This window comes from Paenibacillus sp. FW507-14B1B (assembly GCF_058781425.1).
This window is the reverse complement of sequence record NZ_JBYSWS010000003.1, coordinates 329,540-387,210: the sequence shown is the minus strand read 5'-3', so window position 1 is coordinate 387,210 and position 57,671 is coordinate 329,540. Positions and strand designations below refer to the sequence as shown.

General features: G+C 48.1%; 42 protein-coding genes (1 of these 42 cut by a window edge). 21 read left to right on the top strand and 21 right to left on the bottom strand.

Features of this window, described 5'->3' with window-relative positions:
- Positions 1-788: the 5' end (the start) of a methyl-accepting chemotaxis protein gene (locus AC3WJJ_RS17455; RefSeq protein WP_492542639.1), read on the bottom strand. It extends 991 nt beyond the left edge of the window; the window shows 788 of its 1,779 coding nt (coding positions 1-788); it begins with the start codon at positions 786-788; the stop codon falls past the left edge of the window.
- 454 nt (positions 789-1,242) lie between these two features.
- On the opposite strand from AC3WJJ_RS17455, the gene AC3WJJ_RS17450 reads away from it, so the two are divergent.
- The 4 genes from AC3WJJ_RS17450 (at position 1,243) to AC3WJJ_RS17435 (ending at position 5,721) form a co-directional block, all read left to right on the top strand.
- On the top strand, positions 1,243-1,572 hold the full coding sequence (locus AC3WJJ_RS17450) for a PadR family transcriptional regulator (protein WP_422659420.1): 330 nt from the start codon (positions 1,243-1,245) through the stop codon (positions 1,570-1,572).
- A 158-nt stretch (positions 1,573-1,730) separates the two neighbouring features.
- On the top strand, positions 1,731-2,858 hold the full coding sequence (locus AC3WJJ_RS17445; protein WP_492542637.1) for an FtsW/RodA/SpoVE family cell cycle protein: 1,128 nt from the start codon (positions 1,731-1,733) through the stop codon (positions 2,856-2,858).
- A 188-nt stretch (positions 2,859-3,046) separates the two neighbouring features.
- On the top strand, positions 3,047-4,582 hold the full coding sequence (locus AC3WJJ_RS17440) for an MDR family MFS transporter (protein ID WP_492542635.1): 1,536 nt from the start codon (positions 3,047-3,049) through the stop codon (positions 4,580-4,582).
- Between the two features lie 137 nt (positions 4,583-4,719).
- Complete coding sequence (locus AC3WJJ_RS17435; RefSeq protein ID WP_492542633.1) at positions 4,720-5,721, top strand: helix-turn-helix transcriptional regulator; 1,002 nt, start codon at positions 4,720-4,722, stop codon at positions 5,719-5,721.
- An 86-nt stretch (positions 5,722-5,807) separates the two neighbouring features.
- Here the strand turns inward: AC3WJJ_RS17435 and udk are convergent, their stop codons facing one another.
- Entirely contained in the window at positions 5,808-6,437 is a 630-nt protein-coding gene (gene udk, locus AC3WJJ_RS17430) for a uridine kinase (RefSeq protein WP_422661343.1), read from the bottom strand.
- Positions 6,438-6,602: 165 nt separating this feature from the next.
- Here udk and AC3WJJ_RS17425 point away from each other — a divergent pair, with 165 nt between their 5' ends.
- Positions 6,603-7,703 carry a threonine aldolase family protein gene (locus tag AC3WJJ_RS17425; protein WP_492542632.1) on the top strand — a complete coding sequence of 367 codons (1,101 nt, stop codon included), beginning with the start codon at positions 6,603-6,605 and terminating at the stop codon, positions 7,701-7,703.
- An 85-nt stretch (positions 7,704-7,788) separates the two neighbouring features.
- Here AC3WJJ_RS17425 and pruA read toward each other — a convergent pair whose 3' ends face one another.
- Positions 7,789-9,336 carry an L-glutamate gamma-semialdehyde dehydrogenase gene (gene pruA, locus AC3WJJ_RS17420; protein ID WP_492542630.1) on the bottom strand — a complete coding sequence of 516 codons (1,548 nt, stop codon included), beginning with the start codon at positions 9,334-9,336 and terminating at the stop codon, positions 7,789-7,791.
- A gap of 142 nt (positions 9,337-9,478) precedes the next feature.
- On the opposite strand from pruA, the gene AC3WJJ_RS17415 reads away from it, so the two are divergent.
- A complete protein-coding gene (locus AC3WJJ_RS17415; protein ID WP_492542629.1) occupies positions 9,479-10,399 on the top strand; it encodes a proline dehydrogenase family protein in 921 nt (306 codons plus the stop codon).
- A 199-nt stretch (positions 10,400-10,598) separates the two neighbouring features.
- Here the strand turns inward: AC3WJJ_RS17415 and AC3WJJ_RS17410 are convergent, their stop codons facing one another.
- The 4 genes from AC3WJJ_RS17410 to fabF all read right to left on the bottom strand — a co-directional run bounded on the left by AC3WJJ_RS17410 (position 10,599) and on the right by fabF (position 14,511).
- A complete protein-coding gene (locus AC3WJJ_RS17410) occupies positions 10,599-11,705 on the bottom strand; it encodes a stalk domain-containing protein (protein WP_492542627.1) in 1,107 nt (368 codons plus the stop codon).
- A 17-nt stretch (positions 11,706-11,722) separates the two neighbouring features.
- Positions 11,723-12,595: an anti-sigma-V factor RsiV gene (rsiV, locus tag AC3WJJ_RS17405; protein ID WP_492542626.1), complete on the bottom strand. Its 873-nt coding sequence runs from the start codon at positions 12,593-12,595 to the stop codon at positions 11,723-11,725.
- Positions 12,588-13,106, bottom strand: coding sequence for an RNA polymerase sigma factor SigV (sigV, locus tag AC3WJJ_RS17400; protein WP_492543087.1), 519 nt, complete (start codon positions 13,104-13,106; stop codon positions 12,588-12,590). The genes rsiV and sigV overlap by 8 nt, the downstream gene beginning before the upstream one ends.
- Positions 13,107-13,272: 166 nt before the next feature.
- A complete protein-coding gene (fabF, locus tag AC3WJJ_RS17395) occupies positions 13,273-14,511 on the bottom strand; it encodes a beta-ketoacyl-ACP synthase II (protein ID WP_492542624.1) in 1,239 nt (412 codons plus the stop codon).
- Positions 14,512-14,644: 133 nt separating this feature from the next.
- On the opposite strand from fabF, the gene AC3WJJ_RS17390 reads away from it, so the two are divergent.
- Positions 14,645-15,487 carry a helix-turn-helix transcriptional regulator gene (locus AC3WJJ_RS17390; protein WP_492542622.1) on the top strand — a complete coding sequence of 281 codons (843 nt, stop codon included), beginning with the start codon at positions 14,645-14,647 and terminating at the stop codon, positions 15,485-15,487.
- A gap of 124 nt (positions 15,488-15,611) precedes the next feature.
- On the opposite strand, the gene AC3WJJ_RS17385 is transcribed toward AC3WJJ_RS17390, so the two are convergent.
- The 3 genes from AC3WJJ_RS17385 to AC3WJJ_RS17375 all read right to left on the bottom strand — a co-directional run bounded on the left by AC3WJJ_RS17385 (position 15,612) and on the right by AC3WJJ_RS17375 (position 20,842).
- Positions 15,612-16,052 (bottom strand): DUF6097 family protein, encoded by a 441-nt coding sequence (locus AC3WJJ_RS17385; protein WP_492542620.1) that lies wholly within the window; start codon positions 16,050-16,052, stop codon positions 15,612-15,614.
- 192 nt (positions 16,053-16,244) lie between these two features.
- Positions 16,245-19,193, bottom strand: a complete 2,949-nt coding sequence (locus tag AC3WJJ_RS17380; RefSeq protein WP_492542618.1) for a DEAD/DEAH box helicase — start codon at positions 19,191-19,193, stop codon at positions 16,245-16,247.
- Positions 19,190-20,842 (bottom strand): SWIM zinc finger family protein, encoded by a 1,653-nt coding sequence (locus AC3WJJ_RS17375; RefSeq protein WP_492542616.1) that lies wholly within the window; start codon positions 20,840-20,842, stop codon positions 19,190-19,192. The genes AC3WJJ_RS17380 and AC3WJJ_RS17375 overlap by 4 nt, the downstream gene beginning before the upstream one ends.
- Before the next feature lie 151 nt (positions 20,843-20,993).
- Between AC3WJJ_RS17375 and AC3WJJ_RS17370 the strand changes: the two genes are divergently transcribed.
- Entirely contained in the window at positions 20,994-21,614 is a 621-nt protein-coding gene (locus AC3WJJ_RS17370; RefSeq protein WP_492542614.1) for a hypothetical protein, read from the top strand.
- A 51-nt stretch (positions 21,615-21,665) separates the two neighbouring features.
- On the opposite strand, the gene AC3WJJ_RS17365 is transcribed toward AC3WJJ_RS17370, so the two are convergent.
- Both AC3WJJ_RS17365 and AC3WJJ_RS17360 read right to left on the bottom strand, forming a co-directional pair.
- Positions 21,666-21,836: a hypothetical protein gene (locus AC3WJJ_RS17365; RefSeq protein WP_422661584.1), complete on the bottom strand. Its 171-nt coding sequence runs from the start codon at positions 21,834-21,836 to the stop codon at positions 21,666-21,668.
- A 125-nt stretch (positions 21,837-21,961) separates the two neighbouring features.
- Complete coding sequence (locus AC3WJJ_RS17360; protein ID WP_492542612.1) at positions 21,962-22,792, bottom strand: AraC family transcriptional regulator; 831 nt, start codon at positions 22,790-22,792, stop codon at positions 21,962-21,964.
- A 137-nt stretch (positions 22,793-22,929) separates the two neighbouring features.
- Here AC3WJJ_RS17360 and AC3WJJ_RS17355 point away from each other — a divergent pair, with 137 nt between their 5' ends.
- Together AC3WJJ_RS17355 and AC3WJJ_RS17350 are read left to right on the top strand one after the other, a co-directional pair.
- Positions 22,930-23,703 carry a sugar phosphate isomerase/epimerase family protein gene (locus AC3WJJ_RS17355; protein WP_492542610.1) on the top strand — a complete coding sequence of 258 codons (774 nt, stop codon included), beginning with the start codon at positions 22,930-22,932 and terminating at the stop codon, positions 23,701-23,703.
- Positions 23,704-23,730: 27 nt separating this feature from the next.
- Positions 23,731-24,750: a Gfo/Idh/MocA family protein gene (locus AC3WJJ_RS17350; RefSeq protein WP_492542608.1), complete on the top strand. Its 1,020-nt coding sequence runs from the start codon at positions 23,731-23,733 to the stop codon at positions 24,748-24,750.
- Between the two features lie 141 nt (positions 24,751-24,891).
- On the opposite strand, the gene AC3WJJ_RS17345 is transcribed toward AC3WJJ_RS17350, so the two are convergent.
- On the bottom strand, positions 24,892-25,848 hold the full coding sequence (locus AC3WJJ_RS17345) for a phosphotransferase enzyme family protein (RefSeq protein ID WP_492542606.1): 957 nt from the start codon (positions 25,846-25,848) through the stop codon (positions 24,892-24,894).
- A 327-nt stretch (positions 25,849-26,175) separates the two neighbouring features.
- Between AC3WJJ_RS17345 and AC3WJJ_RS17340 the strand changes: the two genes are divergently transcribed.
- The 5 genes from AC3WJJ_RS17340 (at position 26,176) to AC3WJJ_RS17320 (ending at position 32,783) form a co-directional block, all read left to right on the top strand.
- Positions 26,176-27,936, top strand: coding sequence for a sensor histidine kinase (locus tag AC3WJJ_RS17340; protein ID WP_492542604.1), 1,761 nt, complete (start codon positions 26,176-26,178; stop codon positions 27,934-27,936).
- Between the two features lie 49 nt (positions 27,937-27,985).
- Positions 27,986-29,551 carry a response regulator transcription factor gene (locus AC3WJJ_RS17335; RefSeq protein ID WP_492542602.1) on the top strand — a complete coding sequence of 522 codons (1,566 nt, stop codon included), beginning with the start codon at positions 27,986-27,988 and terminating at the stop codon, positions 29,549-29,551.
- Between the two features lie 87 nt (positions 29,552-29,638).
- On the top strand, positions 29,639-30,964 hold the full coding sequence (locus tag AC3WJJ_RS17330; RefSeq protein WP_492542600.1) for an extracellular solute-binding protein: 1,326 nt from the start codon (positions 29,639-29,641) through the stop codon (positions 30,962-30,964).
- A gap of 41 nt (positions 30,965-31,005) precedes the next feature.
- Positions 31,006-31,881, top strand: coding sequence for a carbohydrate ABC transporter permease (locus AC3WJJ_RS17325; RefSeq protein ID WP_492542598.1), 876 nt, complete (start codon positions 31,006-31,008; stop codon positions 31,879-31,881).
- Between the two features lie 104 nt (positions 31,882-31,985).
- Positions 31,986-32,783, top strand: coding sequence for a carbohydrate ABC transporter permease (locus tag AC3WJJ_RS17320; protein ID WP_492543085.1), 798 nt, complete (start codon positions 31,986-31,988; stop codon positions 32,781-32,783).
- A 348-nt stretch (positions 32,784-33,131) separates the two neighbouring features.
- Here the strand turns inward: AC3WJJ_RS17320 and AC3WJJ_RS17315 are convergent, their stop codons facing one another.
- The 4 genes from AC3WJJ_RS17315 to AC3WJJ_RS17300 form a co-directional block, all read right to left on the bottom strand.
- Positions 33,132-35,624 (bottom strand): glycoside hydrolase family 38 N-terminal domain-containing protein, encoded by a 2,493-nt coding sequence (locus tag AC3WJJ_RS17315; RefSeq protein ID WP_492542596.1) that lies wholly within the window; start codon positions 35,622-35,624, stop codon positions 33,132-33,134.
- A gap of 56 nt (positions 35,625-35,680) precedes the next feature.
- On the bottom strand, positions 35,681-36,655 hold the full coding sequence (locus AC3WJJ_RS17310; RefSeq protein ID WP_492542594.1) for an ROK family protein: 975 nt from the start codon (positions 36,653-36,655) through the stop codon (positions 35,681-35,683).
- A complete protein-coding gene (locus AC3WJJ_RS17305; RefSeq protein WP_492542592.1) occupies positions 36,642-38,507 on the bottom strand; it encodes a class I mannose-6-phosphate isomerase in 1,866 nt (621 codons plus the stop codon). Before AC3WJJ_RS17305 ends, AC3WJJ_RS17310 begins: the two co-directional genes overlap by 14 nt.
- 113 nt (positions 38,508-38,620) lie before the next feature.
- Positions 38,621-39,547, bottom strand: coding sequence for a helix-turn-helix domain-containing protein (locus AC3WJJ_RS17300; RefSeq protein WP_492542590.1), 927 nt, complete (start codon positions 39,545-39,547; stop codon positions 38,621-38,623).
- 220 nt (positions 39,548-39,767) lie between these two features.
- On the opposite strand from AC3WJJ_RS17300, the gene AC3WJJ_RS17295 reads away from it, so the two are divergent.
- The 5 genes from AC3WJJ_RS17295 (at position 39,768) to AC3WJJ_RS17275 (ending at position 45,546) form a co-directional block, all read left to right on the top strand.
- A complete protein-coding gene (locus AC3WJJ_RS17295; protein WP_492542588.1) occupies positions 39,768-40,805 on the top strand; it encodes a copper amine oxidase N-terminal domain-containing protein in 1,038 nt (345 codons plus the stop codon).
- A gap of 177 nt (positions 40,806-40,982) precedes the next feature.
- Entirely contained in the window at positions 40,983-42,305 is a 1,323-nt protein-coding gene (locus tag AC3WJJ_RS17290; protein ID WP_492542586.1) for an MFS transporter, read from the top strand.
- The gene (locus AC3WJJ_RS17285; RefSeq protein WP_492542584.1) at positions 42,277-43,191 is read left to right on the top strand and encodes a polysaccharide deacetylase family protein; all 915 of its coding nucleotides are present in this window, start codon (positions 42,277-42,279) and stop codon (positions 43,189-43,191) included. The genes AC3WJJ_RS17290 and AC3WJJ_RS17285 overlap by 29 nt, the downstream gene beginning before the upstream one ends.
- A gap of 274 nt (positions 43,192-43,465) precedes the next feature.
- A complete protein-coding gene (locus tag AC3WJJ_RS17280; protein WP_492543083.1) occupies positions 43,466-44,914 on the top strand; it encodes an MDR family MFS transporter in 1,449 nt (482 codons plus the stop codon).
- A gap of 35 nt (positions 44,915-44,949) precedes the next feature.
- Positions 44,950-45,546 carry a TetR/AcrR family transcriptional regulator gene (locus AC3WJJ_RS17275; RefSeq protein ID WP_492542582.1) on the top strand — a complete coding sequence of 199 codons (597 nt, stop codon included), beginning with the start codon at positions 44,950-44,952 and terminating at the stop codon, positions 45,544-45,546.
- Between the two features lie 118 nt (positions 45,547-45,664).
- Here AC3WJJ_RS17275 and AC3WJJ_RS17270 read toward each other — a convergent pair whose 3' ends face one another.
- Positions 45,665-46,348, bottom strand: coding sequence for a DUF421 domain-containing protein (locus AC3WJJ_RS17270; protein WP_492542580.1), 684 nt, complete (start codon positions 46,346-46,348; stop codon positions 45,665-45,667).
- A 321-nt stretch (positions 46,349-46,669) separates the two neighbouring features.
- On the opposite strand from AC3WJJ_RS17270, the gene AC3WJJ_RS17265 reads away from it, so the two are divergent.
- Positions 46,670-48,091 (top strand): aspartate ammonia-lyase, encoded by a 1,422-nt coding sequence (locus AC3WJJ_RS17265; protein WP_492543081.1) that lies wholly within the window; start codon positions 46,670-46,672, stop codon positions 48,089-48,091.
- 284 nt (positions 48,092-48,375) lie between these two features.
- Here AC3WJJ_RS17265 and AC3WJJ_RS17260 read toward each other — a convergent pair whose 3' ends face one another.
- From AC3WJJ_RS17260 to AC3WJJ_RS17250, 3 genes are all read right to left on the bottom strand, one after another.
- The gene (locus AC3WJJ_RS17260; RefSeq protein WP_492542578.1) at positions 48,376-49,350 is read right to left on the bottom strand and encodes a hypothetical protein; all 975 of its coding nucleotides are present in this window, start codon (positions 49,348-49,350) and stop codon (positions 48,376-48,378) included.
- 305 nt (positions 49,351-49,655) lie between these two features.
- Positions 49,656-49,967: an alpha-helical endospore appendage domain-containing protein gene (locus AC3WJJ_RS17255; protein WP_492542576.1), complete on the bottom strand. Its 312-nt coding sequence runs from the start codon at positions 49,965-49,967 to the stop codon at positions 49,656-49,658.
- A gap of 89 nt (positions 49,968-50,056) precedes the next feature.
- On the bottom strand, positions 50,057-57,671 hold a 7,615-nt coding region (locus AC3WJJ_RS17250; RefSeq protein ID WP_492542574.1), incomplete at its 5' end, for a hypothetical protein.

The following is a 57,671-nucleotide window of genomic DNA, read 5'->3' as shown; positions in this document are numbered from 1 at the left end:
CGCGTTTGTACGATTAGAGGCTCTCCGGTTAAGTCGCCTTGGGATGTTGTCATCGCACGATGTGCCACTTCGATGGTCGGCTTGGCGACATGGCGAGCAAAGACAGCGACGATGGCTGCGCCTATGAATAAGCACAGGGCAAGTGTCCATAGGATGGTTCGTAATATGGTTTGTTCCCCAGTATTGTAATCTTGAAGATAGGAGCCGGCAGCAATCACCCAGCCCCATGAAGGGTTCTGCACGGCGTAAACAATTTTTTCTGCTTCCTCGGATGCCTTGGAGTCCTCAGCATTCGCATCTGTGGGGAGGGGCCAAAAATAATAGGTATATCCTCCGCCATTCTGTGCAGACGTGATGACATCCCGGATATAGAACTGTCCGTCACTTGTCTGGCTATCACCAATATTGTCACCTTCACGAGAGGGATGGGCAAGTAGATTACCTTCAGTATCCAGTACATAAAAGTACCCATGCTCTCCCAGGTCAAGGTTGGGGTTAATGACACGACTACCGTCCGCCCTCTTCTCTCCCAGAATGAGATGCTTGAATTCTTCCTGGGCCTCTTCCAGGGTTAGACTGCCTTTGGTTACGCTTTTGTTCAGAGTCGTCATGATTTCGGATGCTAAGTGGACATTGTTCATAAGCTCGCTTCGTATTAATGCATTCGTTTCATTAGCTGCAGTTCGATAGCTGGTGAAGCCGAGAGTAAGAACAGGAATGATGAGGAGCAGCATCATGGTGGATAGCATTTTCATTTTGAGAGAGTAGAGAGGGCTAATAGATTGCATAATCTGTATGCATCTCCTGTCGGTACCGGGATATATTTCCACATAACTATAATGCAACAACTAGGGGGATGTGAAGTAGGAATTATCTTAATTTTGAAATGTAAGAGATATAATTTTGTATTTTTGCTGGATTCTCTTTAAATGCCTCCAGTAATGTATAATTATGGATGTGGAATAGAAGGGGTGAGGGACATGAAAGCAATCTATAAAAAATCAATGAAAGCTATAGCTTGGATTGTGATAGGTCTTATTTTGTTAGTTTTTGGAATTATATGTTTGATTGAAGTTATCATTTTCGGCTCGCTTTTGCTTGAAGAGATATTTAAGTGAGATTTAATTTTAGTTATTTTCATGATGAGGACAGAATTAAGGTTGTCATTTAAGAGGATAGCTATTAATATATACATAGATTAACGATACATAGATTTGCTAGGTATAGGAGTGACAGAAGACATTGGCGATTAATAAAGAACTTCTCAAAGGAAGCACGGCGATATTACTGCTCAGTGTGCTGAGCCGAAAAGAAATGTACGGTTATGAATTGATCAAGGAAATAGAGAAGAGCTCGAATGGCGTGTTTGTGATGAAGGAAGGCACACTCTATCCCATACTACACACACTTGAAGCAGAGGGATGGTTAGATGCGTACTGGAGTCAACACGATGGACGCAAACGGAAGTATTACCGGATAACCGATCTTGGCCGAGGTCAGATCAAGGAAAAGACGGATGAGTGGATACGATTCCGAACCGCTGTAGATACCGTTATTGGGGAGGGGAGCTAATCGATGATAGAGAAGGAACTTATTGTTCGTCAGTTCCTAGACGATGTATGTCGGCATGTCAGGGCCAAGGAGCTCCACCCCGAGATTCGGGAGGAGTTAAGCGGGCATATCACTGATCGGGCGGAAAGTCTACAGCTCGAAATTCGGAAGAGACGGCTTTGAAGGAAGCAGTAAATCAGATGGGCTCATCTGTCGCTATCGGCAAAAATCTGCAAGATGCGCACAGGCCGTTACTGAATTGGAAAATGCTTGTGATTATTGTACTGATGGCCATCATCGGTATATTTGCAGCGTTTAATGCGCAGTCTTCGCCGAGTCACTATTTTAATACGGTTGAGAAAAAGGCTTTGCTTACAGGTATTGGTTTATTGGTACTTGTGGGATTCTATTTCACAGATTACCGAAAGCTGTTGAAATACGCGGATGCGATATTCTTTATGACACTTGCTCTTATGGTTTTCACATTACTACATGGGGCGAGCATTAATGGTAGTAAGGCGTATCTCGGTCTGGGACCTTTTGGCATCAACGCGATGGCGCTTTCCCTTCTTCTTTTGCTCATGTCTTTAGCTGGTCAAAAAAGAGAAAGGAAGCTTGGATGGTTCGAAATGTTCATTCAATTGATGTATCGTGGCCTGGTGCCGGTGTGGCTATTCAGTACGGGTGGTTCTTTACCGCTCGGTCTAATCTATGTAATCGGGTATTTATTAATAACTTGGTATGCTAACAAGAGCAGGAAGCAATTGCTTATCTTGGGGCTGCCTGTAGTTGGACTATTCACTCTTTTTCTCTTGCAAGTAGGTCAAGTGCAGGATCGAATATCATCTTTTTTTAATCCCAAGCAAGGTGAGAACTTTCAATTGATTCAGACCACAGAAGCAATACGATCAGCTGGATGGGCCGGACATGGGTTTGCTGCAAGGAACGATATGTTGCCTTATATCCAGAGTCAATCCTTATTCCCATATCTCATATACTGCTTCGGCTGGGGAGTTGCGATTATCATCGGATTGCTTGTTCTGCTGTTCTTGATAGAAATCTGGCGTATGACCACTTTACTCCAAGATCCAGTTGCTCAAAGAGTAACCATTGCATTTACGACCGTACTCGCCTTTCATATGCTATGGCCAATTCTGATGGCATTCGGCATGGTTCCTTTTGCGAGTATTGAAATACCTTTCATTGCAGGTGGTTCATCGCAAATACTTTACTTTGCAGCGATGGGTATTGTTCTTTCCATGTACCGTCGTAAAAATATGCTACCAAGTGCACAGGTGGCGGCTTAATCATATGAGAGGTACTCTTGTAACAGAGGCTTGCAGATCCAATCTGCAAGCCTCTGTTTTTTGGTCTGCTTTTCAGGTGAAGATCATCTGATTTCATTCTTGCCATACTGTTGTCAACAAGGTTGGATTATGCTGTGTACACAAACAACATAAGCTAATTAAATTGATCACAAAGGACGGGATTCAGGTTGAGACAATCACAGAACAGAATAGGAGTTGTTATTACAGGACTTCTCCTGGCCATTCTCATGGCCTCCATGGATAACACAATTGTGGCAACGGCGATGGGAACCATCGTTGGTGAGATTGGAGGGCTTGATAAGTTCGTCTGGGCCACCTCTGCTTATATGGTTGCGGAAATGGCAGGGATGCCGATCTTCGGTAAATTGTCTGATATGTACGGTCGGAAGCGGTTTTTCGTTTTTGGGATTATTGTATTTATGATTGGATCAGCCTTGTGCGGAACAGCAGAGTCCATCGTTGAGCTCAGCCTATATAGAGCGGTTCAAGGTATTGGTGCAGGTGCGATGGTATCCATCGCTTTCACAATTATGTTTGATGTTGTAGCACCTGAGAACAGAGGGAAAATGACAGGAATGTTCGGTGCACTATTCGGTCTATCGAGTATTGCTGCACCACTGCTCGGTGGTTACATTACAGAACATGTTGATTGGGTATGGATTTTCTATATCAATCTTCCTCTCGGCTTGATTGCCTTCTTCCTCATTGTGCTGTTCTACAAGGAATCGGCCGAACACTCCAGACAAAAAATCGATTATTTAGGTGCCACTCTGCTCGTAGGGGCTGTGATCTGTCTGATGTTTGCCGTTGAACTTGGAGGCAAACAGTATGCGTGGGATTCACCGCAGATCATCTCTATGTTCGCTGGGTTTGTGATCCTTGCCGTTCTGCTTGTATTTGTGGAAAAAAGAGCAGTCGAGCCGATTATCTCATTCCACATGTTCCGAAATAGACTGTTCACGACCAGCAATCTTGTCGCAATGCTTGGCGGTGCAGCATTCATGACGGCGTCTATGTTCATTCCGATCTATATTCAAGGTGTGCTAGGTGGTACGGCCTCAAACGCCGGACTCGTTCTTCTTCCAATGATGGTCGGTTCGGTTGTGACAGCGACTGTAGGTGGATACTTAATGTCGAAGTTTCCTTATCGTTCCATCCTCATTCCAACCTTGTTGATTCTAATTGTGGGCCTCGCACTTTTGACAGCCCTGAATACGGCGTCACCGAGATTTCTCATCACAGCGTATATGATTCTAGTCGGACTCGGCATCGGCGCCTCTTTCTCGGTGCTCAGCAGCGCTGCCATTCACTCGTTTCCCGCCGCGCAGCGGGGAGCTGCGACTTCTACACTCAACTTTAACCGATCTCTCGGAATGACGCTTGGCATTACGATATTCGGAATTTTGCAAAGTCATTCGCTCACAGGCAAGCTTACAGAGGCCTTTGGGAGCAACGGTGCTGCTAACATGTCTTCGGCTAGTGTGGATTTTAGCGATCCGTATGTATTGCTGAATCCAGCTATTCGTTCAACAATGGATAGTTCCACACTTCACACGATTACGGAAGGACTGTCTTCATCGATCGCTGGAACGTTTGCATGGAGTCTTATCCCTGCGGTTCTGGCGCTGGTCTCCGCATTTGTCATGACCAAGGAGAAGCTAGATCCGGAAGCGGAGCAAGACGGTTACGCCGCTTCTCACTAATGAAGGTCAAGGATGCATGATAGCGACATGTCTCGATACATGCATCTTGATCATTTCCATCCTGATCATCTATCCCCATATGGACAAATGTGGTTTATGATGAAAGAAATCGATTCCGAAAATGGGGGAGCGAATCAATGAAGTTCGAACGACTCATGGCCATCACAATGATTCTATTAAACCGTAGACGTGTGCAAGCACAGGAACTCGCAGATAAGCTGGAGGTTTCACTGCGTACCATTTACCGTGACCTCGAGTCACTTAGTCTTGCCGGGATTCCGATTGTATCGTATACGGGAATGGAAGGCGGTTATGAAATTATGGATAACTTCCGTCTTGATCGGCAGATGCTGTCGCTAGATGAGCTGATAACCCTATTTACTGCGCTTCGTGGTCTTCAGTCAACCCGGGCAATGGACCCCACTAATATAGATCGTTTGCTTGAGAAGGTAGGTACGTTGGTTGCTCATGCTGAGCAAGGACGCTTTGCAGACAGCGATCAAGTACAGGTTGATTTTACGCCTTGGAGAAACAGTGAAGCTGAACGATTAAAGTATGAATCGGTACATCATGCGGTGAAGAATAGGAAATTAATCTCCTTTTATTATATAGATGCTCAAGGCACTGAAACAGAGCGTACCATTGAACCGATGGGTCTTGCCTTGAAAGGATACGCATGGTATTTGCACGGATATTGTTTAGAACGAGAGGATTACCGGACATTCAAGCTTTCACGAATTCGTGGTCTTCAGGTACTCCAAGATGACTTTGAACGCCGTGAAATGCCGCTTTCCGTTCTGAATGGGCCGTGGGAGAAGCCGGGAAGACGAGAGATGATTCATCTTGTGCTTCAGATCTCGGGGGATGCTAGGGTGTATGCGGCTGATCATTTTGATGAGCAAGAGATTGAGCGCTTGGAGGACGGTTCCTTGCTTGTGCGGGCCACCTTGCCTCATGAGAAATGGGTCTTAAGCTTTTTGCTGCAATTAAAAACGGATGTGCTCATTCTGGAGCCCGCTCATATCGCAGCAGAGGTACGGAAGACGGCACTCGAGATCGCAGCGTTGTATCAAGATTCAGGACACACGGTTTCACAGTGTGTAGTAAGCGAAGAGAAGGAGCAGAGCTCTGAGAGTTAGAATGTTTTAGAATATTAAGGAGATAAGGATGGTGCTAGAACGCAAAAACCCACAGCTTTCATGCTGTGGGTTTTTGCGGTTGATGTTTATTCAAACGAAGGGTTGCCCGTCAGATACTTCTCGGTCAATACAGACAAGAGCTGAATGCCGACCTCGTTCTCTCCACCTTCAGGGATGATGATGTCAGCGTATTTCTTGGAAGGCTCAATAAATGCCTCGTGCATCGGCTTTACCGTCCCCAAGTACTGATCATGGACAGACTTAATGCTTCTGCCGCGTTCCTCGATATCACGAACTACCCGGCGAAGAATCCGTACATCAGGATCGGTATCAACAAACACCTTAATGTTAAGCAGCTTGCGAAGATTTTCGTCAGACAACACATGGAGTCCTTCAATAATGACAATGTTTCTCGGTTTCAGCTCCAGCGTTTCATCTTTGGAGCGAGCGTGAACCGTGAAGTCATAGACAGGAGCGTAAGCAGGTTTCCCTTGTCTAAGAAGCTCCAGATGCTCAATCAGAAGTCCATTATCAAAAGCAAAAGGATGATCGTAGTTGATCTTTTCACGTTCCTCAAAAGTAAGATGAGGGTTGTCCTTATAGTAATTATCCTGAGATATGAACGTTACTTTTCCAGGTCCGAGTCGGTCGATGACTGACCGGGCCACTGTTGTTTTACCGGAACCTGTACCACCGGCGATACCAATAATGAGCATGATGTTTATCGTTAACCTCCCTAAGGTTGCATGCTTTGCAATTCTGTATTTTATCATAGTGCTTGTGCTTTTTCACGTTGAGACGAGCTGGAACCTTAAGGGTATTATTCCCTTCATTCAAATAATATGAAATACTAATCTTATATCGAAAGGAGCGTGAAGCGAATGAGTACAGATTTAAGCCTAGTAGATGTATATAATGAGACCACTTACAAGATAACTGGACACGGGAATAGAGATGTTCAAGTGTTGAAGCAGGCTCTGGAGTCCTTTGAGGGGACCCTGAATAGTGATATGTATGGAAAGGGTACACTAATCGAGGATTTTCAAGACAAAATTGCGAATGTTCTCGGCAAAGAAAGTGCCGTGTTCTTCCCCAGCGGTACGATGGCACAGCAGATTGCTCTGCGGATATGGTGTGATCGACAAGGGGTGAAGAAGGTTGCATACCATCCTTTATGCCATCTGGAGATACATGAAGAGGACGGATTGAAGGAACTTCATCATATTGAGCCGGTGCTGTTAGCAGATCAAGACCGTTTAATTAAGCTGGATGATATTCTACAGATGAAAGAAAATATAGCCTGTCTACTGCTTGAATTACCGCAACGGGAGATCGGTGGACAATTGCCTGACTATCAAGAGCTTGAAGAGATTTCTTCCTATTGCCGTGAAAAAGGTATCAAGCTGCATCTAGATGGAGCAAGACTATTCGAGATCGTGCCTTATTATGAGAAATCAGCCGCAGAAATATGCAGCTTGTTTGATAGTGTCTATATCTCCTTCTATAAAGGGATTGGAGGGATTGCAGGCGCTATCCTTGCGGGCGAGGAGACCTTTACGAATGAATCGAAAACATGGAAAAGGCGTCACGGGGGAGATCTGATCAGTCTGTACCCTTATATCCTGAGCTCAGACTATTATTATGATCTAAGAGTGGGACGGATGGAGCAGTATTACGAGGATGCGAAGGAGCTGGCAGGTTATTTTAACCGCTGTAAAGCTGTTACAACCTTACCAGAAGAGCCTGTATCGAATATGTTTCACGTTCATTTCGAGCTGCCTAAGGAGAAGCTGGAGCCGATCCTTAAGAGCGTTTATCAAGAAGCAGACTTGGGGATGGTAGCTTATCTTAAGGATAATAGTGTGGGCGGTTGCTATAGTGAGATAAGTATTGGCGATCGATATGCTGATATACCGAGAGAGAGATTGGATAAGGGTTTTCATATGCTGGATCAGAAGATGGCAGAAGTCTCGGGCATTTAACCCTATTAAATATTTATGCTATTGAAAGTTAAAGGGCCGCGGGTTACGCGGCCTTTTTTCTATTCATACAAAATTTCAAGAAGGACTAATAGCGCTCCGATACCAGCTTCGCTTGGGTGAACAGAAGGAGATAGTCACGACCGCCTGCCTTGGAGTCTGTACCAGACATATTGAAGCCACCAAAGGGATGTGTGCCCACAAGCGCCCCGGTGCATTTGCGATTGAAGTATAAATTGCCGACATGAAAATGCCGCCTTGCGGCTTCCAGATGGGCCCGGTTGTTCGAAATCACCGCACCTGTTAAGCCATAGTCCGTGTTATTGGCGAACTCCAGCGCTTGCTCGAAAGATTGAGCCTTGGTAAAGGCAAGCACAGGTCCGAAAATTTCCTCTTGGGAGATTCGCGCCCCAGCATCTACATCAGCGAAAATCGTCGGTTCGATGAAGTACCCACTCGGATCACCGGTATTACCGCCATAAACCAAGCGACCTTCCTGCTGTCCAATCTCTACATACTCTTGAATCTTACGATATGCTTTTTCGTCAATCACGGGCCCGACTTGTGTTGCTGCTTCCGCAGGATCTCCTACTACTAGCTTACGTGTCCGGTCCACCACCTTCTCGATCACAGAATCATATACTTCTGCATGGATGATAGCTCTTGAACAAGCAGAGCATTTCTGACCGGAGAACCCGAATGCTGAGGCTGTGATCGCGTCCGCCGCAAGATCAAGGTCTGCATCACGATCTACGATGATCGAATCTTTACCGCCCATTTCAGCGATGACCCGCTTGATCCAGCGCTGACCGGGAGCTGTTCGTGCGGCACGTTCGTTAATTCGCAGACCCACATCACGCGAACCGGTAAAGCTGATGAAGCGGGTCTGTGGATGATCCACCAGATAGTCACCGACCTCGCTGCCCGGTCCCGGCAGAAAGTTCACAACACCCGGTGGCAGGGACACTTCTTCCAGCAGCTCCACGAATTTAGTAGCGATTACGGGAGTTGTACTGGCTGGCTTCAAGACAACGGTATTGCCAGCGACGATGGAGGCGGCTGTCATGCCTGCCATGATGGCGAGTGGGAAATTCCAAGGAGGAATAACAATGCCAACACCGAGAGGGATGTAATACAGTTCGTTATCCTCGCCACTCAAGCTCGTGAGTGGCTGTGAATGACTAAGTCGCTCCATTTCGCGCGCATAAAATTCAAGGAAGTCGATAGCTTCTGCTGTATCGGCATCGGCTTCGGCGCGGGTCTTTCCAGCCTCGAGTGTAAGCATGGCTGAGAATTGGAACTTACGGCGGCGCATGAGAGCAGCGGCTTTATACAGGTATCTTGCACGTTCTTGTGGATCGGTTAGCTTCCATGCTTCGAACGTTAAGGACGCAGTCTGAATAGCTTTCTCGGCAAGTGCAGTATCTGCCTGAGATACCACACCTACGATCTGATCTTTGCGGGCGGGGTTTACGGATAGGACTGTTGTTTGTGTATCGATTCTTTCCCCACCGATGATCAGGGGATACCTATTCCCGAGGGTGGCTTCCGCCTCCGAAAGTGCAGTATCGTATGCCATGCAGTTTAGCTTATCTGAGAAATCAGTGAACGGTTCATTTCGAAACGGGACTCTCATGGGGTACGACTCCTCCCTTTTATGTACTGCTATTAGAATATGAACGATGACCTGAAATCCGAATTAAAACCTAAAAATTCCTGCATATTTCCTAGAAAACAGCATTTCTTAACCATATAAGGGACCTGAAAGGGGAAACGGTATGGACGGCACAGAATTTTACCGGAAAGTACTGCTCACGGTGGCCGGCAACAAGATCGTGGAACGATTGACGCTCAAATATGGTAGGAAAATGGCGCGGAAGTTTATCGCAGGGGACACGCTTGAGGAAGCACTCACAGAGACAACACGTCTTAATCAGCTAGGAGTTATGGTTACGCTGGATCATCTTGGTGAGGGGATCACTTCTTTGGAGGAAGCGACTGGATACAGGGACCAGTACATTAAGTTGTTGGAGGGGATTCATGAGCATCAAGTGAATGCTAACGTATCTTTGAAACCGACACAGATGGGACTGTCCTTGGAGCATGAGGCTTGTTATACCAATGTAAAATCTGTTGCAGTTCGAGCGAAGGAGCTTGGTAATTTCGTACGATTGGATATGGAGGATTCCTCCTTTACGCAAGCTACGATTGATATGACCTTACGGCTTCATGCGGAAGGACTCAGTAACGTGGGCACCGTGCTTCAAGCGTATCTATTCCGTACAGATGATGATGTAAAAGCGTTAATGAAAGCAGGTGTTAATCTACGACTGGTCAAGGGAGCTTATAAAGAGTCTGCAAGTATTTCATCTCAGCGTATGAGTGACATCATTGAACGATATAAAAAGATGATTAAGCAGCATCTTGATCAGGGTCTGTATACGGCGATTGCGAGCCATGATGACCGAATTATTAACTGGGTAAAAGATTATGCTGCTAAGCAATGCATCCCGAGGGATGCTTTCGAATTCCAGATGCTGTATGGGCTGCGTATGAATGATCAAGCTGAGTTGGCCCGTGAAGGATACCGTATCCGGTGCTATACGCCATATGGGACGATGTGGTATCCGTATTACACAAGGCGTTTAGCGGAGAAGCCTTCGAATTTAATGATGGTGGTCAAAAATATGTTTAAGTAATGCACAAAATGTAACCCTGACATTTGTGTGACGCTACGCGGACGGACTATTGTTCCAATCGCTGTTGTCTTCGCTACTTTGAGTGGAATAGTTATCATAGTCTTTTCTAAAAGCACGAAAAAACGCTCCTTCATAGGAAAGGGAGCGTTTTTCTATATTTCATATTTAGGTACATAAATTGAGCTTGAAATGCTGACTTTTATTTCAAAGTAACTGTGATGTCACCATTTGCACCCTTCACGGTTTCGGCATGAAGAATATCCGTCAGGAAATTCAGTGGCACATAGACGTGGTTTTCATGCAGAACAGGTGCTGCGCCGAGTTTGTGTGGAGCCATTTTACCGAAGAAATAGCTGTCTTTCCCTACGGTTACAGAAGTCCAGATCGCATCTTTACGGACTTCAACCGTTTTGGACTTGTTGTTCCATTTGACGTCAAATTGCAAAGCGCGTACCACATCCGCAAGCGGAATCATGACCTTGCCATCGTCCGTTGTGAGCGTGGATTTCGCCTTAATCACAGTACTTTCACCATTCGTATTGGTGCTTGGAAGGTCGAAGGTGAATTCAGGCGTTCCGGTCGAACCCGGAGCGATGCTGTACTCCTCAAAGACAACAACAACTTTACCATCGGTAGTTACATAGAAGGACTGGTCGTTGCCAATTCCCTGAAAGCCGTCTTCCCCTTCAAAATAATTCTCTGCATCGGCTGCAATAGCCGATTTGATTTTGGAATCAATCATTTGCTTATAATCGTTACCGAACAGATTCTGAAGCGTAACCAGAGTAGCCTGCTGCTCATCTAAGAAATTGTATGTGTCCACACGTAGCGCAGGGGAGTTGCCAGTTGTAATTTCAGTGTTCACTTTCAGGGAGATCAGATTTGGGATCGTTCCTGTGCCATCTGCTGTAAGCTCATAGGAAATATTAAGTTCGTATGGGCGCATGGTTTGACCATTTTGCTTCGCAATTTGAGCCATTTCCTTAGCTTCTTTCTTCCAGTTAGCCAAGTCTTTAGAGGCATGCGATTCGATAATATCATTCAATTGGGCCTGATATTTGGCATCCTTCAATCCTTGGAAGACAGGGATCTGGATGTTCGTTACGAGTGCAGACTCATCAGACTTCAATGTTTTGTAGGTAAGGATTGCCGATGGATTCGAAAGAGCAATGGCCTGAGGCTCGGCTGTTGTCTGCGCATGCACCTCTGTCATGAACGCACATGAGCCGGCCAGTAGAATCACACCGCTTAAACCAGCAGCAATGCATTTTTTCTTGAGTGGTGTTGTCGCTTTATGGGTTGTCATCATAATTGGCCTCCTATTTATTTAATATATTCGTGACTAACGAGCACTTCCGCGAGTACTTCCGTTGGAATGACGAATTCCGCCACACCCATATATCCTGGTGCAACATCGTATTTGTTGAAGGAAATGACCAGCTTGCCATCTTCGTTAATGTAAAAACTCTGATCCTTAGCGATGTGCTCAAAAGGAGTTACAGGATCATCTTTGGAAGATTCAACCCAGTAGATCTTGTTCGCGTCATCCTTCATTTGCTGAACCATCTGTTGTTTAATATTTTGGCTGATCACTTGAATGAAGCTGTCGTCTTTAAATAGGCTTGGCAGCGTAATGACAAGATTCTCCTGTTTGTCGATCGTGTCGTAAGTCCGCGTCTCATTCGAGGAGCCTGCAGTGGTTACCACATAACGAGATAAGGTTAGCAGACGCTCATTATTCGTTACGACTTTATAGCCGCTGTCGAGACTCATATGCGCGTCTCCTGATTTCTCTAACTCTTCCACTTCGGTTTTGAAGGATTCATACAGTTTCTTATTCTCCTCCGCATACTTGCTGTTCAGCGATTCTTGCAGCGGTTCATTATCTAGGCCGGTAATGGCAGGTGTCTGAATATGAGCTTCGGAGGAGTCATTTCCTTCTCCATGCCCACTGATCGTAATGACTTTAACCAGCTTGCCAATGACGGGGACATCTGCAACAGCAGAGGCAAAGGCAGGACTCGTATTGATACCTGTTACGAGCAGGATGGAAGCTGCTGCCGTGCCTACAATAGACTGCACAGCGGTGCGGCGCTGTTTCCGCTTTTTGATAGCTCGTTTGACGATGCTATTTAATTCGTCTGGAATCGGAATGTTTTCGTGTTGTTTTTTCATGTTGTGTAATTTGTCATCCATGAGGATGTACCTCCTTGAGCTGATCTTCATTTAAACGTATCCGCAGTCGCCTCAATGCCTGGTATAATCGGGTCTTCACCGTATTGGTGTTCTCCTGAATGACTTCCGCAATATCTTCGATTTTCATATCTTCAAAATATCTGAGTATAATGACCGTTCGGTATTTTTCCGGCAGATCATCTACGGATTCGGTTAGATCTAGATTGGGATACGTATCACTCTGACCGGGCAGGAATGATTCCAATATCTCATCTTCCATAACATGTACATGCTTTTGTTTTCTTAAGAAATCAAGAGAGGTTGTGACGACAATGCGGTAGAACCAGCTCTTGATCGAACCCTGATTTTGTAGTTTATCGATGGATAGGAATGCTTTATGGATTGCGTCTTGTACGATGTCGAGAGCATCGTCTTTATTTTTAACATAACTGTAGGCCAGTCTGTAGACGCTCTCTTGATGTTCGGTAATACAATCCATAAGAAGCTTTTCCTGTTTCCGGCCACCTCTCATGTGCACATGACACTCCTTTGCTGCGCGCGCAAGCGATCCATTGCAATTGGTTTTCACAGGCAAGACGTATGGGGGGGTGAAAAAAGTTTGCGCAGTGGCAGAATTTTTTCGGAAATAAGAAAAGACCCCAAACGGGGTCTGGATTGTTCCAGTTATATTCCTTAGCTTACATCTCAAATTTCTTCATCACAATAGCGGAGTTATGTCCTCCAAAGCCAAAGGAATTCGACATGCCGATGCGTACATCGGCTCTTCTGGTTTCATTCGGGACATAATCCAGATCACAGGCAGGATCCGGCGTATCCAGATTAATGGTAGGGGGAATGATTCCTTCCTGCAAGGTTTTCACAAGAGCGATAGCTTCGGCCCCGCCGGAAGCACCGAGCATATGACCCGTCATCGATTTATTAGCTGTTACAGGAATACGGTAGGCATCCGGTCCGAAGACATGCTTAATGGCGGCCGTTTCTGAACGATCCCCAATCTCTGTACTCGTTGCATGAGCACTAATCACGTCGATCTGATCGGGGGAGAGATGAGCTTCTGCAAGCGCCAAATTCATCGCCCGGGCCGCTCCATGACCATCCGCTGGTGTTGCAACCATGTGGTAAGCATCAGAACTTGCGCCGTACCCAATCACTTCACCCAAGATCACTGCATTTCTACGGAGAGCATGCGTCAGAGATTCCAATACGACAATGCCTGCACCCTCAGCCATAACAAACCCGTCCCGTCCTGTATCGAAGGGGCGACTCGCTTGCAATGGCTGATCATTTCGAGTGGACAAGGCCGTTGCATTCGCGAAGCTGGCAAGGGATATGTCTGTAATTGCGGCTTCAGTTCCTCCTGCCAGTATGATGTCGGACCTTCCCGCTTGGATGTTAAAGAAAGCTTCTCCGATGGCGGTATTGCCGATTGAACAAGCGGTTACTGGAGCTAGGGATGAGCCTAAAGCTCCGTACTTGATGCTCACTAGAGCAGCCGCCATATTCGGAATCATCATCGGAACGAGGGTGGGGCTGATCCGCTCCGGTCCGCGTGATGACAGCGTAGCACTCTGATTCATTAAGGTCTGAATTCCTCCAATTCCGGAGCCAATGTACACACCCATCCGTTCTCGATTGATCTGATCAAGCTGGAGTCCAGAGCTGTTAAAGGCTTCATCTGCTGCTGCAAGTGCGAACTGGCAGAAACGGTCCATTCGCCGTGCCTCTTTGACACCAAATCGTTCAATGGGATCAAAATTCCGAACGCTCCCCGCAATCTTTACCTTTTGCTTCGTTGTATCAAAAGCTTCTATATGTGAAATGCCAGACTGTCCCTGTACCAGTTGGGACCAGAATGTTTCTACATCGTTACCAAGTGGCGAAATGATCCCCATACCTGTGATCACGACTCGTTCCATATGATCAACCTCCAAGAATATATAACGTGTTATTCATAAGGTTATGATGTCACGTGTGTTATCCTATTACAAGATACGGTTTATCCTAGTATAATTAGTGCCTGCCATTAAGGGATAGGAAAGGAAGGTCATGATGAATTCACAACCCCGTCTTCAAGCGTTATCAGCATTTTTGAAATCCCAGCGGGCCAAACTCTCCCCGGAATCTGTAGGTTTACCAGCAGGGACCCGGAGAAGAACGCCAGGACTGCGGAGAGAAGAAGTGGCGCAACTCGCTGGCGTTAGTACAACATGGTACACCTGGCTGGAGCAAGGGAGGGACATACAAGTCTCATCATCGGTTCTGGATTGTGTAGCTAACGCACTGCAGCTCAGCGTAGATGAGCGTAAATATTTGTTCTCGCTAGCCTATGAATCAAGTACGAACTCCTATACGCATAAACTGGATGCGGCTCAGATGAGTCCATCCCTACACCGAATTATTAAAGAACTCCAATGTTGTCCTGCGATTATCTCTGACCGGATGTGCAACATTGTTGGGTGGAATAGCGCTGCTGCTCAAGTGTTCATGGATTTTGAACGCATCCCGCCAGAGGAACGAAATATGATTCGTCTATTGTTCACGCGTAGGGAATTTAAGCGTCTAGCAGTGAACTGGGATCAGTTTGCAAGCGGATTTCTCGCGATGTTTCGTTCGTACTATGGACAATACGTGGAGGATAAGTGGTACGAATTGTTTCTAGATGAAATGAAGAGGGCGCATCCCGAATTCACTCGTATGTGGGAGCAGAGTCAAGTCAGCTATGCCCCTGAGGGGAATCTTGAATTTAGACATGCGAAAGCCGGAAAAATGATATTTGAACTTACATCCCTTCATGTCTATGGAAACGATAATTTACGCTGTAGTATCTACACGCCTGTGCCAGATACGAATACAGAGGCGAAGATGCGGCAGTTGACAGAAGAAAGGGCATAAGGGTAACCCTTATGCCCAATCTCTCCGTAGCGTAAATAGATCTTTAAGTTCGTTGGTTGATAACTCGGTAATCCAGCCTTTGCTGCGGTCAGTTTGATATACAAATATGTAAACGAAATCGCATTCAGGCGTTATTCATCTGTAGTTTGTATTTCAACTCGTGGTAGATCCGGCCATACAGCTTCTTCCGAATTGAAGAATGAGCCACAGCCAGCACCAAGGTCACTACAATTAGTGCAGCCGGCACAATATACAAGACGGGATTGTCTACGAAAAAGCCGAAAATATCATAATCCCGGTCAATCCAGCGTCCATAGATAAAAGCCGCAGCGATTATTAGCAGGACAGGGAGGGCGAACAAACCGGAAAGGATATTAACTCTTTTCATTTTTTTATATGTAGATTGAAAAGTATCTTCACCCAAATATTGTTCGAGCAGCATGACTTGCTTATCGAAGGAATCACTTTTTTGTACTCTCAGCTCATTGGATGAAATATGTTTGTGCAATAAATCGAGTTCTTGACTGAACTCCAACGATTGTTGAATAGTTTTTCCAATATTCATAATCAGCCCCTACCTCTCATAAAATTCCGGTTATATTACTAGATATAATCCAATAATTTCCGCAGTTTTCTATTATAGTGCACATGACAAATTTCTACAATAACGTGGTCATTTGAAATATCAACTCAATGAATTAAAAAAACGAGCCTTTAGAAACGTTTCTAAAGGCTCGTTTAGAGGTAAGGGATACATTTATGCCCAATCTCTCCGTAGCGTAAATAGATCTTTAAGTTCGTCGGTTGATAACTCGGTAATCCAGCCTTCGCTGCTTGAGATGACGTTGTCACTGAGCTGCTGCTTACTCTCCAGCATCTCATCGATTCGCTCCTCTAGCGTACCGAGGGAGATGAATTTGTGCACTTGCACATCCTTCGTCTGTCCCATGCGGTAGGCGCGGTCGGTCGCCTGATTCTCAACGGCTGGATTCCACCAGCGGTCGAAGTGGAAGACGTGATTAGCAGCCGTCAGGTTGAGGCCGACACCGCCTGCCTTGATCGAGAGAATGAAGACGTTCGGCTGTTCAGCGGCAGGCAGTGTGCGTGACTGAAATTGATCTATCATCCGGTCACGTGCGGTCTTGGAAGTACTTCCGTTTAAATAGAGCACAGGCTCGCCAAGCTCTTGCTGCAATACCTGCTGAAGCATCTCTCCCATTCCGATGTACTGGGTGAAGATAAGGCATCGTTCGTCTTCCTCACGCAGTTCCTTGACCATCGACAGAAGTCGTTCCAACTTGGAGGAACGATTGATTAACGTCTCTGTATCCAGCATTCTTCCGGAAGCCCCCGATATTTCAGGAAGTGCTTCCTTGGTCAACAGCATCGGATGATCGCACAGCTGCTTCAGCTGCGTTAGTGCCGACAAAATGGCACCCTTTCGTTCAATCCCCTCCAGCTTCTGCATTCGTTCCATGAGCTGATTCACGCTCTGATCGTAGAGCGCGCCTTGCTCGGTCGTAAGATGAATATATGTCTTCATCTCATTCTTCTCCGGCAGATCCAGCTGGATCGCCGGGTCTTTCTTCTTGCGCCGAAGCATGAATGGCTTCACTAGCTTTTGCAGATCGGCCGTCTTCTGCTCGTCATGATCCTTCTCGATTGCTTGAATGAAACGGTTCGTGAAGGCCCTCAGATTTCCGAGATATCCCGGATTAATGAAATCATATATAGACCATAGCTCAGACAGTCTGTTCTCAATAGGCGTGCCGGTTAACGCAATACGGTGCTTCGCCGGGATGCTGCGGACCGCCATAGATTGTTTTGTCTGAGCGTTCTTAATATTTTGAGCCTCATCCAGGCAGATCGCTTCCCATTTGAACTCTTTAAGCAGCTCCTGATCAAGCGTAGCGGTGGCGTAAGAGGTCAGGACAATGTCGTGATGACTTGCTTCCTCCTGGAATTCCTCACTACTGTAACGTTTGCTTCCATAGTGAAGCATAACCCGAATGGATGGAGCGAAGCGGCTTAGCTCCTTCTGCCAGTTGCCGAGCACTGAGGTTGGGCAGATGAGAAGCGAAGGTAGCCTTGATTCCTGATCGGTCGTCGTTTCTTTCACATGTAGCAAATAGGTGATGAATTGAACGGTTTTGCCGAGTCCCATATCGTCAGCAAGACAGGCACCCAGTCCGAAACGCCGCAAAAAGGCAAGCCAAGCATACCCCTCACGCTGATATGTTCTAAGCTCTGCTTGAAGGCCTTCCGGTATAGGTAGCTCTGGCCACTCGTTCTGTCTTTGAAGCTGACTGATCAGTCCTACCAGATGCTCATTCAGCTCAACTTCTAGCTTGATGCGTGCAGGATCTTGCTCTTCTGGTTCCTGATCTCTGTTATCCGGTGCATCTTCATTTCCGAGTAAGTGGAGGTGAAGGATGTCTTGGAACGACAACCCTTGCGATGAATCCATTCCTGCCATGGCCTGGCGGATCTGGGCCACCAGTGCAGGATCAAGCGCGATCCACTGTCCGCGGAAACGAACAAGTCGCTCGTTCCGTGCGACAAGGGCTGCGAACTCTTCTTCGGTGAGGCTGGTATTGCCAATAGCAATGCGCCAATCGAAGTTAACGATCGAGTCAAGTCCGAACAGTGAATTTCCTGCACTGCGCTCACTGCCTTCTCCAGATCGAACCTTGGCGCGAAGCTTCGGCTTCTTACGAGTAGCTGCTTCCCACCACGCTGGAAGAAGTACCTGCCAGCCCGTCTGAAGCAGACGCTGGCTGTCTACTGTCAGGAACTGCCACGCAGCTTCATCGGATAAAGCGGAGCTGATGATTTCTTCGCCGTGACTTAGCATATGAGCGGGGAGCGCAGCGCGCAGGCGCTCAAGCCAAGCAGCGGACCGCTCGTGAACATGCGGTGTCCATAGTTCTGGCCAAGAGCCATAGGCACTGCCGTCGTCTGCCAGCCGAACGGGACAGAGCAGAGCAGGGTCGCGCTTGTCTTGAAGGACAAGCTTAAGCCGCCATTCCGTCTCTTCCTCATCGGGTTCTAGTAGTTGAAGGAGTGGGCGGAAGGGAGCCGTGTCCGGTTTCCAGCCAATAGCAATAAGCCAAGACTGTGCATCCATTCCAGCTGCTGCAGATCGATCTCTCGCGAAGAGAAGAGGATATTCCCGGCGTAAATCAGCGGATTCCGCTTCTGTTCCATAGCATATGTCGAAGACAGCGGCGGAGAAAGCCGCGCCTAATCCTTCTCCAAGTAAGGGATCATCCTCTAACTGTGCTAAGACAGCACGTCCTTCCGGATTGATGGCCTCTGGGTCCCAAGTCCACTGTAGCTTTCCAGCTTGATAGGCAGTAAAGCTTGGAACAAAGGCTCTTTGTTCAATGCATTTAAGGAGCATGGGAGCAAGCTGAATAAAAGGTGCACTTTCATCCCCCCACACCCACTCAATATGACTGAGCAGCTTCATTCCAGCAAAGAAAGGAATGACCTGTTCTGCAGGCAGCAGTACAAGTTCAACATCCTGAATCTGCTGGACTTCCAGCTCCGTTCCATACATGGATTCTTCATGCCAAGCGAATAGTCGCTGCTTCAAATATTGCCCAGACAGGTAGCTTTGCGTTAGAGATGAGCCATAGATGAGCGCATCTCCATAGGCGCTTAATGTAATCTGGACGGTGATGGTTTCGGTATGATGGCTCATGATATCAGTTTTCCTCTCCGAAGCTCTTCCTGAAGTGCCCGAAGACGGCTGTGTCGTCCAGCGAATGTGGTAATGAAGGACTCCCAGCGTTCTTCTTGCTTCATTTTTTTGTACAGCTTGGACAGCCGCTTAAGCAGCTTAACTGCTGATTTATAACTGGATCTATTCTTCTGCAGGACGTATCGTTCTACGGCTTGATGGAAGAAGGGCAGCAACAGTTCAGGCGCATGCTTTTCAATCGGTTGCAAGACGCTGACACGGAATTCTAACGGTTCCCGTCCTGTACTGAGCTGATAGTCCATCCACTCATGCCACTTTCCGTGGGCAAGCAGCGTTTCCTGGTAGATGTCCCTTGAGTGAGGTAGCATGTCCACAAGCGTGTCCCATAGGTATTGCTCGGCTTCAGGCAGCTCCTGAACAGCTTGATCCCAGTAAGCCATATAGCTGTTCAGCTTATGATTTCGGTAGTTGGCTAGCAGTGGTCCAGTCTCGGTTAGCCATTTGGTTAAGCGAGTCCAATCCTTCGCTTGAGAAAGCACCTCAAGGTAATGGATCAGATGCTCTGGCTGGATAAGAAGTGCTTTATCGGCTGCACGGAGTAAATCAAAGGCTTCTTGGTCCTGTAAAAGGTAAAAATGCATCAGACTTTGAGCAAGCATGCCGGCAGCTCGTGAATAGGCACTTCCAAGTTCAGCTTCAGCTGATTTTAAATATCGTAGCTCATCGGCATAGACCTCTGTATCCCCTTGATGAAGATGGAGCCCGTACTCCCAGAATTGTTTGTAGATATGGGAGAAAAAAGGATGATATCGTGATTCGGTCAGCATTTTACTTCGCAAGTAAGCTAGCGTCTCGCTTACGCGTGGTGACTGCCCGGAATCCCCCTGAAAGGAAAATTGCCCAGAGACGAATCTTTGGTCAATATCCTTCTGGAGATCATCTGCAGCGATCTGAACGTGGTAGCCCATAAATAGGCCGGAGCCAATTCCCTGATTCGGTGGTTGCTTGACGAGCTTATCCAAAACAAAGAGACGGGCGTGAAGCTCGAATAACGGCTCCATGATCCCCGTCAGGGAAGGCTTGATGCTGTAGATGGCCTCCAGCGCATTTCTGGAGTAGAGCGAGTTTAAGGTGTTTATTCTAAGTGCTGCGACACATTGACCAAATAGTCGATGCCAATCTGAGATGGGCATGTCCGGTAGACTGCGCGCTTGCTCCCGAATCGCTGGAAAATCATCCGATTGTCTGTTCTTAGACGCGGCTGAATTCGGGCCAACATCTAATTCGTCCGAAGATGTCACACCAGCCCGGATGAGCGTGGTGGAATGCGCATTTACGAGCGCGTGAACAGAGCGCCCTTGCTTGCTCGCAGCTTCCAACAGAACGGCTACCATATGCTTGCACTTATGTCTGACCGGACAGGTACAGCGGCTATCCTCAAGTGTTCCGGGAACCAGGTTCACGAAATAATCGTCAGTTCCACGAACGATCGCTCTAATGCTCTCTTCACTGGGCATATCTAACTGTCCTACCCGGCCTTGTTTGTAATATTGAAATCCGCGCTTGATCGTCAGATCCGTAAAGTACGCGGCTGTATTGTGTATGAGTGTCTGCCACTCTAGATCATCCAGCGGCTGGATAAGGTTCATAATGAATCCATCTCCCGAAAAGCGAATAGTTTTACGGACTCTAATCTACCATATCCAGGCGAGCGAATAAATAAGTTGGTAGAGAAAGGACGAGTCTAATGGAATATATTGTATAATAAATACAATGATCTTTTGGTCAAGGGGGGTATGCATGTTAAGACACAGTAAAATTCTTAAACCCGTGCTACTAGTGTTACTTCTTATATCCGTATTATTTAACTTTTACGCTTATCATAAAATGACTAAAACAGAGGCTACACTGAATCAGGTTTCTAGTATTGTAGTTCACAATAATTTTATTGATTACGACAAAATTAGCTCTATTTCTTTCTCATTAAACCAAACGATTGCTGAAGAAAAGATGTATCTTGATGAAGCATCCTATTTGCAAAGGTCTTTCATGCAGTTATTCAATTCGTATCAAGAATTAATCCAGTTATATGCAAATTTGCATGAATGGGATGGGGATCGAGTAATTGGTATGTATCCATTACTAGAAATGTTGCAAGACTATGCTGGGTTCATCGACTATTTATCGAAAACATCGGCCGTAGAGGAAGAACAATCGAGGGAATATCTCAAGTTATCGGAACAGGAGCTCCAGAGCTTACGAATGATATCAGAAACGATAGATCAGTTAAATCAGATAAGGGAGAAAAGTAAGACAGATCACCTAGAAGATAGCTGGGTGAACACAATAATTGCAAATGATAAATATGTATTCTCACCTGAAGTAATAGAGAAGCACAAAGCTTTCATGAAATACAGGTAGACGAAGCGTAACAAAAGCCCCGGGACCCCGGGGCTTTCTACTGTTCTAGAATCAATACCGCCGATTTCTCTTTTCATCAATATAGAGCTCTACCGCTGTGGTAGCCCGGATTAAAAATTTAATGAGAAGATACAGTGCATATAAGCCGAGCAGCATGAACAGTCCATTTCCAATGAACATCAGAGCCGGCCACAAACCAAACATGGAAAATCCCATATCCACTTTCATCCCACCTCCTTCTGGAATCTTACTTATAGTAGAAAATCTGTTTTATTCCACAATTTAGAAATTTAAATCTAACTTTAACATAATTCTTGAAGGGTGAGGAGGGGAAAAATGTAAGGTTATCATTTGAGTTCGCTCGAACCTGCTATCGACCCAGTCACTGCCGTTTCGGCTTCCCTAAACTTTACGGGGGCCATACCATATTTCGCACGGAACACCCGGTGGAAATACGAATAGCTTGCGAAGCCGCAGGTTTCAGCAATTTCTTCTAGTGTCATCGAGCTGTACTTGATACGCTCGACCGCAGCGTTTAGCCGGATTTCCAGTGCATACTGGATCATCGTTTTGCCGTAGCATGCTTTGAACAATTGAACGGCGCGGGATAGACTAAGTCCGACATGCGCAGCCGCCTCTTCGAGTTTGAACGTGACGGTAGCGTGTTCTTCAATAAATCTCTTTAAGCGTAGCGCCGTGAATGCAGAACGGTCCGCGGGTTTCGTTTCCGTAATCGCACGATCCAGACAAACACATAGTCCCCGAAGCAAATACCCGATTAACTCTAAATCCTCTTCAGGTCCACGTCTTTTCTCAAGGAGCAGTTGTCTCCATAGGCCTAGCAGGTGATCGTCAATACTAATGTGATTGACCTTATGACGTTTCACACGTCTCCACCAAGAATCAATCCAATCCCCATCGCAAAAAATATAATAATCCCCGCTGGATATACGTCCGTCACTCTGCTCTTCCGTTACTCGAAGCTCATACTCATCTCCAGGTTTAAGTAATAGTAAATCTCCAGCTTGAAGACGATAATCCTTGCCGTTACAGCTCGCCACACAAGAACCCTCCGTTTGCAGGCGGAACAAGTAGGTGGTCAAGCCACTCTTATGGCTGTTGCAATAGGGTTCGCTGTGATATGAGTAATCGCATATTAGTAATCTAGCTTCGGTCATCATATTACCTCCAACCTAAATAACAAGCAGATAGTTCATGTTTTGACAATATAGTTTATGTTCATTGTAGCTTAGTCCCATGTATGATGGTATCAAATAGAGCAATGAAATTAAACTTTGAATAGAGGTGTCCTTCTATGAGAAAAATGGGGATCGGATTGCAATTGTATACACTGCGTGATGAGACTGCGCAGGATTTCCGAGGTACGCTACGCAAGGTAGCAGAACTAGGCTACGAAGGCGTTGAATTTGCAGGTTATGGAGATATTCCAGCAGAAGAAATGAAAACGCTTCTTCAAGAGCTAGGACTTCAAGCTATCGGAAGTCATGTTGGATTGCATCTGCTTCGTGAGGACCTTCAGAAGGAAATAGATTATCTAAAAACCATCGGTGCCAAATATATGATGTGTCCTTATGTTTCACCTGAAGATCGTTCGAGTGCAGAAGATTGGAAGAGTCTGTTTGCATTTCTAGAGGACGTCGGAACGGAAGCACGGAAACAAGGTCTGGTGTTTGGTTACCATAATCATGCCTTTGAATTTGAAGATAAAGTAGGCGACTCCTTCGTGTTCGATGCGATGTATGAAGCTACTTCTCCGGAAGCCGTTCAAGTTGAGATGGATGTGTGCTGGGTACAATTCGCAGGTCAGGACCCGCTAGCTTACATCCCGAAATATGCAGGTCGGCTGCCGCTTCTTCATTTGAAAGACTTCAGTAAGGACGATCAAGGCGAGATGAAGACGCTTGAGCTGAGCCAAGGATCCGTAGATCTGCCAGCCGTGATTCAAGCTGCTTCCAATGCAGGAACGCAGTGGTTAATCGTGGAGCAAGATGTATGTCAGAATCCTCCACTAGAGAGCGTATCAAATAGCCTTAACTGGTTGAAGAATAACTATCTGAATCAATTTTAATCTAGCCCCTAAAGGAGACCATTCATTATGAACAAAATTAAAGTTGCCGTATTCGGCTGTGGTGCTATCGCACAGCGTAGACATATTCCAGAGTATGCCGCGAATTCTAACGTAGAGCTGGTTGCATTTGCTGATCCGAACAAGGAGCGCGTAGAGGCAGTTGCAGAACAATATGGTGGAACAGCTTACACAAGTTATGAGGAACTGCTAAAGAATGAGAAACTAGATGCGGTTAGTGTATGTACACCTAACTATTTGCACGCATCCATGAGTATTGCGGCAGCGAACGCTGGATTGCATGTATTAGTTGAGAAGCCGATGGCTACGACAGCAGAAGAAGGACAACAAATGATTGAAGCTGCTCGTAGGAATGGCGTGTTTCTAATGGTGGGACACAACCAGCGTCTAATGCCTCCACATGTTAAAGCGAAGGAAATTCTCGAATCTGGTAAGCTTGGAAGAGTACTTACATTCCGTACTTCATTCGGTCATGGTGGACCTGAGGGTTGGAGCCTTGATGGACGAGATAGCTGGTTCTTCCGCAAAGATGAAGCGCTTATGGGTGCAATGGGTGACCTTGGTGTGCATAAATCCGACTTTATCCGTTATTTACTGAATGACGAGATCGCTGACGTGGCTGGTTTCATCGGTACCATTCATAAAGAAGGAACCGATGTAGATGACAACGCAACTTGTATCGTCCGTATGGAAAGTGGTGCAATTGGAACGATCATGGCAAGCTGGACACACTACCGTTCCGGCGATAACAGTACAGTGCTGTGGTGTGAGAACGGGGTAATGAAGATTGGTGCAGTCCATGGGGACGAGGTTATCGTTGAACTGACGAATGGTACAGTGGAGACTTACAAAGTCGGTGCGATGGCAACGAATGAGAAGCAAGTTCCAAGTGGTGTTATTGATGCATTCGTGGATTCGATTCTGACGAACACGCCTCCATCCATTTCCGGTGAGGAAGGACTGCGTTCACTGAACGTGATCTTGGGCGCATTCGAATCACAGGATACAGGAAAAATTGTAAAGCTGTAAGTGAGATCATTAAGCTGAGGAGACTCTCTTACAGGAGACACATTTTTGCTCGAAAAGGTAAAAAACAGGCCGCTCAAGGGTTATCCTTGAGCGGCCTGTTTGAGTTTTGTTGAGCGATTTGTATAGTGTAGATCATCACATTTAAATAAATAGCTTAGCAACCGGCGTGCCTTCCTCAATATCGGCTTTCATCTTCAGTAGATAATTCTTCGTACGCTCATCCATTTCACTTTCGTTCACGAACTTCGAGAAGTAGATGAAGGAATACGTGTTACGGTAATCCATGAAGAAGGGAATCCGTTTGATCCAGTCTTCACTTAGTGTATTCTCCTTAAGATAGCCATTCATGAAGGAGTCGATGAAGCGGACGGAAAACTCGGCTTTACGTTCCTTAGGAACGGTCTGTACAGCATGATAGATGGCAATAGCGATATCGTAAGCGAACCAATGATATCCGGCATCCCCGAAGTCGAAGAAGATGATCTCGCCGTCTTCCACATGAAAATTATTATGATGCAGGTCATTATGAATAATCCCGTAGCTGTCCCGGTCCTTCGGGAACGTTTCTAGAATACTAATATATTCATTCCATCTTACATGCACCTTTTCTCCAGCGGCTTCAGGGAATGTACCTGTGAAGATTAACCCTTCATTCCACTGCGGGAAGGACATGCGATGAACGAATGAATTAGGATTGCTCTTACCAAGCGTATGCATCTTGCCCATACCACGTCCCCATTGTTCGATCACGTCGAAACCTGACTCCAGATCTGTCAGTGGTTTACCTGGAGCCTTGGCCAAAGCGATGACATAATATTGCTTCGTCCCATGAGATACTTCCTCAATGAGAAGACCGTCCCTGGATTTTATAGATCCTGCAATGTGTAACCCGTTCTCTGCTAAGTAGGCCATCCATGTCAGCTCTCTGATGACGGAAGCTTTATTGTATTTGGATGCATCTAGAAATTTCATAATGAACCGGTGACCATCCTCACCGATATATTCGTATACATTCTCGCTAAATCCCCCGAGACTATGCAGGGAATAAGAGGATCTGCCGAATTTTTGAGCCCCTTGATCCAAAATAGCCTGTTCCATTTGAAAGCCTCCTTTACGCTGATCTCGATAGGGTCGCTTCTGTTCTCATCCTACTCGGATGGCAACTCTTATCTATTATTCACAAGTCTAACGAAGATGGGGACAGGTTGCAAAATTGAACGCACATTGCCATCGCTTTCAGGAGAATTACGCATCGACTGGACGATTTTATCCCTAATCATTCATCAACTAATCATTTACTCGGATAACCACTGTACTCTAAGATAGATTTTAAAAACCGAAAGACTGTAAGCGCTTGCCAGAAAAAAGAGCGAAGAAGACGACATGTATAGGAATGCAGGTACTTAGAAATTGGGGTGAAGTTGTGTGAAAAGATGGCTCGGTAAATCGCTCAAACATAAGCTGTCACTGCTTATTATTATTGCAACAATGGTTCCTCTGCTCTTCCTTGGGCTGTTCTCTTACAATATGGCGGGCGGTATTACTGAGGAAAAGGCCAAAATATCAGGAATGAACACGCTGCGCCAGCTCGATGCCTACTTAGTTACCATGGCGAAGGATGTCGAGAATATGTCGCTGTTTCTAATCGGGCATAGCGAGGTTCAGAGCTATTTAAAGTCAAGAGAGAGGGAGAGTAATTATACACAGCAGACATCCATTATTAGTTTTTTAACGAATCTTGCCTTCTCGAAAGGTTACATCGCCAATATTATTATCGAGCCCCTTGGAGCGAAACAGCCGATATCTCATAAGTCCCTACTTCGTTCTGAATTTATTGACATTACAGAGGAAACGCCAGGGTACTACAAGGAACATCCCAAATGGTGGTCTAACGTCCACCGACAGTGGACATCGGATGGAATGCGTCAGGTCATTACCCTAGCTAGGCCGATACGTAGTACGGATAAGTATAAGCTGATTGGAAATGTTCAGATCAATGTGGACCAGGCCGTGATTGCGTATCAAGTTAGACAAGCGGCACTGGAGAAGAGTGGTTTTGTCCTATTGCTGGACGAGCATGACCGGATTATTGCTGGCCCGCCCGATATGGAGACAAATATTTCACTATCGACCTTCTATCCGGGGATGGAGAAGATGGAGGGGTTAAGCGGAACGCTGAACTATGGAGAAGGATCTGGTATGAAGACGGTGCTCTATAAATCCGTATCCGGTGTGAACTGGAAGCTTGTTGGTATTATTCCGGCAGCAGAATATCGTTCCCAGAACCAATATGTTCTGACGCTAACCGCCGTTGCCGTCACAGTTGCAATGCTACTGGTTGTCTTTCTCGTTGTTTTTTTAATTCAAAAAATTACAAAACCGTTATCCACTTTGACCAAGTTTCTCAAAAACTCAAGTCCTGAGGAGCCGCTGCCGGCAATTCCTGTTACGACGATTGATGAGGTGGGACAGCTGGTTATCAGTTATAACCGTCTAAGTTCGCGGATTGTGAAGCTGACGGAGGAAGTGAAGCTCAGTGAGTCTCTAAAAAAAGAGGCGGATATGCAGGCACTTCAGGTACAGATCAATCCGCACTTTTTGTACAACACACTGTCTTCCATTCAGTGGCTTGCCTTGATGAATAAAGACAGTAAAATTGCCGAGATGGTCGGCTCACTCAGTGATTTTCTAAGATTTAGTCTGAATAATGGCCAAGAGTACTGCTCTGTTCATCAAGAGATGGAACATGTCCGGAATTACGTAAACATTCAATCGATCCGATATCCTAATAAGCTAATCTTTCATGTGCATATGGATAATTCGATAGCTGAACAGAAGATGCTGAAACTGCTGCTTCAACCGCTGGTCGAGAACGCGATGCTGCATGGGATTCTAAAGAGGGATGGAGTAGGAACCATTACGATTCATGCAAGCTGTGATGAAGACGGCATTCATTTTACGGTAGAGGACGATGGTGTTGGCATGAATGATGAACGTCTGTCTTGGTTGCGTGCTCAATTGGAGCTGCATCCCGCTCATGAGCAAGAACGACCTCCCCAAGGAAGCTACGGTCTTCGTAATGTAAACAACCGGCTATATCTTCATTATGGCAAGGAATCTGTACTGCGAATTGAGAGCACGGAAGGGCAGGGTACACGGGTGATGTTTACGCTGCCAGTCCTGTAAAGATGGAGAGTTTGACATCGATAATGAAGTGAAGGGAGTTGAGCAGGGGATGAAGGTGCTCATTGTGGATGATGAAGTGATTATACGAACGGGGCTAAGTACGGTGATCGATTGGGAGAGCTGCGGATTTTCGGTGCTGCGACCAGCGGCATCAGGGGAGGAAGCCTTGAACCGCATCACCGAAGAGCAGCCGGACATTATTTTTACGGACATACGAATGACAGGGATGAGCGGGCTGGAGCTGGCTCGCGAAGTGATGAATGAGCACCCTGATACAGAGATGATCGTGATCTCCGGCTTCGATGAGTTCGTATATGCTCAGCAGGCGATGCGGGAAGGTGTTAGCGAATATCTGCTCAAGACAAGTCGACCCGATGAAATTTTGCAGGCAGCCGTTCGGGCAAAGTCCCGGATTGAACAGCGGAGGCAAGGGGATGAGGCGGGTAGGGTACAAGAACGAGAAGTTAACCGCCATTTTCTTAGAAGGGTACTTACGACAGACTCACATCTAGATGAGCAAACGGTATCCGAATTATGGGATAGATATCCTGAACTGAGCATTACACCAGGACAGCATTTGCTGCAGGTCTGGATAATCTCCTTAAGGCACAATTCAATTGGAGAAGAGAAGTCTTCTGTGCATGAGGAGCTCTACCCGATGTTGGGTGAGAAGCTGACCAGACGATTACCCTATGGATGTGAGTGGATTGAGTGGAGTAATGGACTTCTCCTCGTAATTCGAATTGAGGCGATCCGGAAGGGAAGCATTCGGTTGGAATGTGAGCTGCGAGGGCTTGAGGAGGAGCTTAACTGCACTACCTTTGCCGCAAGTGGGCAAGCCGCTGCGGACGTAAGTGAACTACGAATGGCGCTCGAAACGGCTAGAGATACGTCGGCATATGGATGGCTTCTGGGGCACAAAGGATACGTACGATATGAAGATATCCGTGAGCGTAAAGGTATGAGGTCTGTATGTACGATGGATGAGGAGAAAGAGCTTGCAGCATGGCTTCGAGCTGAGGACCCTTTGGTGCTGAAGAGGGGGATTGCGGAGCTTTTGTCACATCTTCGGCAGGACCCTGAGGCGACACCGAGCTCTGTGCAGGCGTATCTGCAGACCTTGATTGTAGCAGGTCATCGCTGGCTGGAACGAGCAGTGCAGTCCATTGGGCGTACGTATGAACCACCGAATGGATTGAAGCTGGATCTAACGCAGCTTACCCAAAGTCCAGAGAATGTACTTCAAGAGCATTTTGAATCCATTATCGCGCGGCATACTGAGCTGATATCTGGCATGAGTCCTGTGCAGCGAGCGGTTAGCTATATTCATGAACATCTGGGACAAGGTCTGTCACTTCAACAGGTCGCAAGGCATGTACATATGAATTCGAATTATTTTAGCGAGTTATTCAAACGGGAAACGGGCAAGAATTATATCGAGTTCGTGACTGGGGCCAAGATGAAGAAAGCCATGACACTGCTTCGGGAAACGCCAGCTAAGATTAGTGAGGTTGCGAATGAAGTGGGCTATGAAGATCTGAAATATTTTAACAGACTGTTCAAAAAATTCACGGGTCTAACTCCTTCTGACTATCGTGCAAAAGCTGAAGTTTAACCCTCTATGGACTGAAATATGTCCCCTACGGCCCTACAGCCTCCTCTTCTATACTAGGGTTATTCATGTAATCAAGGAGGGTCAATGATGAAATCAATACAAAAAATGGGTCTTGTATTAATTATGCTTACTATGATCTTGGCTGGTTGCGGGTCATCCGGAAGTACTGAACCGAAACCTGAAACCGCTAACAAAGGAGAAAAAGTCAAACTAACCGTCTGGCATAACTTTGCCGGCGATGATCTCCGGGCTAAGACAGTACGAAGCTTCATCGAGCAATTCGCTCAGGATAATCCAGATGTTGAGCTTGATGCTCAGGCGATCCCAGTAGACGGCTACAGACAGCGTCTTAGTACGGTTGCTGCTGCGAATGAGTTGCCGGACCTGATGTTCGTTTATGCAGGAAGCCACTCGGCGGAATTGTATAAAGCCGGGCTACTCCAGCCCATTACGGATGTACTGAATGAGCATTCGGAATGGAGAGATAAGTTCCTGCCAGGCGCTTTTGATCCATTTATGTTTGAGAAAGATCAGATTTATACAGCTCCACTCGCCATGTCGGCCACTTCAATTCTGTATTACAACAAAGCTCTATTCGATAAACACGGCGTTAAAGTTCCAACAACTTGGGACGAAATGATGACCGCAGTTAAGGCATTTAATGATCAAGGTGTGACACCGATTGCCCTAGGTAATAAAGCTCCATGGGTCGCACAATCAACGATTATTGGCTCGCTAGCGGATCGGGTAACAGGAACGGAATGGTTTAAGAATGCCGCAGCGCAGAAAGGTGCGAAGTTTACGGACCCTGAATTCGTGGAAGCACTGGGGTATTTCAAGCAGCTTGTAGATAACAAAGCGTTCCAAGAAGGTGCGAATAGCATTGATAATACGCAAGCCGAGCAATATTTCATTCAAGGCAACGCAGCGATGATGGTGAGCGGTGCTTGGACCCTTACGAATTTGGCAGCTTCTGCAACAGAAGATCAGATGAAGGACATTGAAGTAACCGTTCTGCCAGCAATTCCAGGAGGCAAAGGCGACCCGAACACCATCACGGGTGGAGCAGGCGGTGGCCTTGCACTGAGCAAACGGACCGAAGGTGCTGCAAGAGAGGCTGCCCTGAAACTGATCTATACAGTTAGTGGACCTGAGGCGCAAAAGGCGATCGCGGAAAGCAACTCGATGGTGATGTACGACACGGATGTTGATCAAGCCAAAGTAACATCGCTCTATTACAAAGCATTTAACTTGGTGAAGACGACAGGAATTACCCCTGTATACGATGCGTATTTATCGGCTGAAGCAGGTGAAGCGATCAATAATGGACTACAGGAACTTATGATGGGTGGAACGCCTGAAAGCGTGGCGAAGAAGCTTCAAGATGCACAGGCCAGATATACATCGGAATAATGAGACTTCTAAGGGTGTCAGAGGAAAGGAGGGAGTCTTAAGTGCCTACAGCTATTCGAAGTAAAGGATTTATTGCTCTAGCTCTGCTTCCGGCGCTTCTGCTATTCCTGGTATTTGTTATCATTCCGGTTTTCTGGTCGGCATACTACGGCTTCTTCAACTGGAAAGGACTCGGTGAGGCCAAGTTTATTGGCCTCGGCAATTATAACGAAATTCTACATGACCGGATATTCTGGAGGGCGCTGCGTAACAACCTAATTATCGTGGCATCATCGCTTGTAGGTCAGATCCCGATTGCGCTTATACTGGCAATTATGCTGCTTAAGAATTCATTCTTCTCCAGATTAATTCGCTCAGCTGTGTTCATGCCTATGGTCTTATCAACGGTTGTCGTAGGTCTGATCTGGGGTTATATCTATCATCCGCAGTTTGGACTTGCGAACAAGGTGCTGGAGATTATAGGGCTCGAATCTTGGACACGAGCCTGGCTGTCTGATCCGAAGTTCAACATGCTGGCGATCTCTATACCAATCAACTGGAGCAACATCGGTCCGTACTTGGTCATCTTTATTGCAGCATTGCAGAATATCTCCCCTGAGGTGAATGATGCAGCCCAAATCGACGGTGCGACACGTTGGAAGAAGCTCATCTTAGTCACCCTTCCCATGATTTGGGGGACTGTGGTCGTCACCATGGTTCTCTGCATTTCGGGAAGTCTGAAAGCATTCGATCATGTCATTGTGATGACAGGCGGGGGACCGGCTCAATCTACGGAACTGCTTGCTACTTATATGTACAATAATACATTTGATGTTTACCGGTATGGATACGGCTCTGCGGTGTCAACCATGATTATGATCATCAGCGCGTTGCTGCTGCTTATCAATTATGGACTGACTCGTAAGAAAGCAAGTTGATGGAAAGGAGGGGGCCTGTGAAACAACAGACACTTTCAACGAAGACAGCTGGAGAACTCGTATCCCCTAGCCGAAAGCTAGCTGCAAGAGGACTATCCGGAGCCTTGAAGTTGCTGCTGCTAGTGTACGCCTTGCTTACGCTGTATCCACTGTATTGGTTGTTTATTAGCGCATTTAAGACAAACCAGGATTTCTTCAACAATCCCTATGGATTGCCCCTGGTATGGATGAAGGAGAACATCTTCCGAGCATGGGAGATGGGGAATATGGGAAGGGCGCTCATGAACTCTACGATCGTTACGATTGCCTCTGTTGCATTAACGATTGTACTCAGTGTCTTGGCAGCGTATGTACTGGCCCGGTTTCAGTTTCGTTTCAAAAAGGCCGTGATGGCACTGTTTCTGGCCGGTATGCTTATCCCGATCCATAGTACACTCGTTCCGTTATTTCTAATGATGAAAGAGATAGGACTGCTTAACACTTATGGCGCGCTGATCCTGCCGTATACGGCTTTTGAGCTGCCAATTGCGATATTCTTAGCGATGGCCTATATGGCTTCGATTCCAAGAGAAATTGAGGAAGCGGCCATGATTGATGGAAACGGTTGGTGGGGGATATTCGGGCGGATTATCCTGCCACTCTGTACCCCAATTGTAGCGACCATATCTATTCTTGCTTTCCTGCGCTTCTGGAATGACTTCTCCTTCGCGCTTGTGTTCATTAATTCGCAAGCACTGAAGACGCTGCCACTGAGTCTGTCTCTGTTCTCAGACGGCTTCGGAACGGATTACAGTCTTACAATGGGAGCGATGGCGATAGCGGTAATTCCAACGATCGTCATTTATCTGATCCTGCAGGAGCAGATCATGAAGGGCATGGTGGCTGGGTCGATCAAGGGATAAGAATCGCTCATTATTAATCTTAGCTCTTCAGTCACTACGAGTGCGGATCATTCTTCCGATCGCTGTTGCCCCCTGATTTCCTTGAATTTTGTTGTAAGTGATGAAATCCGGGGACAAAGGCGACCGCTACACTTCTCCAGAATGATTCCGCCCTCTCCGTTGTAGCAGATCAAAGTCACTCTAAATTTATTAATGAGCGATTTTTTTTGGTATAGGGTTTAAATGTAGGTAGCGCGAAGCAGCGGAGAGAGTAGTTACTATAGGCACTTCGTTCCCATAGCGATTTAACACAAACAGGGTATTCCCAAGGTCAGTCGACCTTGGGAATACCCTGTTATTTTGTTGATTCTAAGAACGAATCCGGTGAACCGTAAACTGCCCAGTGGAGGCATGGAGCTTGCCTGTCACTTGCTGTGGATCAACCTTGTGATGACGCTCTACGGCATAGCGGAACTCATAGAACCCGCCAAGAGTAGCTTTGAAGTTCGTCTCCCAGTAGTTCGTAAGAATCCATGCATACGTGGAAGGCTTGCTACCTTCTTCTTGCATCATATGAAGCTTCCGAGGCTGGTGCTCAATCGAACCGAGCTGTAGAAGCGGTGTATCGGTCATCGAAACGGCAAGCGCAGTTTGATCCTTAGCCGAGTACCAGAACAATCCTTCCTGTACTGCGGTGTAATCAAGGCAACTACCCGGAAGCTGATCTTTCCATGGACGAACGAGACAGCCCGCTTTTTCTACATACAGCTCTGCATCTGAGCCCATAGAGAATGGAAGTGCAACATATACGTTCTCCGGAAGCCAGACACTGTCCTTATGGAAACGGACGGACACCTCAACACGAGGCTGGTTGGCGAACATTTTAATATGAAGGGCATAGTAGGTGAGGCCCTTCACCTTAAATACTAGCTCTAAAAGTGCAAACAAAGGTCCATTCTCCAGTACTTTTACCTGACTGAGTCGGCCGATATCCCGCTGAACGTTGGTTCCTTTCCGATTACGCCCCATGCGAGAACGTGTAGCGTGTACGTGGGAAGGATTGTGTTCATCTTGAGCAGGCGTCACTTCATAAACAGGAGTGAACGGCTCGTATTTACGGTTCACATCCAGTAAATTCGCAGCAAGAGTCTTATCGATCCATGCAGTGATACCTTCGTTAAGTGCCCATTCAATTCTCATGGATTTCGATTCAATGAAATCCTCACCAATTGTAATTGGAGAATTTGATGCAGGTGGAGACCAGATATCATATACTCCTTCACATGGAATGGGCTCGATATTACGGGCAGTGACCGTTTTTGCAAAAGGCGAATTTGCATCCGATTTCTGGAGCGAACGAATATGCAAGATGCGTGACTCTCCAGGCGAGAGCGTCAGTTCCGTAACGATTACTTGTGTATGCGACAACTGGTATGGTATCGATTGTCCTGTCTTTTCATCAACAAGCTCGAACTCGCTCTGTAGAATGACATTTTCCCAACCATCCAGCGGAATGCTTACAAGTAGCGTTGCTTCTGCTGATTCTGTATTAATGACCTCATAGCGCATTGGTCGATGAGGGGCAAGTAGAGCACCGTGACGAGCAACGAGTACTTTATCTAATGCGCGGTGAGCCAATTTACTTGCTTCAGCCGCATATGACTGCTTGCGAACTTCGAGCATTTGTACCTGCGGGTGCCATGGTTCATACACCGAAGAGTGATATCCCCAAGTATGCTCTGCATACATCGTCAGTGCCTGTGCTGCTTCGTCAATTTCCGATAGGCTTGCCGTCTCATGGTTAGGGTCTAAGCTTTTCACTTTACGGAGTGTACGCTGGGCATCGCGGTAGATCTGGGTATGCATCGCTGTAGAAGCAACCCCGTCAGTCCACCAATCTGGCCAGTCTCCCCGATGTACAGGTATGGAGGACAAGTCTTCCTGCTTCAGTACACCAAAAAATTCGGACAGAGTAGCGAGCTTAATTGTCACCTGCTCACCATATTGTTTGTTCCACTCGGTTATCCATTCCGCAATCTCAGCGTTCGGCGATGCATTGTCTGTTCCAAGACCAGATACCATGATCGGTACGAAGTTATATGGATATTTCTCCTGTTCAAGATTCGATAAATATCGATTGATTCGTAAAGAAGCGATATCGTTATGACGCGGCTTCGGTTCCATGAGATAATGCTCGAGTTCGTCTTTAATCATGTATTTACCGAGTGCATTTGGACAGAATCCTAGCTCATTACCGAACATGTAGTGCTCTCCGTTCCAGACGAGCAGCTTGCCACCGTCTGGAGCTTCCCACCAGAATGGAGTTTGCTTGCGCCCAAGCGGATACATTCCGTGATGCGTATGGATGCAAGAGAATAAATTATCGATATTGTTCTGAAGTAAGCTTGAAGCGTAACCCCAGCTGTATCCGTTGATGTCTGCGGTCATTGCACTATCGATTCGGTGGCCGAACGACGCTGCGTACTGCTGGGCTTTGGCGTGATTACGAAGAAGTAGATCAAAGTCAGGTAGTTCGGTCATGTTCAGGTAGGTACCGGATAGTTCAATATCGCCCCGGAGTATTGCCTGCTGAAAAGCCTCCTTCTCGGCAGGTGTCGCTTCTTCAAGAAACTTCTCTACAGCCCAGAAGGTTTCACATGTCCAGCGGAATGGTTTCCACTCAGGATGCGTGCCACTGTGAGCAGCATCGGTAATCTTCAATGCTTGGCGAATAAAATCGACGTGATATTGTTCGATTCTTTCCTGACGCTCTGTATAACCGATATCCGTATGTGAATGATGAATGACATAGATTGTCCAGGGACGGACCGGTTTAGGTTCGTCTTTGATTGAATTACTCATATTAGATAACCCCCGATGTATTAGATAAGGAAGATGATAGATATAGGTTAAATCGGCTACTCGAACAATTGATGAATCCCTTGAAATACGGCGGACATTCCGTCTTGTAATGGAAGGAATGGAATAGAAAATGTCTCACCAAGAGCGTTCTGCACCTCGTTCTCCCAGAGAGAGAAGCTACTTGATATCTGTCCTCCAAGAACGATTCGGTGTGGATGGAAGGTAGCGATATAAGGCAGCAACATGTCTCCAAATCTTCTTCCGTATTCATAGAATAGATCCAGAGCAGCTTCGTCTCCGTTACGAGCTGCGAGTGCAAGGTCTGCAACATCAGAAATGTTGGAGATCTTGCCACGTTCCGAGGCCATTTTCAGAATTCCTCTTCTTCCAAAATAGTCATCTATGATCCCGTCGCGGTAAGGCTCAGCGAAGAGCATACCACTGGGTGGAACGCCGTTCTTGTCTTGGACGATCTGTCCATTCTCAATAAAGGATGAACCGAGTCCCGTGCCAAGTGTTAAGCAGATTAGTCTTTCGCAAGGGAAGCGCAGGCTGACACCTAAACCAAACATATGGGCATCATTCCCGAAGCGTATATCCGCAGAAGCTAGCGCGTCTGGAATTTGGTCCGAAGATGTCTGCTTCAGTCTCGTGAATTCTGCTTGGAGTAGATTGCGAACAGACAGGTCATACAGTGCTTCATATTTATCAACACCCTGAAGGAGTGCGACCCCCTCTGTATAGTCGAATGGGCCAGGGAAAGCGAATCCGATCTGGATTGTATCTTCCCTGAATACAGGCCCGTAAGTGGAGATATAGGAGCCCAGTAATTCGAGACATACGCTAGCCAATCTAGAAATAATGCTAGGCGCAGCATCTTGAGATTGGGAAGGTCGACTAAGGAATGATCCTTGTATGATCTGCCCATTGACGAGAAGTACGCCCTTGATAACTGTTCCTCCAGCATCCAGTGCCAGTGTGATTACGGCAGGCATTCTGGATGCCATACTTCGTTCATTACCGGAACACATCGGAGGTCTCCTTGGATGAGGTCCATGAAGGCGGAAGAAGGGGCTGGCTCCAGTTCGGATTGACTCTAGCAACGATAAGTGTGCACGTGGAACCTGATAGGTTCTCGAGTCGGTATTTCCCAACACTTGCTGGAATGATATAGGCTTCCGCGTATCCCCATTCAACCGCTGCCTTTTCGTTATCTATAGGCACGAGACGAACCCGCTCACCATCGACTAGATTGAACATGACAAATTCCCCTTGCGTATCTCCCTGCCATGAATCTTCTAGAGAAAGTCGGTTAACTTGGAACAGAAGATCATCGCGTTGTCCAAGTAATTCCTCTGCGTTATTGCCTTGGCTGCTGACAACCTTAGGCTGAGCAATCAGTCCTTGTTCTACAGCAGGCGTATCCATAGCGTCGTTAATATTATGTTTGGCATGCTCACCATTTAGAGGGCGTGGTTTGCCGTCTCGATCCAGACGTAAATAATCATAAATTTTAAAGGTAAACCACCAAGTCGTTGACGAAATCTCCAGAACCAGATTGTTTCTGCCGGAGGTATGAACCGTTCCAGGAGGGATGAGATAAAGCTCCCCAATCTGTGACTGGTACTCGTTCACATAGGAAGGCAACTCAAGAGGTGTTTCGTCTTGATGCGCACGTTCAACCGCTTCAAGTAGATCTGCCCCTGTTACGCCTTCTTTAAGTCCAAGATATACTTTGGCTCCCGGCGTATTCTTCATAATGTAATAGGACTCTTGCTGCGTCATATGCTCGTTAAATTGTGATTCGACATATGCCTGCTTGGGATGAACCTGAAGGGACAAATCTCCACCTTCCATGGTATCCAGGTAGTCGAATCGAATCGGGAAATAATCACCGAATAATTCCACATTGCGCTGTCCCATAATGTCGTAAGGTGCCGCTTCCATAAGTAAGGTGAATGGTAACTCGGCAACTGTATTTTGTACTTGGAGGAGAAGTGTGTTCTCCGGAGCAATAGGTTCAAAGCTCCATGCGCAGTTAGGCCATTCTTTAGGCAGATCAACTAATTTGTTCAAATATTGTCCACCCCAGATGCCGGGTGCAAAGAACGGTTTCACACGAAACGGCTGCTGAGCAGTCTTGAGCAAAACATCCTTTAAAGCTTCTACGGGAAGAAATACTGGATTTACAGGGTTATTTAAATCCATGTAATATGCCTGTTGATTCAGGCGATTCGTATAATATGCCAACCATTCACGGCGGTAAGATTCCCATACGGGCCATTCAAGAAACAAGCAGTTCTTATAGGTTTCCACTTTGTCCGTGGATTGCCCGAAACCAAAGCTACCCATATGTTCTGCATGTCGCAGCTGTTGATTTTCCCGAGAATAGTCAGCAAAGAAATAAAGATCAGATTCTCTGCTAGCTAACATAGCTGCTCCCGGACCGCATAATAAGTAGATGCCGACCTTGCTGTCGACATCAATAGCTCTTTGCGCCAGAGATGTCTTCGCATCCGTCTGGAAATATTGAATAGGGCGCACATGGTTGCCCTTATAGCCGAATGCACGATTATCTGTTAAATACGGGGCCATTTCTGACCGTAGTTCTGATTCTTCTTTAAGATAATCGGATGTGAAGTCATAGGAGAAAGGAATCCCTTCTTCTTCACAAGCTTGTTGAAGTGGACGGAGTAAGGTGTAGAAATCAGCCCCATGGGTCCCGTCGAGTATGATCCGAACAGGCCGAGTGTCCTGCAGCTCTTTATAAGTAGAAATCACAAGTGAGCACCAAGAATCCACACCATTGTTCATAAATAAAGGTCTGTCCTGGAAGTCCACATGGTTAATTGGATGTGATTGAAAGGTTGATATAGTTGTCATAATAAGTCCTCCCCCTCCGTTGCTAAGCTTACGCTCTTATTGTAGAGGGAGTAGGGAGGGACGTCTTTATACAATGAGGAAGCTTTTTTGTACAATAAGGACATGGGGGAGTATTAGTAAGGGGATGAATCGAATCGTCCTTCGGTAAATTGTGAACGTCTAAATCTTGCGGGGGTCACACCGAGCTTCGCTGTGAACACGCGTGTGAAGTAGTGTACAGATTCAAAACCACATACGGCTGCGATCTCTTTAATCTGCCTGTCTGTGTTGAGAAGAAGATCCTTAGCCTTTTGCACACGCTGCTCCTGAACATAATGAACAAAAGACTGATGTCTGTATTTACTGAACAATCTTGTCAGGTGTCTGGGTGTGATATGCTGATGGCTTGCGACCCTCAGTAGTGTTAGAGGCTCGCTTAGATTATCTTTAATGAACAGTTCAGCTTGATGGACGATTGCGGCCCCTTCATTGGTTTTCTTTGTATTATCGGATTCAATAGGTAGTTTTGGAGCATGGGCGACAAGGATGGAGATAATTAATGACACAGCTGTACTTTGCAAGGCAAGTAACGGATAGGACTTCCCCGGTTCAAACAAGGCTAAGAGCGAATCCCATAATAGCGAGGTCGGCTGCATGGCTGTCTCTTGGATTACAGGTGTGCCCTGCTCAGCGAGCAATTCGAACGAATGTCTATACATTTCGCTGCAAGCCGATTCCTCTGGCTCAAAGGCAACATAGCATAGGGAGAGGCCCTTCTGACTTTTGATATGATGCAATTTACCAGGCCTAGAAAGAAAGATAGTACCAGGCTCCAGTTCATATTGGATATCATCTTCAATGTAAGACCCATGTCCGGCCATTACATAACAAGCCTCGAAGAATGAATGCTTGTGCTCTGTATTATCAAAATGCTGAGGCATGAACCCCCAATAGTGGATATGTACCGCAAGATCTGCTTGCTCAATATGGTTTAAGGAATGATTCATCTCGGCATTAGCTCGTTTATATAAGTGGATAAGGGGTGCTTTGTCTCTAATCATAGTAGAACAAACCTCCTTCGCTAATATGTTGTCTATAGTAGGGTCTAGTATGGTTAAAATGATGAAGAATGCTTGCAATCACAGTGTAATCTATGTTTTTTTATTGTAAAGGAAATTTAGTTGGTAAATTAGTGCAACATCGGGCGAGGGTGTTGCGTCAATAGATTTGAAGCGATCCAGTGATCTTACTTCCTATGACAACTTAGAAAGGATGATAAACATGAAGAAACATCTTAAAAAGTCAGCAGCAGCACTTCTAGTATCAGCTTTGGCAGTATCCGGTGGAGCGGCTTATGCAGCACCAAGCGCGGATGTGAACCAAGATTCTCAGAAAGCCGAGCTGATCTCAGCCATTACGAATTATGCAGTAAGCATTAATGGTAAGGATGCAAAAAACACCGGGTTTATGAATCAAAAGACGAAGGAGATTATGCTCCCTCTTCGTGAAATTGCAGAAGCTTTAGGTTATGAGATCAAGTGGAACAAAGAGGACCGTTCCGCTGAGCTTACGAAAGAGAATACACCTGTATGGAGTCTCGTACAGACCGATAAAGATGAGTATAATGAAAATAAAATGCTCGTGAAACTCGGTACGGCTCCAGTAAACAGCGCAGGTACACTTTATGTACCAGCAAAATACTTCAGCGATGTGCTTCACCATGGTGTAGCTATTGAAGGTGCGCGTGTAGCCATTACGACCGAGGGATCGGAAGTAGAGGAAGCGAAGACAATGAAAGCAAATGGTGTTATTACTGCAGTTCACAATGATGAGAACCGTAAGGCTGTTCATATTAATGGTGCAGGACAAGACGGTATTATTCTGAATGTGGACGAGAATACGGTTATCCTGAATGCAGCAGGTGAGAAGATCGCACTTAAAGATCTGTCTCTCGGTCTTGATATCGAAGTGGTACACAGCCTTGCCATGACAATGAGTCTGCCAGGTCAAACGTATGCTTCCGAGATCAAAGTGAAGCAGGATTCCGAAGTGAAGGATCTGATCGGGACTTCAGGAACGGTTACTCCTAACGAAGATAACACACAAATTACAGTTAAGGGCTTTGGTATGACGGAAGCTTCTCCATCAGAGGTTGTTCTTAACCTGTCTGATAAAACGGTAATTGTGGATCAAGACGGCAAAGAAGTGAAGGCAAGCGAACTGAAAAAGGACGATAAGGTCCTTGCTTTCTTCGGTCCTACACTGACTAAGAGCCTGCCACCAATCGGCAACGCTGTTAAGGTTGTTGTTTTGAAATAGTAAGTAGGACTAAGTAAGACTGGAAAGAAGCCTGACCGCGTGCGGTCAGGCTTCTTTCTCGTTGCCGGTGTTGTCGTTTAGGTGTTGAATCAAAGGAATCGAAGGAATAATTAGGGTGAAAGACGAATACTGTACAGCATACTCGACCCTTGATCTTACCGTATAGGAGGAAGGCGCATGAAGCGCAGGTGGATGAATTCCCCGTATGCATTTTCGCTCGGAATGTTTGCGATGATGGTTCAAAGTCAGGCATTTAGCTCGTTTTACAGTTATTTTTATGTAGATAAGCTGGGGCTTGGTATTGGACTGGCTACACTGGCAAGAACCATCTTTCTCATCTGGGATGCCGTCAACAATCCTTTATTCGGGTATTGGTCAGATCGAACCAAGACGCGCTTTGGACGCCGCAGGCCTTGGGTGTTCGGTGCCATTCCACTGTTTATGCTTACGTTCATACTTATATTCTCACCTCCCGATGGGTTATCGGAGAATGGTTTGTTCACATGGTTTTTGGTAGCACTCATTCTGTATGAGGCTGTGGCAACCGTATTATGGGTGAATTATGGCGCGTTATTCCCGGAGTTATTCCGCGGTGATCGTATCCGTGCAAAAGCATCAGCAATTCAGCAAGGCTATCAGGTGGTTGCCCTGCTCATTGGAACAGCCCTGACTCCGATTTTGTTTGGCATGATGGGCTTCTCTAATATGTCGATATTGTACGCCCTAATATTCGGTGTGTTTATGTTCTTATGCATGATGAGTGTCAGGGAGCAGCCAGAGGTGATGCCGGGTGAACCGCTTAAGCTAGACGAGGCATTTCGTCAGACGCTAAAGAACAAGAAATTCTGGGTGTTCAATATCTCGAACTCATTTGCCCAGACGGTGAATGGACTTATTAGCTCTATTATTCCTTTCTATGCTAAGTATGTTCTACAAATCCCGGAGAAACAGGTATCGATCCTGCTTGCAGCTGTTTTTGTCTCTGTCATACCGCTTGTCTTTGTCTGGTACTTCATTATTCGCAGAATGGATGGGGTAAAGGCGTGGCGTTTATCCCTTGTAGTGTATGGCTTATCGGTTATTCCGCTCTGGTTCGGTTACGATCTTGTGAGTGGTGTGGCTGCAGGGATTGCTGTAGGATTTGGGCTTGCAGGGTTCTTGGTAACACCAGCCATGGTGAGCGGCAATATCATTGACGAAGACGCTGAGGTAACCGGGCAGCGAAGAGAAGGTATATATACGGCGGTTAGTGGTTTCATTACCCGTTCAAGTGGACTTATCTCAGCATTAGCTTTTTTCGTGGTCGGTATGATATTCGGCTATGAGAGCGGAGATAATCCGGGGTCTGATCCTGAATCAACGTTTCGGTATTTGATTAGCGTCATTCCATTTGGTCTACTTCTCATTTCTGTTCTGATCTCTTTCTCGACAAAATTTCAGTTCCATCATAAAGCAGGAGGCTCCATTGATCATGGACAAAAGACTGATTATAAACTGTGATGATTTCGGTCAGAGTGCAGCGATGAACAAGGCTATTATGCACATTTTGGAGGAGGGTAAGGCATCGTCAGCTACGATTATGGCTCCGGCTCCAGGATTTGAGGAAGCAGCAGCCTGGAGCGCCAGGCGGCATCAGACAAATGTAGGACTTCATCTAACACTGACGAGCGAATTTGAGGCTTTACGATGGAGCAGTTTAACAGGTCATCCATCACTTCATGATGAATCTGGGTACCAGTATCGTACGGTAAAAGAGTTTGAAGAGCGGGCTGAGACGAAGGCCGTTATAAGGGAGATCCATGCTCAGTATGATCTGGTTCAGAAATCCGGAATCCAGATAAGCCATGTCGATAATCATATGGGGAGTCTGTATGGGATCGAGACGGGTCGAAGTTTTCTGCCCCAGATGTTCTGGACAATATCACGCTGGGGTCTGCCTTCACGATTTTTCCGCTATATCTATAAAGAAGACCCTCTTCTCAGTTCACTATCCGATATTGAAAGACCCGTAGCTCTTGCCTCCGGGCTTGCGGACACCTTCGGTGTACCGATCCCGGATTACCTGCTGTCCCATCCCTTCGTTAAGCTGGAGGAAGAAACCTATGAGAGCTTTAAACAGAGTATTCTTGAGAAGTTATATAAGCTTCCGGATGGTGTGAGTGAGACTTACGTTCATCCCGGAGCAGATGACCCTTGGAGCTTAGCAAATATTCCGAATTGGGAAAAAAGAGTATGGGAGTACCGTCTCCTCTTCGATGACGATTTCACGTATACTTTGCGTGATGCAAAAGTAATTCTAACCGATTATCGCTATGTGCAGGAACATCTGAAGCGCCCGCGTGTGCGGTCGGCATTAAGACTTTTGCAGGTGCTTTTAAAGAAGTAGGAAGAAGTTTTGGTTCATTGTCGGTTGGGTTGTTGACTTGCTCATCTCGCGCTTCAGAAGAAGCGTGTAAACTTGCAATAAATAAGTAACAGCTTAAAGGATCTGTTCAGGCCATATGGTCTGGCAGGTCCTTTTTGGTGATGAATATTACATCTTTTGTTATAAAAAAATTTCCATATATGCATTGACCTGCGGACAATTGTCCGTTAGAATAAAAAACGCATTACCGGACAATTGTCCGTATATAGAACCTAAGGAGGATAAGGTCTTGGATATGGGAGTGGGGCCAAGTTCGGCCAAGATTGATGTAACGAAGTTAAAGAGAGGGCCGATTGTAGCTGCACTCATCATTGGCGCATTCGTTTCTATCTTGAACGAGACGCTGTTAAACATTGCTTTCCCGAGCTTGATGGAGCAGTTTGGAATTGGGGAATCAACTGTACAATGGTTATCAACATCCTACATGCTTGTTGTCGGGATACTGGTTCCGGTAACGGCGTTACTTCAACTGTGGTTTACCACAAGACAGATGTTTATAGGCGCAATGACGCTATTTTTGGTAGGTACCATTATATGTGGTTTCGCACCTGGTTTTGAGGTGCTGTTGGTTGGTCGTATTTTGCAAGCGTTCGGAACAGGTCTTATGCTGCCGGTTCTGATGAATACGATACTTAGTATTTATCCGCCTCAAAATCGGGGAGCGGCGATGGGGATGATCGGACTCGTTATTATGACAGCCCCTGCGATCGGACCAACGCTTTCCGGGTTGATCGTGGATTCAATGGGCTGGCGCTGGTTGTTCTACTTCGTTATTCCGCTGGCTGCATTCTCTATTGCTTTTGCGGCGATATTCTTGAAAAATGTGTCGGAATTGACGAAACCGAAAGTGGACTTTGTCTCCATTATTCTATCAACCATCGGTTTTGGTGGAATTGTATATGGTTTCAGTAGTGCGGGAGAAGGCTCTTGGTCGGATCCAAAAGTCGTGTGGTGTATCACAGCAGGTGCGATTAGCTTATTGCTCTTTGTGTGGCGTCAATTGCGCATGAAGGAACCTATGCTGGATCTGCGCACTTTTAAGTTTCCTATGTTCTCACTGGTAACCGTACTGATGTTAGTATTAATGATGAGTATGTTCTCCACCATGATTATGTTGCCGTTGTTCCTGCAAAATGCTCTTGGCTTAACCGCTCTGTCTGCAGGGCTTGTTATGATGCCTGGTGGTATTATCAACGGACTGATGGCACCCATTACAGGGAAACTGTTTGATAAATTTGGACCAAGGGTGTTAATTATCCCTGGATTAGTCCTTCTATGTGTTGCGATCTTCCTGTTCTCTCGCGTTGAATCTTCATGGACAGGTGGTTATGTCATCTTCCTTCATGTTATGATGATGATTGGTATTTCTATGGTAATGATGCCTGCTCAAACAACGGCTTTGAATCAGCTGCCGCGCTTGATGTACCCTCATGGTACAGCGATTATGAATACATTGCAGCAGGTAGCCGGTGCAGTAGGTATGGCACTCTTTATCAGCATCATGACAGCAGGATCTAAAAATTATGTAGAGACAACCGGAGATTTGAATCCGGTAGAGTCGATGGTTGCTGGTCTTCATAGTGCGTTTGTTACGGGACTCGTTCTTGCACTTATCGCTCTGGTACTGGGCTTCTTCGTGAAACGTACAGCTGCACCCGTTGAAGAACAGAAGTCGGCTGCATAACAGGTTCCTGTTTTCAAGTAGAAAGGGATGCAAGCATGACTAGCAGAAAAGAGAATGACGCTTTAGGTCAAAAGATCTTAGATACAGCGCAATCCTTATTTAATCAATACGGAGTCGAGGAAGTTTCCATGCATCAGGTTGCAAAAACGACTGGAATCGGTCAAGGGACCTTATACCGCCGTTTTTCAAGTAAGAGCAAAATTTGCTTTACCTTAATGGAAGCGAAGATCGACCGCTTTATTGACGAACTGGATGTTTATCTCCGTAGTAGTGGTGAGGAATTGGTTGTTCATCGGCTCCGGACGATTATGTATAGATTAGTGCTCCTTATTAACGAAGATCTGGAAATGCTAAGAATTATGCTCATTCCTGCTCGGCTGGAGGACGCTAGAAACACGCTGGATGAAAATGCGCCCTTCATTTATCTACGTTCACAGATTCAAAGTCTTCTAGAGGATGCAGCTGAGCAGGGGGAAGTAAAACCACTCGATCCGTTAGTCACATCCATACTACTCTCTACACTTCCTCGTGCGGATATCATTCTTTATTTACGTGATATGGGTTATAGTGCCGAAGAGGTTGCCGAACAGTACTGTAGGAGCTTTGTAGATCCATTGTTTATTCATACATGAGCAATCTTATATTTTTGAAGCCGTTCCTTTTGGGGACGGCTTTTTTAGTAATTTCACTTTCAGTCTCTGAATAGGTGAAGATGGGCACAATTAGTGAAGGTGACTCCCATACAGGTGGTTACTTAGGGTTAATGTGAATGCCATCATCTCTTTTCCAATCCGCATAAAAAATATCTTTCTCATCTCGGTATCCTTGGGTTACTAACTGTTGGTGAAGCCACTGTTTATCAAGGTTATATTCTTGGAGATTATCCCATAAGATTTCACCATCAATGATGAGGGATACAGGGAGATCAACGGGGGTGTCAGGTAAATGAAAATCCTGTCTGCTTACTTGCTGGTGTTTCGAGTAAAGCATCGTACTAATTTCGCCATTGGGCTCTAGTAGACCATATTTAACCTCACGAACAGAAAAAACATTATTTTGTCTCAATAAACTCAGTACTTGGTTAAGATTCATTTTGTTTTTCTGTAAAAGCTTACGGTTTATCATTCCATCTTGAATAATAAGAGCGGGTTTACCGTCTAAGATGAAACGGGTTGATTTCCTTTTAAGGTCAATGAATTCTAAGAGAAGTTTAAGTAGTGTCCAAATACCGATTGAGTAGAGAAGCTCGAATACTCCAATGTCGTCATCATAAATAGTTGTTCCTAAAAAGTTGCCCAGCACCATAACAAATACTAAATGAAAGGGTGTCAACTGATTGATGGAATTGCGGCCGGTTATTTTTATCGCAATAAATAGAAATACAAAACCAGTAATAGCTTTGATTGTCTCTTGTCCAACATGAAATGCATCCAATTCATTCTCTCCCCCTATATGATGGAAACATCTAAAAGTATGGGCGTAAGTTGGAAGATATAAACGAAGAGTCTTCTCTCTACTTTAAAAGTGTGGGAGGTTCGCATAATCAAATGTGCGAGTCGCGATATATTATATATAGAGTGATATTATGGAAAATTGGGTAATGGAGACAGAGTATGCCTTAATTATTCCTTCTTAAATTCCATGGACTATTCCACAAAATATTTGTGAGAATTAGAGGAATATTATAGGTGGAAACGAATGATTACAGTACCAGATATGACATGCTGGAATTCGAAAGGTAATGGTGATGAAGACATGGACGTGAATTATCGGGTTGAAAAAGATTTCCTCGGTGAGAGACAGCTTCCTGCTCAAGCTTATTACGGAATTAATACAGTCAGAGCAGTCGAGAACTTTCCCATCAGTGGAGTTCCTATACATGCAGAGCTAATCTCTGCGCTTGCAGAGGTGAAGAAGGCTGCAGCTCTCGCCAACATGCAGTTGGGTTTACTTCCGAAGGGCATTGGCAAAGCGATTGTTGATGCGGCCGAAGAAGTGATTGAAGGACAGTTTCGATCTGAATTTATTGTGGACTCGATCCAGGGTGGAGCGGGTACTTCTATTAATATGAATATGAATGAAGTTTTAGCTAATCGTGCACTGGAACTGATGGGCAAGGGAAAGGCTGATTATTTCTTTTGCAATCCTAACAACCATGTGAATATGTCACAGTCAACGAATGATGCGATCCCTACTGCAATCCGAATAGCGGCGTATCGTTTAACACAAGATCTACTCGCTGTATTCCGGGCTCTTGTTAATGGCATTAATGAGAAGGCAAAAGAGTTTGACCATGTTATCAAAATGGGCCGGACTCATCTTCAGGACGCCGTTCCTATCCGTTTAGGACAGGAGTTCAGTGCTTACGCGAAGGTGCTGGGCAGAGACATTGGGCGTATTGAGCGGGCAGCACAGGGTTTGCTCAAAATAAACATGGGGGCTACCGCTGTAGGTACAGGCCTCAATGCTCCACTAGAATATATGGAGAGTGTGGTTAACCTGCTTAAGGAGCAGACCCAAATGGATCTGGAGCAAGCAGAAGATCTCGTGGATGCAACGCAGAATACGGATGCTTATCTTGAATTGTCAGCAGCGCTAAAGGTATGTGCCGTCAACGTCTCCAAGATGTGTAACGATATTCGTATGATGGCTTCGGGGCCGAAGGCAGGTTTTAATGAATTACTTGTGCCGCCAAGACAACCAGGCTCCTCGATTATGCCTGGTAAGGTGAATCCAGTTATGGCAGAAGTGATGAACCAAATCTCCTTCCAGGTGATTGGCAACGACCATACGATCTGTCTTGCATGTGAAGCAGGACAATTTGAGTTGAATGTTATGGTACCTGTAGCCGCGAATAACTTGATGCACTCCATCAAAATTCTAAAGAATGGAATGGATGTATTCTATAAGAATTTAATCACCGATCTGCAAGCGAATATCGACAGATGTAAGCATTATGTGGACACAAGTTATGGCATCATCACCGCCCTGAACCCGCATCTTGGCTATGATGTCGCTTCAAGGCTCGTGAAGGAAGCGCAGCAGACAGGCCAGACTGTAAAAGAGATTATTCTGGAAAAAGGTCTCCTGACCGAAGAACAGATTCGTGTCATACTGGACCCATATCATATGACTTCACCCGGTATTGCCGGCGAAGAGTTCTTACTTAATCAATAACAATGCGCATCACGCTGTACTGAAGCAAGCCCCCGGTCTTATGACTGGGGGCTTGTTGTTAAGTGAGCTACCTTCCCTGTAACTACGAATGATAAGGTAAAGGGATACTAACAGTGAGGAGATGATTTAAGGAGCTTGTGCACTATTTCAAAATCAAGATGGGGGATTAATACCTTGCTAGAGAAGGGTTGTGTTTAAGGGCTGTCCCACTCGACTACATTCGTGTGGAGACAGCTTTTTTTGTTGTGGGTGCGCTTACAAGGGGGGGGAGATAAAGTTAAAGGTTAGTGGGTATGTCCCATCCATACGTAAAGCGCCATTAATCCAAATAGGAATATACAGAAGTTAACGCTTACAAAAAGAGAGCGAAGTACCGGAGAACGGTGAAACTGGAAGGGGGACTTATAATTGTCGCTGCCTTCAATGAGGAACATAATGAGTAGAGTATGAACAATTGTGTGGCCAATGATTTCCTTAAATCCGAATACCGTAGTTGTCATTAAAAATACACCTGTTAGAACGAGCGCGGTAAATCTATTCATAATGCCAACTATGAAAGCCCAGGCTAGTCCTAATTCGATGAATGCGCTGATCAGGACGAAGTTCTCAACGGTAAAACCCATCGTTGGGATGTGGTAGTCGTGCATTAAAGAGTAGGCCAGATCTGCAATAGCTAGCTTCTCCATGGCGAGCCAGGCTAGAGAAACTCCTGTAAATACATATAGAACTGGTGCGGCTGTTTTTTTCCAGCGAGTGTTGTATACACTGAGATAATAGATGATGCCGGGATAAAATAAATAATCAAGTGTGTGAAAGATACCGTGCTTTTGTGTGGCGTAGGTGTACAATAAAAGAAGAGCGATACTGGTAAGAATTAAGGTCTTTCGGTGAAGGAGTCCAGCGATGGCTAAGATAAGTAGAAGGTTTACCCAAATGGAATCTGCAATGAATTCCGGAGAGAGATAAGTGCCGGTAATAAGCTGTAGAAGTAATCCTAGACCGATACCTACTCGGAGAATGAGTAACCTTCGGGGTTTGAAGCGGATTAGCCACGTTTGGATTCGCCTCACCACGGGGATACGATTCAAATAATCGTGGAAAAGCGTCGAGAGTAGCAATACAGTAAACGTGAAACCTAGCCAAAATAGGAAGGTAGGGGTGATCACTTCAGCCATGGGCTTGGGGATCGAATTGCTGCCTTTAGCGAACCATTTGACGTGTAGAAACATGTTGATTTGTTCTGTGAACCATACATTCATATAAGCTGAGTACCTCCTTGATAAGATGATTCCATAAAGAAACGAGATGCTCTTGTTGGAATCGAAAATTGTACAATATCCAAATCATAATCTTTTTTCGCCCATAATATTACATTTTATAGAAACTTATCCCTTATTGTAAGTATTTATCCCTAATGAGTAATGAAAGTAAAATATTTTGTAGAATGTTGTCATCGTGTAGGGGATTAGAAAAATATAGACACAAAAAAGAGAGCTCTTGGGTTAGAATCCCGATTGAGCTCTCTTTTTGTTTGTTTTTGTGGAGAAGACCGTGAGAGTACCAATTAGGTGCGATGGGCTTTAATGGCTTCAACTGCACTTTCGAGTTTATTGTTGAGAATCCACTCTTTTTTTGAAACTTCTTTAAGCATTTCCCGAACACTGTTATTGATGATTAGAAGATCGCTGAGAGTCATCGGGGGGGGATTTGCACCAGGCAGGGTACCAAGTACATATTGAAGCTTCTCTCCCTCAGCATTAAGAATGTGGGCAAGACTGATCTCTTCAAGGGCAATTGACGCGAGAATGAGATTGATGGCAGAGTCGAAGGTTAGGGATATGATCGGAGTTATATTGGGGATATTGGCTTGTGACATAGGGAATCACTCCTTTGCTAATAAACACTAAGGTGATTATATGCAGTGATTCCCCTTTATACGCCGGATTTTTTGAATATCGACAATCGTTAGGCAAGACGATATATAGACCACACAATGCCGGATGAACTGCCTCCCCCGAGATTCAGGCCGATTGTCAATCCGTTTGCTTGATAGAACAGGCCAAGGACATCACCAGCATTTAATTGGACATCACCCGCGAGTGTAATGGTTCCATTACCAAGTATGGTTCTTAAGGTCAGGACCAGTGCAATGTTTACGTTCAAGAGCGGGAACAAGCCACTCACGAGATTGGTTGCTGTTGGTGAAGTTCGACTTATGACGAAAAATGGATTAATTCCAGCACCTAGAGACACGCCGATAGTGGCAGAAGTAATGTAGTTGATGGTTGCAGCAAGTGAATAATAGCCCGTGGCTGGAACAGTATAGTTTCCTGTAGTTGGATTGAAGTCTGGACTTCCATAATACGGACTTGTTACAGTCCAGTTCGTAATTTGAGTAGTAGAAGATACAGTTAATGAAGAATTAACAGCGGAAAAGCCTGTGGCATTGAGATTGGGTCCAGTGGCTCCTGTAGAGCCCGTAGCACCGGTGGATCCAGTAGCTCCAGTAGCTCCAGTAGCACCAGTGGCACCAGTGGCTCCTGTAGAGCCCGTAGCACCGGTGGATCCAGTAGCTCCAGTAGCACCAGTAGCGCCGGTGGCACCAGTAGCGCCGGTGGCACCAGTGGCCCCGGTAGAGCCAGTGGCACCAGTAGCTCCGGTGGCTCCGGTAGCGCCAGTTGCACCAGTAGGGCCAGTGTCTCCGGTAGCTCCGGTGGCACCAGTAGCTCCGGTTACGCCGGTGGCTCCGGTGGCTCCGGTGTCTCCGGTGGCTCCGGTAGCGCCCGTAGTTCCGGTGGCACCAGTAGCGCCAGTAGCGCCCGTAGCTCCGGTGGCACCAGTGGCTCCGGTGGCGCCAGTGGCCCCGGAAGAGCCAGTAGCTCCGGTGGCACCAGTGGCGCCAGTAGCGCCAGTAGCGCCAGTAGCGCCGGTAGCTCCGGTAGCGCCGGTGGCACCAGTAGCGCCGGTGTCGCCCGTAGCACCGGTAGAGCCAGTAGCACCGGTGGCCCCAGTGGCCCCAGTGGCCCCGGTAGCGCCAGTGTCTCCGGTGGCTCCCGTAGCTCCGGTAGAGCCAGTGGCACCAGTAGCGCCAGTGTCTCCGGTCGCTCCGGTGGCTCCAGTGTCTCCGGTTGGCCCAGTGGCACCAGTATCTCCAGTGGCCCCGGTATCTCCCGTTGCACCAGTGGCACCAGTAGCGCCTGTGGCACCGGTATCACCAGTAGCACCCGTGGCGCCAGTAGCACCAGTAGCTCCGGTAGCTCCGGTGCCACCCGTGTCGCCTGTAGCTCCGGTAGCACCCGTGGCACCAGTAGCGCCAGTGTCTCCGGTATCACCAGTAGCCCCAGTATCACCCGTAGCTCCGGTGACTCCAGTAACTCCCGTGGCACCAGTAGCGCCAGTGTCTCCGGTAGCACCAGTAGCACCCGTAGCTCCCGTAGCGCCGGTAGCTCCAGTAGCACCCGTGGTACCGGTATCACCAGTGGCACCAGTATTACCAGTATCACCAGTCGCTCCGGTATCGCCAGTAGCACCCGTGGCTCCAGTATCTCCGGTGTCACCCGTGGCGCCAGTAGCACCAGTAGCTCCGGTGCCACCCGTGTCGCCTGTAGCCCCAGTATCACCCGTGGCGCCGGTGACTCCAGTAGCTCCGGTAGCACCAGTGTCTCCAGTAGCTCCTGTGTCTCCAGTGACACCCGTAGCGCCAGTGGCACCTGTGTTGCCGGTAACTCCAGTAGCGCCAGTATCTCCGGTATCTCCGGTAGCTCCGGTAGCTCCGGTATCTCCGGTGGCGCCGGTATCACCAGTGGCGCCAGTAGCACCAGTGGTACCAGTAGCTCCAGTAGCACCAGTTGCACCCGTATCTCCGGTAGCTCCAGTAGCACCGGTATCGCCAGTGGCACCAGTAGCACCAGTAGTACCAGTGGTGCCGGTAGCTCCAGTAACTCCAGTAACTCCAGTAACTCCAGTGTCGCCGGTAGCGCCAGTAGCTCCGGTGTCTCCGGTAGCTCCAGTATCTCCAGTAGCACCGGTGGCTCCCGTAGCTCCGGTGGCTCCCGTAGCTCCGGTGGCTCCCGTAGCTCCGGTAGCGCCGGTATCGCCCGTGGCACCAGTAGCTCCAGTAGCCCCAGTATCACCCGTGGCGCCGGTAGCACCGGTAGCTCCAGTGGCACCCGTAGCGCCGGTATCACCAGTAGCACCCGTAGCGCCGGTGACTCCAGTAGCTCCGGTAGCACCAGTATCTCCGGTAGCTCCGGTATCTCCGGTGGCGCCGGTATCACCAGTGGCGCCAGTAGCACCAGTGGTACCAGTAGCTCCAGTAGCTCCAGTAGCACCAGTGGCTCCGGTAGCACCAGTAACGCCCGTAGCTCCGGTATCACCAGTAGCACCCGTAGTGCCGGTGACTCCAGTAGCTCCAGTAGCACCAGTATCTCCGGTGGCTCCAGTATCGCCGGTAGCGCCGGTAGCCCCAGTATCGCCCGTAGCACCGGTAGCTCCAGTAGCTCCGGTTGGCCCAGTGGCTCCAGTATCGCCGGTGGCACCGGTAGCTCCAGTGGCACCCGTAGCACCGGTATCGCCCGTAGCACCAGTGTTTCCGGTATCGCCCGTGTCTCCCGTGGCACCAGTAGCACCAGTGGCACCAGTAGCACCAGTGGCACCAGTATCGCCAGTGGCTCCGGTGCCACCCGTGTCGCCAGTCGCTCCGGTAGCACCCGTGTCGCCAGTGGCTCCAGTATCGCCGGTGACTCCAGTCGCTCCGGTAGCTCCTGTAGCGCCTGTAGCACCAGTAGCACCAGTATCTCCTGTAGCGCCAGTATCACCCGTAGCTCCAGTAACTCCCGTGGCACCAGTATCTCCGGTGTCGCCCGTGGCACCAGTAGCACCGGTAGCGCCAGTGGCACCCGTGGCTCCAGTATCGCCAGTGGCACCAGTAGCTCCGGTATCTCCGGTAGCACCCGTGGCGCCCGTGGCACCAGTAGCTCCGGTGTTTCCCGTAGCGCCCGTAGCACCCGTAGCACCCGTAGCGCCGGTAGCTCCGGTAGCCCCGGTGTCGCCCGTGGCGCCCGTGGCACCAGTGGTCCCAGTAGCGCCTGTAGCACCAGTAGCGCCAGTGGTACCTGTGTTGCCGGTAACTCCTGTAGCTCCGGTATCTCCAGTGGCACCAGTAGCACCGGTAGCACCCGTAGCACCAGTATCACCTGTGTCTCCAGTATCACCTGTGTCTCCAGTAGCGCCTGTAGCTCCCGTATTGCCGGTAGCTCCCGTGTCTCCAGTAACGCCAGTAGCACCAGTAGCGCCGGTGTCACCCGTAGCTCCAGTATCACCCGTAGCTCCAGTATCACCCGTGGCGCCGGTATCACCAGTGGCCCCAGTATCTCCGGTGGCACCGGTATCCCCAGTAGCGCCAGTATCACCAGTAGCACCAGTATCTCCTGTGGCGCCGGTAGCTCCAGTAGCGCCCGTAGCACCAGTGTCTCCGGTAGCGCCGGTAGCGCCAGTAGCGCCCGTAGCTCCGGTGGCACCAGTAGCGCCGGTTACGCCGGTGGCGCCGGTGTTTCCAGTGGCTCCGGTATCACCAGTGGCTCCGGTATCACCCGTGGCTCCGGTAGCGCCAGTAGCACCCGTAGCTCCGGTGGCACCAGTAGCTCCGGTGTCTCCAGTGGCCCCGGTATCTCCGGTATCACCGGTAGCGCCAGTAGCGCCAGTATCTCCGGTAGCACCAGTATCTCCAGTGACGCCAGTAGCTCCAGTAGCGCCCGTGTCACCGGTATCGCCAGTAGCGCCAGTAGCGCCGGTGACTCCAGTGACTCCAGTGGCGCCGGTAGCTCCGGTGTCGCCCGTAGCACCAGTGTTTCCGGTATTACCCGTGGCCCCAGTGGCACCAGTATCTCCAGTAGCACCGGTATCTCCAGTAGCGCCCGTTGCCCCAGTGTCTCCGGTGACTCCAGTAGCACCGGTGGCCCCAGTGGCCCCGGTAGCGCCAGTGTCTCCGGTGGCTCCCGTAGCGCCCGTAGCACCCGTAACACCCGTAACACCCGTAACACCCGTAGTTCCGGTGGCTCCAGTAGCACCCGTGGCGCCAGTGATTCCAGTCGCTCCGGTTGGCCCAGTAGCGCCGGTATCACCAGTATCTCCAGTGACGCCAGTGGCCCCAGTATCTCCCGTAGCTCCGGTGTCTCCATTGGCCCCGGTATCTCCCGTTGCACCAGTGGCACCAGTAGCGCCTGTGGCACCGGTAGCACCGGTAGCACCAGTAGCACCCGTGGCGCCAGTGTCTCCAGTAGCGCCGGTATCTCCAGTGACGCCAGTGGCACCAGTAGCACCGGTAGCACCGGTAGCACCGGTAGCGCCAGTAGCGCCAGTATCTCCGGTAGCACCAGTATCTCCAGTAGCGCCGGTATCTCCAGTAGCGCCAGTGGCACCAGTAGCACCAGTAGCGCCAGTAGCACCAGTAGCACCGGTGGCACCAGTAGCGCCTGTGGCACCGGTAGCGCCTGTGGCACCGGTAGCGCCAGTAGGGCCAGTATCTCCGGTAGCTCCAGTATCACCAGTAGCGCCGGTATCGCCAGTATCTCCAGTAGCTCCAGTAACTCCCGTGGCGCCTGTATCTCCGGTAGCGCCAGTAGCACCGGTAGCGCCAGTAGCGCCCGTAGCTCCGGTGGCACCAGTAGCGCCGGTTACGCCGGTGGCCCCGGTGTTTCCAGTAGCTCCAGTAACACCAGTAACACCAGTAACACCAGTAGCTCCGGTGGCTCCTGTATCACCAGTGGCTCCGGTAGCGCCAGTAGCGCCCGTAGCGCCAGTAGCGCCCGTAGCGCCAGTAGCGCCCGTAGCGCCAGTGGCACCGGTAGCACCGGTATCACCAGTAGCACCGGTAGCACCGGTATCACCAGTAGCACCGGTAGCGCCAGTATCTCCGGTAGCACCCGTAGCTCCCATGTCTCCAGTGGCACCAGTATCTCCTGTAGCGCCAGTGGCACCCGTGGCACCCGTGTCGCCGGTAGAGCCAGTAGCCCCAGTATCTCCAGTATTACCAGTGGCGCCAGTGTCGCCCGTGTCTCCAGTAGCGCCAGTGTCTCCGGTAGCACCAGTATCTCCGGTAGCGCCAGTGGCACCAGTAACACCAGTAGCACCAGTAACACCAGTAGCTCCGGTGGCTCCTGTATCACCAGTGGCTCCGGTAGCGCCCGTAGCGCCCGTAGCGCCCGTAGCTCCGGTGGCACCCGTAGCGCTAGTGGCACCGGTAGCACCAGTGGCACCAGTATCTCCAGTAGCTCCGGTATCTCCGGTATCTCCGGTAGCTCCAGTAGCGCCAGTAGCGCCAGTATCGCCAGTGGCCCCAGTAGCACCGGTAGCACCAGTATCACCAGTAGCACCAGTAGCACCAGTGTCACCAGTATCTCCAGTATCTCCGGTATCGCCAGTAGCACCCGTGGCTCCAGTCGCTCCAGTAGCGCCGGTGTCACCCGTGGCGCCAGTAGCACCAGTATCTCCGGTAGCACCGGTGGCGCCCGTAGCTCCGGTAGCACCCGTGGCCCCAGTTCTGCCGGTATCTCCAGTATCTCCGGTTGGTCCAGTGGCGCCCGTGGCGCCGGTATCTCCAGTGGCTCCAGTATCGCCAGTGGCACCCGTAGCACCAGTAGCTCCGGTATCTCCGGTAGCACCTGTGGCGCCCGTATCGCCAGTGGCACCGGTAGCACCCGTAGCACCAGTGGTACCGGTATCACCAGTGGCACCGGTGTCTCCAGTAGCTCCGGTATCTCCGGTAGCGCCAGTAGAGCCCGTAGCTCCAGTATCTCCAGTATCTCCTGTGGCGCCGGTAGCGCCAGTAGCACCAGTGTCTCCGGTAGCACCAGTATCTCCGGTATCGCCGGTAGCACCAGTAGCGCCAGTATCACCAGTAGCACCCGTGGCGCCTGTAGCGCCAGTATCTCCGGTATCTCCGGTATCGCCAGTGTCACCGGTAGCACCGGTGTCGCCCGTGGCACCAGTAGCACCCGTGGCTCCGGTATCGCCAGTGGCACCAGTAGCGCCGGTTACGCCGGTGGCCCCGGTGTCTCCGGTTGGCCCAGTGGCACCAGTGGCACCAGTAGCTCCGGTGTCTCCAGTGGCCCCGGTATCTCCGGTATCACCGGTAGCGCCAGTAGCGCCAGTATCTCCGGTAGCACCCGTTTCTCCAGTGTCTCCAGTGGCACCCGTAGCACCTGTAGCACCCGTGTCGCCGGTGTCTCCCGTAGCACCCGTAGCCCCAGTCGCTCCGGTAGCGCCAGTAGCTCCGGTATCACCGGTAGCGCCGGTGTCGCCAGTGGCGCCAGTGTCTCCCGTAGCACCAGTATCTCCAGTAGCGCCAGTGTCTCCGGTAGCACCGGTATCACCAGTGGCCCCAGTTGCGCCCGTAGCTCCGGTGGCTCCAGTGACGCCCGTGGCCCCAGTAGCACCCGTGTCTCCTGTAGCTCCGGTGTCACCCGTGGTGCCAGTAGCTCCAGTAGCGCCAGTGTCACCCGTAGCACCCGTGGCACCTGTATCTCCGGTGTCTCCCGTGGCACCTGTGTTGCCGGTAACTCCAGTAGCACCCGTGTCTCCTGTAGCTCCGGTGTCACCCGTGGTGCCAGTAGCACCCGTAGCGCCGGTATCGCCAGTAGCGCCGGTATCGCCAGTATCTCCGGTGTCTCCGGTATCACCAGTAGCGCCAGTGTCTCCAGTAGCTCCTGTAGCGCCAGTGGCACCCGTGGCACCCGTGTCGCCGGTAGAGCCAGTAGCCCCAGTATCTCCAGTATTACCCGTGGCGCCGGTGTCGCCCGTGGCTCCAGTATCTCCGGTGGATCCAGTGGCACCCGTGTCGCCTGTATCTCCGGTAGCGCCGGTGGCTCCAGTAGCGCCCGTGTCGCCAGTGTCACCCGTAGCACCCGTGGCACCTGTGTTGCCGGTAACTCCAGTAGCACCCGTGGTACCGGTATCACCAGTGGCCCCAGTTGCGCCCGTAGCTCCGGTGGCTCCAGTGACGCCCGTGACGCCCTTGGCCCCAGTAGCACCCGTAGCACCAGTGTTTCCGGTATCACCCGTGGCACCAGTAGCTCCAGTATCTCCTGTAGCCCCAGTAGCCCCAGTAGCCCCAGTAGCCCCAGTAGCCCCAGTAGCCCCAGTAGCCCCAGTAGCACCCGTGGCACCTGTATCACCCGTTTCTCCAGTGGCACCCGTAGCACCAGTGTTTCCGGTATCACCCGTGGCACCGGTAGCTCCAGTATCTCCAGTAGCACCAGTATCTCCAGTAGCCCCAGTAGCCCCAGTGGCACCAGTAGCACCAGTAGCGCCGGTATCTCCAGTATCTCCAGTATCTCCAGTAGCACCAGTGTCTCCAGTGGCTCCGGTATCGCCAGTGGCACCAGTAGCACCAGTAGCGCCAGTGTTGCCCGTGGCACCAGTATCTCCTGTAGCACCAGTATCTCCTGTGGCACCAGTGTCTCCAGTATCTCCAGTAGCACCAGTGTCTCCAGTGGCTCCAGTGTCTCCAGTAGCACCAGTGTCTCCAGTGGCTCCGGTATCGCCAGTGGCACCAGTAGCACCAGTAGCGCCAGTGTTGCCC

Excerpts from the sequence above, each read along its gene's own strand:
- AC3WJJ_RS17280 (WP_492543083.1), top strand. The coding sequence starts at position 43,466 with ATGGGAGTGGGGCCAAGTTCGGCCAAGATTGATGTAACGAAGTTAAAG.
- AC3WJJ_RS17335 (WP_492542602.1), top strand. The coding sequence starts at position 27,986 with ATGAAGGTGCTCATTGTGGATGATGAAGTGATTATACGAACGGGGCTA.
- pruA (WP_492542630.1), bottom strand. The coding sequence starts at position 9,336 with ATGAGAGTCCCGTTTCGAAATGAACCGTTCACTGATTTCTCAGATAAG.
- AC3WJJ_RS17290 (WP_492542586.1), top strand. The coding sequence starts at position 40,983 with ATGAAGCGCAGGTGGATGAATTCCCCGTATGCATTTTCGCTCGGAATG.
- sigV (WP_492543087.1), bottom strand. The coding sequence starts at position 13,106 with ATGAGAGGTGGCCGGAAACAGGAAAAGCTTCTTATGGATTGTATTACC.
- AC3WJJ_RS17355 (WP_492542610.1), top strand. The coding sequence starts at position 22,930 with ATGAGAAAAATGGGGATCGGATTGCAATTGTATACACTGCGTGATGAG.
- AC3WJJ_RS17265 (WP_492543081.1), top strand. The coding sequence starts at position 46,670 with ATGGACGTGAATTATCGGGTTGAAAAAGATTTCCTCGGTGAGAGACAG.
- AC3WJJ_RS17275 (WP_492542582.1), top strand. The coding sequence starts at position 44,950 with ATGACTAGCAGAAAAGAGAATGACGCTTTAGGTCAAAAGATCTTAGAT.
- AC3WJJ_RS17360 (WP_492542612.1), bottom strand. The coding sequence starts at position 22,792 with ATGACCGAAGCTAGATTACTAATATGCGATTACTCATATCACAGCGAA.
- rsiV (WP_492542626.1), bottom strand. The coding sequence starts at position 12,595 with ATGGATGACAAATTACACAACATGAAAAAACAACACGAAAACATTCCG.
- AC3WJJ_RS17380 (WP_492542618.1), bottom strand. The coding sequence starts at position 19,193 with ATGAGCCATCATACCGAAACCATCACCGTCCAGATTACATTAAGCGCC.
- AC3WJJ_RS17310 (WP_492542594.1), bottom strand. The coding sequence starts at position 36,655 with ATGTGTTCCGGTAATGAACGAAGTATGGCATCCAGAATGCCTGCCGTA.
- AC3WJJ_RS17315 (WP_492542596.1), bottom strand. The coding sequence starts at position 35,624 with ATGAGTAATTCAATCAAAGACGAACCTAAACCGGTCCGTCCCTGGACA.
- AC3WJJ_RS17350 (WP_492542608.1), top strand. The coding sequence starts at position 23,731 with ATGAACAAAATTAAAGTTGCCGTATTCGGCTGTGGTGCTATCGCACAG.
- AC3WJJ_RS17285 (WP_492542584.1), top strand. The coding sequence starts at position 42,277 with ATGGACAAAAGACTGATTATAAACTGTGATGATTTCGGTCAGAGTGCA.
- AC3WJJ_RS17345 (WP_492542606.1), bottom strand. The coding sequence starts at position 25,848 with ATGGAACAGGCTATTTTGGATCAAGGGGCTCAAAAATTCGGCAGATCC.
- AC3WJJ_RS17300 (WP_492542590.1), bottom strand. The coding sequence starts at position 39,547 with ATGATTAGAGACAAAGCACCCCTTATCCACTTATATAAACGAGCTAAT.
- AC3WJJ_RS17390 (WP_492542622.1), top strand. The coding sequence starts at position 14,645 with ATGAATTCACAACCCCGTCTTCAAGCGTTATCAGCATTTTTGAAATCC.
- fabF (WP_492542624.1), bottom strand. The coding sequence starts at position 14,511 with ATGGAACGAGTCGTGATCACAGGTATGGGGATCATTTCGCCACTTGGT.
- AC3WJJ_RS17370 (WP_492542614.1), top strand. The coding sequence starts at position 20,994 with ATGTTAAGACACAGTAAAATTCTTAAACCCGTGCTACTAGTGTTACTT.
- AC3WJJ_RS17255 (WP_492542576.1), bottom strand. The coding sequence starts at position 49,967 with ATGTCACAAGCCAATATCCCCAATATAACTCCGATCATATCCCTAACC.
- AC3WJJ_RS17375 (WP_492542616.1), bottom strand. The coding sequence starts at position 20,842 with ATGAACCTTATCCAGCCGCTGGATGATCTAGAGTGGCAGACACTCATA.
- AC3WJJ_RS17260 (WP_492542578.1), bottom strand. The coding sequence starts at position 49,350 with ATGAATGTATGGTTCACAGAACAAATCAACATGTTTCTACACGTCAAA.
- AC3WJJ_RS17415 (WP_492542629.1), top strand. The coding sequence starts at position 9,479 with ATGGACGGCACAGAATTTTACCGGAAAGTACTGCTCACGGTGGCCGGC.
- AC3WJJ_RS17385 (WP_492542620.1), bottom strand. The coding sequence starts at position 16,052 with ATGAATATTGGAAAAACTATTCAACAATCGTTGGAGTTCAGTCAAGAA.
- AC3WJJ_RS17425 (WP_492542632.1), top strand. The coding sequence starts at position 6,603 with ATGAGTACAGATTTAAGCCTAGTAGATGTATATAATGAGACCACTTAC.
- AC3WJJ_RS17305 (WP_492542592.1), bottom strand. The coding sequence starts at position 38,507 with ATGACAACTATATCAACCTTTCAATCACATCCAATTAACCATGTGGAC.
- AC3WJJ_RS17295 (WP_492542588.1), top strand. The coding sequence starts at position 39,768 with ATGAAGAAACATCTTAAAAAGTCAGCAGCAGCACTTCTAGTATCAGCT.
- AC3WJJ_RS17435 (WP_492542633.1), top strand. The coding sequence starts at position 4,720 with ATGAAGTTCGAACGACTCATGGCCATCACAATGATTCTATTAAACCGT.
- AC3WJJ_RS17330 (WP_492542600.1), top strand. The coding sequence starts at position 29,639 with ATGAAATCAATACAAAAAATGGGTCTTGTATTAATTATGCTTACTATG.
- udk (WP_422661343.1), bottom strand. The coding sequence starts at position 6,437 with ATGCTCATTATTGGTATCGCCGGTGGTACAGGTTCCGGTAAAACAACA.
- AC3WJJ_RS17410 (WP_492542627.1), bottom strand. The coding sequence starts at position 11,705 with ATGACAACCCATAAAGCGACAACACCACTCAAGAAAAAATGCATTGCT.